At 71.7% G+C, this 57,671-nt stretch carries 19 protein-coding genes (1 of these 19 running past the window's edge); 3 read left to right on the forward strand and 16 right to left on the reverse strand.

Annotated elements, in window-relative coordinates:
* Nucleotides 1-358: 358 nt before the first annotated feature.
* Nucleotides 359-508, reverse strand: a complete 150-nt coding sequence (locus ABZ490_RS43650) for a hypothetical protein (RefSeq protein ID WP_359003504.1) — start codon at nt 506-508, stop codon at nt 359-361.
* Nucleotides 509-1,194: 686 nt separating this feature from the next.
* On the opposite strand from ABZ490_RS43650, the gene ABZ490_RS43655 reads away from it, so the two are divergent.
* Nucleotides 1,195-4,758, forward strand: a complete 3,564-nt coding sequence (locus tag ABZ490_RS43655; protein WP_359003507.1) for a BTAD domain-containing putative transcriptional regulator — start codon at nt 1,195-1,197, stop codon at nt 4,756-4,758.
* Nucleotides 4,759-4,981: 223 nt separating this feature from the next.
* On the opposite strand, the gene ABZ490_RS43660 is transcribed toward ABZ490_RS43655, so the two are convergent.
* The 10 genes from ABZ490_RS43660 to eccD all read right to left on the reverse strand — a co-directional run bounded on the left by ABZ490_RS43660 (nt 4,982) and on the right by eccD (nt 39,431).
* Complete coding sequence (locus ABZ490_RS43660) at nt 4,982-6,118, reverse strand: type VII secretion system-associated protein (RefSeq protein WP_359003510.1); 1,137 nt, start codon at nt 6,116-6,118, stop codon at nt 4,982-4,984.
* Between the two features lie 12 nt (nt 6,119-6,130).
* On the reverse strand, nt 6,131-31,393 hold the full coding sequence (locus ABZ490_RS43665) for a hypothetical protein (RefSeq protein ID WP_359003513.1): 25,263 nt from the start codon (nt 31,391-31,393) through the stop codon (nt 6,131-6,133).
* A gap of 2 nt (nt 31,394-31,395) precedes the next feature.
* On the reverse strand, nt 31,396-31,737 hold the full coding sequence (locus ABZ490_RS43670; RefSeq protein ID WP_359003516.1) for a hypothetical protein: 342 nt from the start codon (nt 31,735-31,737) through the stop codon (nt 31,396-31,398).
* 85 nt (nt 31,738-31,822) lie between these two features.
* Nucleotides 31,823-32,269: a YbaB/EbfC family nucleoid-associated protein gene (locus tag ABZ490_RS43675; protein ID WP_359003519.1), complete on the reverse strand. Its 447-nt coding sequence runs from the start codon at nt 32,267-32,269 to the stop codon at nt 31,823-31,825.
* 50 nt (nt 32,270-32,319) lie between these two features.
* Nucleotides 32,320-35,004: an AAWKG family protein gene (locus ABZ490_RS43680; protein ID WP_359003522.1), complete on the reverse strand. Its 2,685-nt coding sequence runs from the start codon at nt 35,002-35,004 to the stop codon at nt 32,320-32,322.
* Between the two features lie 30 nt (nt 35,005-35,034).
* On the reverse strand, nt 35,035-35,463 hold the full coding sequence (locus tag ABZ490_RS43685; RefSeq protein ID WP_359003525.1) for a type VII secretion system-associated protein: 429 nt from the start codon (nt 35,461-35,463) through the stop codon (nt 35,035-35,037).
* Between the two features lie 139 nt (nt 35,464-35,602).
* Nucleotides 35,603-35,914, reverse strand: a complete 312-nt coding sequence (locus ABZ490_RS43690; protein ID WP_359003528.1) for a WXG100 family type VII secretion target — start codon at nt 35,912-35,914, stop codon at nt 35,603-35,605.
* A 67-nt stretch (nt 35,915-35,981) separates the two neighbouring features.
* Entirely contained in the window at nt 35,982-36,323 is a 342-nt protein-coding gene (locus tag ABZ490_RS43695) for a hypothetical protein (RefSeq protein ID WP_359003531.1), read from the reverse strand.
* A gap of 84 nt (nt 36,324-36,407) precedes the next feature.
* Complete coding sequence (eccB, locus tag ABZ490_RS43700) at nt 36,408-37,937, reverse strand: type VII secretion protein EccB (RefSeq protein ID WP_359003535.1); 1,530 nt, start codon at nt 37,935-37,937, stop codon at nt 36,408-36,410.
* Between the two features lie 93 nt (nt 37,938-38,030).
* A complete protein-coding gene (gene eccD / locus ABZ490_RS43705) occupies nt 38,031-39,431 on the reverse strand; it encodes a type VII secretion integral membrane protein EccD (RefSeq protein ID WP_359003538.1) in 1,401 nt (466 codons plus the stop codon).
* A 653-nt stretch (nt 39,432-40,084) separates the two neighbouring features.
* Here eccD and eccCa point away from each other — a divergent pair.
* Nucleotides 40,085-44,077 carry a type VII secretion protein EccCa gene (gene eccCa, locus ABZ490_RS43710; protein ID WP_359003542.1) on the forward strand — a complete coding sequence of 1,331 codons (3,993 nt, stop codon included), beginning with the start codon at nt 40,085-40,087 and terminating at the stop codon, nt 44,075-44,077.
* Nucleotides 44,078-44,308: 231 nt separating this feature from the next.
* Here the strand turns inward: eccCa and ABZ490_RS43715 are convergent, their stop codons facing one another.
* The 5 genes from ABZ490_RS43715 to ABZ490_RS43735 form a co-directional block, all read right to left on the reverse strand.
* On the reverse strand, nt 44,309-45,583 hold the full coding sequence (locus tag ABZ490_RS43715) for a S8 family serine peptidase (protein ID WP_359003545.1): 1,275 nt from the start codon (nt 45,581-45,583) through the stop codon (nt 44,309-44,311).
* A gap of 67 nt (nt 45,584-45,650) precedes the next feature.
* Nucleotides 45,651-48,587, reverse strand: a complete 2,937-nt coding sequence (locus ABZ490_RS43720; protein ID WP_359003548.1) for a BTAD domain-containing putative transcriptional regulator — start codon at nt 48,585-48,587, stop codon at nt 45,651-45,653.
* Between the two features lie 42 nt (nt 48,588-48,629).
* Entirely contained in the window at nt 48,630-49,934 is a 1,305-nt protein-coding gene (locus tag ABZ490_RS43725; RefSeq protein ID WP_359003551.1) for a ricin-type beta-trefoil lectin domain protein, read from the reverse strand.
* A 243-nt stretch (nt 49,935-50,177) separates the two neighbouring features.
* Nucleotides 50,178-51,038, reverse strand: a complete 861-nt coding sequence (locus ABZ490_RS43730) for an alpha/beta hydrolase (RefSeq protein WP_359003554.1) — start codon at nt 51,036-51,038, stop codon at nt 50,178-50,180.
* Nucleotides 51,035-54,004, reverse strand: coding sequence for a BTAD domain-containing putative transcriptional regulator (locus ABZ490_RS43735; RefSeq protein WP_359003557.1), 2,970 nt, complete (start codon nt 54,002-54,004; stop codon nt 51,035-51,037). Before ABZ490_RS43735 ends, ABZ490_RS43730 begins: the two co-directional genes overlap by 4 nt.
* A 359-nt stretch (nt 54,005-54,363) precedes the next feature.
* On the opposite strand from ABZ490_RS43735, the gene ABZ490_RS43740 reads away from it, so the two are divergent.
* A protein-coding gene (locus tag ABZ490_RS43740; protein WP_359003560.1) for a right-handed parallel beta-helix repeat-containing protein crosses the window boundary here: on the forward strand, nt 54,364-57,671 show its 5' portion. 25 nt of this gene lie beyond the right edge of the window; only the first 3,308 of its 3,333 coding nucleotides appear in the window; the start codon lies at nt 54,364-54,366; the stop codon falls past the right edge of the window.

Below are 57,671 nucleotides of genomic sequence, written 5' to 3' on the forward strand. Positions count from 1 at the left end.
CGCACCAAGCAAAAACGACGTCCTCCGGACGGGCACCCCGCCCCATTTTCCCGGCCCCGGGGTGAGGCCGAAAGGCCTCGGGATGACTGGCTACTGGTGTGAGCCCGTGATGCTGTCCTCGTGCCGGCAGGCGAAGTGATCGCCGTCGGGTGATCGTCTGTCACCACTGGCCTTCGCACCTCGCCAAAACGAGCAGGGCCCGCAGCAGAGTGGTGGTGTGATGGACGTTCATGCGGCCCTTGGCCGGCAGGCGCCCGCTCTTCAGGTTCACGAAGCCGTGCTCGACGGCGGCGCGTTCGCGGCTGACCAGCCGGTTCGCCTCCTTCTCGGTGTCGGTGAGACGCTGGGAGCAGAGCGCCTACCGGCCGGTGATGATGACCGGAGCATCGTGGGTGTCGTCGTCGAGGCCGCCGAAGCCGAGGTCGGTCAGGGGCGCCGAGGCCGGCCTCGCGTAGATGCCCGGTGATGTGGTCGTGGCGGGCGGCGGTGGTCTCGCTTGCCCGGCCACACGGTGCGCCCTGCGGCCGTGCGCCTGAGCACGGTGCGCCGGCGGCGCCGCTGCTCCCGCGTCTGTCGGCACACCTCGCACTCCTGGCCGCTCGTGATGACGCGCAGTTCGCCCGAGCCGCACACCGGACACGGAAGCCGAAAGGCGACGACCTGGCTCATGACACCGTTGCGGTGCTCCGGAGCGATCCGTCCGCCGATCTGCCGTACCGCACCCACCTTGCGCCGCCGCCCGGCCGCCATGAACCTCTCCCCCAGCCGTTCTGCCCTCACGCGTCATGCCCGATCTGTCCTTACGCCCTGCGTGGAGTGCCAACTACTTTCGATTTTGCGGCACCTCGAACGGCATCGGTTCGGGCGCCCGCGCGGGCACCCCCCGAGCAGTTGCCGAGCCGGCTCTGGGACAGGCCGACGGCGGATTGGTCCTCGTCAGCCCGAACGCGGTCCACCGCGCGCTCCCAGGCTGGTGTCCGCTACACGCGGCGGGGAGAAGCGCCGACTCGCGGCGGAGGACGCTGTGGACCACGACCATCTCGGGGGTCTTGGGCCGCTCAGTCGGGGAAAGTACGTCCGTCGTGCTGTTGGGGGCATGCCCGGAAGTTCTGAGTACCGGATACCGGCAACAGGTTCCCAGGGGCGTCCCCTTGGGATCTGCTGTGAACCGCCATTCGGGTAGATTCCCACGGCATGCTGCGTATTCGAGTCCTGGGTCCGCTGGGCGCCGAGGTCGGGGGCGAACCGGTTGATCTGGGCGCGCCCCGGCAGCGAGCCGTGCTGGCCCTCCTCACGGCGGCCCGTGGCAGTGTCGTGCCGGTGGACCAGATGGCCGACGCGCTGTGGCGCGGAGACCCGCCCGCCAAGGCCATGGTGTCCCTGCACAGCTACATCTCCAACCTGCGCCGCTTGCTCGAGCCCGGGCGGCCGCCCCGCACCCCGGCGACCATCCTGGTCACCGCGCCGCCCGGCTACGTCCTGCGGCTGCCGCAGGACGCCGTGGACGCCTGGCGGTTCGAGACGTGGGTGAGCCGGGCCCGCCGGGCGCCCGCCGAGGAAGCCCGCGCGCTGCTCACCGAGGCTCTCGGGTGGTGGCAGGGGCCCGCCTTCGCGGAACACGCGGACGAGACCTGGGCCGCCTCGGAAGTGGCCTGCCTGACCGAACGGCGTATCGAGGCCGAAGAACTCGCCGTGGCAGCCGAACTGCGCACCGGCCGCGCGACTGCGGCCGTCCCCGCAGCCGAAGCCCTGGTCAGGCAGAACCCGTTGCGGGAGGAGGGCTGGCGGCTGCTCACCCTCGCACACTCGGCCCTCGGCCGCCAGGCCGACGCCCTCGCCACCCTGCGCCGCGCAGCACGGACGCTCCGCGAGGAACTGGGCTGCGACCCGGGCCCCGCGCTGGCGCAACTGGAACAGGCGGTGCTCACCCAGCGCCTGGAGGCATTCCACACGACCGCCCCGTTGTATCCCGCGTCGGCCGTGCCTGCCCTCGCGTCACCTGTCCCGACCCCGGCGTCGGATGCCGTGTCCGTGCCGGCCGTACCCTCTCCGGCCACCGCCATGCTCACCCCCGCCGCGCATGTCCCCGCTCGGGCGACGGGGGCCGGGCCGAGCTCGCCCGTGCCCACCCCGCCGTCGGCCATGGGCGCTTCGCCGTCGGCTGCGCCCGTGCCCGCCCCGGTATCGGGCGCACCCGCTCCGGACCTCACGCGCGGCGCGGCCCGTAGCGCGAGCACCCTCTTCGTCGGCCGTACCGCTGAACTTCGCGCCCTGGAGGCCGCGGCGCGGGAGAGCCGGTACGGGGGAGGGGTGGTGCTGGTGAGCGGGGAGGCCGGGGCCGGGAAGTCGGCGTTGCTGGAGCGGTTTGTGCGCGGGCTGCGGGGCGACGGGTGGGCGGTGGTCGTCGGGCGGTGCCCCGAGTACGAGGGCGCGCCGCCCGCCTGGGCCTGGGTCGAGGCGCTGGGCGCGCTGGCCCGGGACCTGCCCCCGGCCCGGCCCGCCGAGCTCGACGTGCTGCTGCACGAGCCGGCCCGCACGGCCGCCGCGACCCGCGACGAGGCGACCGCCGGACGCTTCCGTATGCACCGCGCGTTCGCCGCCTGGCTGCGGTCCGCCGCCGGTGCCGCCCCGCTCGCCGTCGTCCTGGAGGACCTGCACCGCGCCGACGGCGAGACCCTCGCCCTGCTCGAGGCCGCGGCCGCCGTCACCGGCGTCCCCCTGCTCACCGTCGCCAGCTACCGCCCCGCCGAGGAGAGCGACCACCTGGTCAAGACCCTCGCCCAGCTAGCCCCAGGTGCCCCGCACCGGATCGCGCTGCGCGGGCTGCCCCCGGCCGACGTCGCCACCGTGGTCCACGCCGTCTGCGGCCAACCCATCGACGCGACAACGGTGGCGGCCCTCGCCGAGCGCACCGGCGGCAACCCCTTCTACGTCCTGGAGAGCGCCCGCCTGCTCGCCGGCGAGGGCGCCCTGGTCGCCGTGTCGGAGGTGCCGCAGGGCGTCCGGGACGTGCTGCGCCGACGGCTGGCCCTGCTGCCCGAGAGCGCCCGCGCCGCCGTACGGCTCACCGCGGCCGTGGGCCTGGAGGCCGAGGTGGCGCTGCTGCTCGACGCGGCCGACGCCGACGAGGACGCGGTGCTGGAAGGCCTCGACGCCGCCCTCGCCGCCGACCTGCTCACCGAGCCGGGACCCGGCCGGGTGCGGTTCGTGCACGCCCTGGTCCGCGACACCGTCTACACCGACCTGTCCGGGGTCCGGCGCGCCCGGCTGCACGGCCGTATCGCCCGCGTCCTGCGCCGCCACCGCCCCGACGACCTCGCCGCCCTCGCCCACCACTTCGCCCGCTCCGCCAGCCCCGCCGACGCGCCCCTCGCCGTCGACTACGCCCTGCGCGCCGCCGAGGTCGCCGAGCGCCGCTACGCCCACGACATCGCCGTCGACCTGCTCCAGCAGGCCATCGACGTGCACACCACCGCTGTACACGACCCGCACGGGCGGCTCGAACGCACCGTGGGACTGCTCGTGCGGCTGCTCGGCGCGCAGATCCGGGCCGGCTCCACCGACGCGGCCCGGCGCACCCGGCAGCGCGCCGTCGAACTGGCCGAGCAGGCCCGCCGGAGCGACCTGGTGGCGACGGTCTACGGCGCCTGGACCGAGCCCTCGCCCTGGCGGAGCCGACTGGAGGGCCTCTACGACCGTGCCGCGCTGAGCCGGTTGGAGGAGCTGGCGGCCGACCCAGGCCTGGACGACCCCACCCGCGCCCGGGTGCTCCAGGTCCTCGTCGACGCGGTGGCCGCCGAGGACGCGCCCCACGCCCTGGACGCGGCCCACACCCAGCTGACCCTCGCCCGCGCGGGCGGAGAACCGCGCCTGCTGGCCGCCGCGCTGATGACCTCCGCCAGACTCCTGCCGCATGAGGGGCACGGCACCACCCGCCCTCCGCTGGTCGCCGAACTGCGCAAGCTGGCCCGCGCCCACGACCTGCCCGCCTACCGCTGGATCTGCGAGCACCTCGACGGCATGACCGCCGCCACCCTCAACGACCCCGACACGGTCCGCCGGCACACCGCCGACGGACTGGCCCTCGCCCGCCGCTACCGGATGCTCTGGGCGCAGAGTCTGGGCGCCGCGACCTCGGCCATGCTGGCGAACGTCGCCGGGCGCTTCGACGCCGCCGAGGCCGGCTACGCCGAGGCCGACGGCCTGCTCCACCGGGTCGGGGCACACCACGCCACGGCGCTGGGCACCCTCGGGCTGATCACCGTACGGCTCGCCCAGGGACGCATCGCCGAGGTCGAACGGATCATTCGCCCGGTGTACGACTCCACGGGACCGTCCGTGGGCGTCATGCTCGCGCTCGCCCTGGCCGGCCTCGGCAGATTCGACGAGGCGCGCGCGGTCGACTTCCCACCGGAACCGGTGACCGACCACCTCTACGGCCTCGAACTCGACGTCCGCTCCCGAATCGCCGTCCTGCAAGGCGACCACGTCACCGCGGCCGCGCTGGTCGGGCAGCTGCTGCCGTTCCGGGAGCAGCTCGCGGGCGCCGCCGGGATGGCCTACGCGACCCGTCCGCTCGCCCACGCCCTCGGCGACCTGTACCGGTTCCTGGGCGAGGACCGGTCCGCCGCCGAGTACTACGCCCTGGCCGCCCGCACCGCGCAGGCGTGGGGTTCGCCCCACCTCACCGCCGACGCCCACCGGGCCGCCGCCGAACTGTCGGCGGCCAGGGCACGGCGACGCACCGTCGTGACCTGACGTGGCGCAGGGCTCCTGGAGGGCGCACGCCTTGCCGGGGGACGGCGCCCGGCGCACGCCGGTCCGGTGCCGGGCGCCGGGCAGAAGCACCGACGGTCCCAAGAACCTGCTGGTGTCGTACTCGCCGCCGACAGGGCTGTCGTCCTCGACCGGCGCGTCATCACACGTGAGGAGCTCGATTCCTCCGCCGCCCCCGCTGCGGGCTCGACGAAACCGGATGCCGTCAGCGGTCGGACATGCCCATCAACGCTGCCGCGGCCCCTTCCGCGAGGTTGGCTGCCGGGGAGCCGGCGTGATCGGCCGCCTGCGACACCGCGGCAGGCGTCGGCGAATCGCCACCGACTCCCTCGGCCGCTGCCCGCCGCTCAGTACCGAATGCGTCATTGATGTCCGGCGCGCCTGGCGCAGTCTGCGCACTTCCGTCGGAGTCGAACGCGGCCCGTTGCAGAACGACGGGCGCGGGAGCCGAACCACTGGTTTCGATGCGGGTCGCGCCGGCGACCGGCTCGTCGTCCCGCCGGTCGGCTTCTTCTGCGAATGGGCCGGCGTCACGGTCAGCCGCGTCCGCCGGAGTGTCCTGCGCTCCGGCGGCCTCGTCCTCTGCGGCGATCTCGTCCCTCACCACGGCGAGGGCCTGCTCAAGCGCTTCGGGGTCCAACCTCATGGACACCTCGGCTGCCGGGTTGAGGTACAGCGCGTGCTCCGTCGGTACCCATTCCATCAGCTCCAGCACCGGGTGAACCTCGTAGGCAAGACGTCCCGCCCTGTTCACCTGGAACTGCGAGGTGAGAACCGGCACCACGGCACTGCCGTCCGGCGCCACCGCGGTCACCAACTCCCCGTCCGGCCGGACGTAGACGGCCACCTCCGCCCGGGCGACCAGGACCGGCACCTCGTTCTCCTCACCGTAGCCAGACGCGGCCCGCTGCACAGCCGCGTCGATCGGGTCGGTGGGCCGTGCCCAGCCGCGCGCGGAAGGAGACGGGATGTACTCCGGGTTGCTCTGCCACTCCACGAGCCGGCCTGCGGCATCGGAGCGCCACTGGCCCACCACTGCCCACATCGGCGGCGGCCAGGTACCGCGCCACGCCGCGTCGACGAGGCCGAACCAGTGGTCGGGAGCGAGCAGGGCGGCATCAACGATGTGGTCCGGTGCCGACGGCATGGCACCCGGTTCGGGAGCACTGTCGGGCGTGGGCTCCGCGGACTCGACCGGCCAGCTGAGGGCCTGCGGCAACCCTTCCCCGTCCGCCTCAGGAGCCGACGGGGATTCCGGATCGCCTAGCGAACGCGCCAACGTGTCCGCTGACGCGGCCGAGGCGTCTCCCGCCAGGTTCTCCGGGGGCGTGAAATCGCTCATGGTGGTGCGTCCTCATATCTGGGTCGATGATTGATCAGTGGCCGTGATCGCCCCGTGGTGGGGAACGGCGAGCCTGAATCGGCCGCCGTCCAGGACGATCAGGCCTTGGGCCGGGCCCTTCCGGATGTGCAGCTCGGTGCCCGCGTCCAGATCGACCAAGGTGAGGTCGAGGCCGAGCATGCGTGCCAGTCCGGCGGCGGCGATCCGGTTGATCACCGGATTCCATGTCTCGGGGCGGACCAGGAGCAGCCGGGTCAGTTGCACTGGTGCCAATTCCCCCGGCGCAATGTCCAGGACACCGTCGCTCGCCACCGCACGCGCCAGGTGCTCCTCGGTCAGCGGGACTCCGGCGGCCCGCAGTTCTTCGACCGTGACGGGCAGCAGGTCCAGCGAAAACGAGGGGAACGGATCCGGAAGATCGTCCTCGGTCAACTCGGCGGCCAGTGCGGCGCGGTGGAGTTCGGCGATCGTCTGGTCCGGCGTGCCGTCGGGCAGATACCAGTCTCCGTCCTGATGCACGACATCCTTGACGATTTCCATGGCCACTTCGGTGAGGCCGTTACCGGGACCGGAGGCAGGGCGCAGTGCGAATACCGCTCCGTTCGGGCCGTGAAGCGTGTCCGCCCTGTGGTCCGGGGCCGCCGAGTCCTCTGGCACGGCCTCGGAGCCTGGGGCGTACGAAGCTTCGGCCTCCGCTCGTTCTCCACGCTCGGGGCCCTCTCGAAGAGACCCGGATTGTTCCGTCGTCGGATCCGGGACGGCCGGCGCCGTAGGCAAGGCATCGCGGTCCTCGGCATCCCACACCGAGACGGACACCAACGGGACAAGTCCTTCCGTGAGTTCCTCGGTCTCCGGACCGGGCTCGACGGGCAAGGGCGGCAACGCCTTCTCCTCGGGCTCCGTCCGCGACTCCGGACCGAGCCCGAGCACCGACCCGGCACGCGTCTCCTCCTCCACCTCCCGACCAGGGGCTTCCCATGCGGACCCTTCGGTGGGCCAGTCGAGGGTGATGGTGGCGGTGCGGTGGGTCAGTGGATCCTGGTAGAACTCCTTGGGCGCGTTGTCGAACTCGGACACGATCGGGAAATCGTCCAGGGTGAGCGGTTCTTCGACACCTGTCTGAAGCTCCGCCAGCTTCCTTGCCAGGAACCTGTTGAGCTCCGCGTGGGCACTGGCGGCGCGGTCCATCCCGTTCGCCTGCGCTCGACGTCCGTTCCCGCGTCCCGTGATCCGGATGGCGGGCGGTCGCAGACCCGGACGCCGGTTTCGCAGCGCCCTCACCGCGATCCGTTCGGCGAGGTCTTCGATCTGCCTGCTGTCGTTTTCCGACACTGCCTTGTCCCCCCTTCCGAAGGTCACGGTCAGCGGTGTCTCGGCGAGTTCGTGACGGTCTCGGCTGTTCGACTCACGCAGCCGCGTCCACGTCACCCCCTCCGGCGAGGAGTCCTCCCCGACCGAAACGATCGCCGTACGGCGATTGGCCGGATCCATTCGCAGCTGGCCTGAGGTGTCCTCGTAGCCGTACTGGATGTCCAGATCACGGACGGTCACAGGGTCAGGAACCAGCGCCTGAAGCGCCCTTAGTTCCACCGCCAGGAACCTCTCCAGTGCGCGCGCGGTGTACCTGGCCCGGAGTCTGCCCGTGAACGCCGCGTGCCCCGAGCTGTTACCTCGCCCCCTGATCCGAACTTCCGGCTGGGCACGGCCCAGTTCACGGTTGCGCACCGCCTGCTCTGCGAGTCGTCGAGCCAGGCGGCGCAACTCGCGCTGCTGGGCGCCGTCCACGCTCCGCGACGCCTTCGCGAAGCGCACCGTCATGGGCTCGACGCCCTCGAAGTCTCCGGCGTCGGCGAGGGACTGGACCTCGGCCGCTGTCTCCCCTGCCGACACCACCACATCCGTGAAGGCCCGCTCCGAGACCGCGAACGTCTCTTCATCCCCGCGCGTTTCCGCTCCATCGGGCTCGCGGGCCGCGCCCGGCCGACTTGTGAACACCATCCCCCCGGACACCTGGGAGGGAACCACCGGTCCTCGTTCACCGGTGAACGAGGACCGCTCAGACCCGTAGCCGGCACCGGAGCCCGCGGCGGACGGCCGACCCTCGGTGCGGGGGCGGCGACCCGCCCCGATTCCGGAGAAGCGCAGGTCGCCGTTGCGGAGGTAGTCGGCGAGTTCGGCGGCGAGGTACCGGCGGTCGTAGCCCAGCTGCTGAAGATCCGCTTCTGCGGTTTCGACGTCCCACTCGGCCCTGGACACCGCCCGGTTGGCGGCATCGAGGACGGAGGTGGGCCGACCGGCGGCGGCCGGTTCCTGCGTCCTGAGCGCGATCAGCGCCCGGTTCAGGGCCGCCCGCGCCTGCTGCCAGCGGACCCAGGCGTCCACGGCCGCCTCGGCGTCGGCGCGCAGGGTGCCGGGTTCCGGCTCGTCCTCGGCGTCGGAGTCGAGCCCGGCGATGCTCCGCAGCCGCGCGCGCAGGGCGTCGCCCGTCGACATGCGCGCCGAGGCACGGCTGAGGGGATGCGTCGCCGGTGGGGCGGCCTCCTCGGCGGCTTCTTCCTGGGCGACTGCCTTCTCGGCGGCTGCCGTCCGGGGGGCCGCCGGGACTACCGTCTCGGCGGCGGTCCCGGAGGGCTCCTGGCCGCGCGGGGCGATCTCCGGTTCGAGGTCGTCGGGATCGGTGCCCAGGGAGCGGAGTTCCGCCGCCGCGGCCTCGACGGTGTCCAGGGCATCGGACCAGATCTGCGCCGCCGTAGCCCACCCCTGCCGTTCCTCGGTGCCCGCGGGAGCGTCGGCCAGCGCGTCCATCACCACGCGGGCCGACGCCAGGTCTGCCTGGGCGTCCTGCCAGCGCCGCACGGCGGCGTCCGTGGCCTGCTCGATCCGCCGCGCCTCGCGGACGGCGGCCTCGAACACCGAGCGGTCCGCCAGCGGACCGGACGGGCGCCACGCGGCGGCATCGTGCCGGGCCGAGGACCGGACGAGGTCGTCGCGCTCCTCGGCGAGCCGGTCGGGGTCGAACCCCAGGATCCGCAGGTCGCGTTCGGCCCGGTCGACCCGGCCGGTGGCCTGTCCGAGCGCCGCCGCGGCCCGCGACCAGTCCGGCGGGAGCGGGCCGGCCGACCCGGACGACGTGCGGTTGAAGGCGTCCAGGGCCGACCGGGCCTTCGCGCGTGACTGCTGAGCCGTTTCCCACTCCTCCCAGGCGGCCCAGAGCCGGCGCAGGCCGTCGGCATCGCCGGGGTCCACGTGGCCGGTCAGCGCCGCGCGCCAGGCGTCGGCGGTGTCCAACTGGGCGGTGAAGTCCCGCAGATGCTCGTACTGGAGCTCGACGGTGTTCACCGGGTTGGCGGCGAACTCGTGGCCGCCGTGGTGGCCGGGGCCGAAGAGACTGGTCAGCAGGTCCACGAGGCGGGGGAACCGCTCCGCGACCCACCGGTTGCCGTTGTTCATGGGCAGGCCGGTGAGCGAGTCCGCGCCGACGTTCGTGCCCATCCAGGCGCTGACGAGGTGGGCGAAGAACTCGAACTCGTCTGTGGCGGAGTAGTTGTGGCTGGTGACCGTCCGGTCGGCGCCGGTGACGGCGAAGCGCGGACCGTTGGGCCACTGCGACGGCAGCTGGTACGGACGCACCAGCGGGTTCATCCGGCGCCGGTCCGCCTTCATGGCCGAGTTGAACGCGGCTGTGATCAGAGCCTGCTGGTCGGGCGCGAGCACGTAGTGGACCATGTGCGCCATCTCGTGCACGGCGATCGAGTTGCCGTCGGTGTACGGCACGTTGCCGTTCCGGTCCCGGCCGCCGACGACGTTTTCCTCGTCGATCATCATCACCGGGGGGTGGGAGCGGTCCGCGAAGGACCGTACCGGCATGTTCAAGGCCCACCGGGCCGGGGCGTGGTCGCGCGCGATGCGGGTGTGGACCCGCGGGATCACCACCAGGCGCGCGCCGCGCCGCAACAGCTCCGCCGCGACAGACTTGTCGTACAGCATCCGGGCGGCGCTCTGCTCCAGCTCGTAGCGCGCCGCAAGCGGTCCCTCGGTGCCGACCGGTACGTCCACCATCAGAGCCGCGGCGACCGCCGCGAACTCGCCCGCGGACAGCGCCGCCTGAAGCGCCTCGACGGTCGTCGAGTCGGCGGCGACCCAGCGTCGCTGCTCCGGGGCCAGCCCCGCGAGGTAGCCGGGCCGGTCGGCCTGCGTGAGGTCGAGCAGCCGCTGCCGCACCGCGGCCGGGTCGTCCGGCATCCGCACGGGATAGGTGGTCCGGCGTGCCTCCATGCCCTGTGGGTCGGCCAGCGCGGCCTGCACGGCCCGGGACTCGTCGAGGCGCACCACGGCGGCACCGGCGCGGGAGGCAGCGCCGCGCGCCCGGGGGCCTCGGACGCCCGCCCGGGGCGGGATCTGCACCCGGATCTCCACCGGCAAAGGCCTGGCCATTATCTTCTGGAGGTTGGCGCCGACGGTCCGGGCCAGGTACTGCTCGACGGTCCGCCCGCGCTCCGCGGCCAGCGCCGTGTCACCGGTGATCTCCACTTCCACGACGGGCAGCACGTCGGCGCCCTGGGCACGCCAGTTGGCCAGTGCGTACGCCAACGACCACGCGGTGTCGTGCAGGGCATCCTGGGCGTCCTCGTCAAGCCCGGTCCCGGCGTCGTGGAACGTGAAGCCGACGGGGGCGGCTCCCGCCCGGTAGGTGCCCGGCAGCCTCGGCGCACCAGCCGCGGAGGTGCCCGCGGCGGACGTCTGCTGCCGCCGCGCCGGGTCCGGCAGGGGGCGCGTACCGGCCCTGATACCGCTGGAGTGCGGTGCCAGGTTCCGGGTGATCCGGGCCAGTTCGGCGGCGAGGTGGCGGGGGTCGTAGCCGCGTGCCGCGAGGTCGGCGGCGGCCCTGTCCCGGGCGTCCTCCGCGACCATGACGGCGCGCTGGGCGGCGTGCTGGGCGGCCTGGCGGGCGGCGTGCTGGGCGGCCTCGGCCGCGGCACCGGCCGCCTCGGGGGCCGCCGCCTCGGGGGCCGCCGCCTCGGGGGCCGCCGCCTCGGCGTCCTCCAGGGCCCTGAGCGCTTCCAGCGCCTCGCTCAGGTCCCCGGTGGCGTTCTGCCACCGCTCCCACTCGGCCGCCTCGGCCTCCGCCATGGCCCGGTCCGCCGCGGGAACGCCCTCGGCCGCGCCGTCCAGGAGCCGCCACACCGGGGACCGGCCGCCGACGGCGGGCGGGGGGACGTAGGCGCGTTCCGCGTGGTGCAACCGCTCGGCGGTCGTCGCCCCGCCCTCCGGCAGGATCCGCCGCCCGGCGTCGTCGGCACCGGCGTCAGAGACCGTGTCGGTAGCAGCGTCGGAGCCAGGAGCCGGCGACTCCGTCAGCGGCACCGGAGACTGGGAACCCTCCCGGCCGGCCGGCGCCACCGCATCGGCGGAAGGCGTCGCGCCGGAGCCCGCGGCCTTCCAATTGTCGACGACGGCGTCGAGGAAGGCGAACCGCAGCGGGGCTTTCTCGCGCAGCTTGTCCGGGTCGAGGAAGTACATCATCGCCGTCTGCGACAGATCATCGCTCGGACTGGTCGCGCCGTACTTCGTGATCGGCCGCTCACCCGCGAATTTCTGGAAGCCGTCGGCATCCCAGCTGCCGGACGCCACACCGAACTCGCGCAGCGCCTTCTCCTTCAGAGCCCGCGCGATGCGGTTCGCCCTGGCCTGGGCCAGCTCGTTTCCCCGTCTCGCGAAGACGCCCCGATACGCCTCCGCAAGCTTCCTGACGGCAGCGGCGTGCCTGGGGGCGCCCGACGCGAACTCCTCGCTGCCCCGCAGATGCGACTTGACGGACGCGACGAAGTCGTCCTCCGGGGTCTTGGCGCTCTGCCAGGGCGCCTCGGCGCCCTCTGCCAGGACAGGCTCGCCGTCCGCGTCCCACGTTCCGAACGCCTCGGTGAACGACGGCAGCGTGTAGGCCAGCAGGCCGTGCGCCAGTTCGTGGGTGACGGTGGCCTCGATGTCGCGGGAGCCGCCATCGAAGGACGTCTGCACCACCGCCATCGTGTAGAGGTTGACCGCCCTGTGCTCAGCGATATGCTCCGCCACCGCTTCGAGATTGACCTGCTCGCCCGCGATGGCGAAGTTCACCGAACCGACGGAGGTGACCTCCTGCTCATGCGCGGAACGGGACGAGCCGGAACGCCTGCGGCCCATGATCGGCGCGTAGTGCCCGAGAGCGGCGCTCACCCCTTCCAGCTCCCGCAGGTCCCAAGGCCGGGTCTTGATCTTGTTCAGGGTCTCCTGGTCCGCCCCCGGATTCGAGTCCTTCACCGCCGTGACGCCGGCCCGGGAGTCGGTGGTCACCCCGTACTCGTCGTGGACCTTCGCCATCAGCTCCACGGCCCGCTGCCGCACCTCAGCCGGATCGGTCCCTTGCGGTACCGTCACCTCCTCCTCCGCGAACACCCCAGGCTCGGTCTCCGGCGCATCCGACACCGGCACCGACGACACACCCGCCTGCGACGGCCACGCCACCGGCGATCCCGACCCCGACGCCCGCCCGCCCGGGGCACCATCCTGCGACCCGACCAACAGCCTCTGCTGGTGGTCCAGCCGCTTCGCGATCACCCGGCCCAGCTCCTGCAACGGTCTGCCCACCACCTCGGCCCGCCGCAACGACGCGAACTCCCTCTCCACCGCCGCACGGTTGGCAGGACGGCTGCCCAACAACTTCAGCTCTTCATTGGCCCACCGCCACACCCCCTCCAGGTCCGGCAGACCACCATTCCCCCCATCCGAACCCGTCGCGGAAACCGGCGCCGACGACGGCGTCCACACCATCGGGGACTGCGAACCCTCCCCCACGCCACCGGCTGCGAAGAACACCGACCGCGCCGACCCGGCACTGGCGCCGAACGTCCCCGACCACGGCGTCGGCCACGGCGCCACCGCAGTCGAGACCCGCTCACCGGCCTTCACCGACACACCCGACTCACGCAGGTACAGGTCCATCGCGGTCAGCTGCGTCGCAATCGCGTTGACATTCCCCTGATAGGGCCCCCAGTCCTTGCGCGTCGGATGCGGAAGCGCGTCGAACTCCGTCTGAGTACGGACCACGGTCTCGCCCGTCTTGGTCAATTCACGCCCGTCCTCATCGGACTCGTAGATATTGACCTGCAGCCCGTCAACCCGACCCGACTCGATCAGCTTCAGCAGACGCGGCCACTCGATCACCGTCAGCACACTCGTCGGATGAACACCATCAAGAACATCCGCCTGCACCATGCCCTCAAGACCCGACACATACGTCGCCGACAGCGTCTCCCACAACCACGTCATCGCAAACGAACTACCCCACGAATGACCGAACCACAGGCCATTGAAAAGGAACCCCGCGACCGACGACTCCAGGAACACACCCTCCTCCCGCCGCGAAGCCTTCATCGACGTCCGGACATTCAGCTTCGACCACAACCGGCCATGCTTCACTGCGTGATCCGCCTGCTCAGCCAGCAACACCTCGAAATCCTGCTCGCCCTGATGCGCCATCACCCACTCGAACGGCACCTCGAAGCCGCGCACCGCCTGAAGACCGGTTACCAGCCCGGCAACAGCCTCCTTCACACCCTTTTCACCGGCAGTGTCCCCGTTGTCCCGCCGCTGACCATCCCGCCACAAATGATCGAAGAACCGATCAAGATTCTCCCGGAACTCCTTCGAACCATCCAGCCCCGCGATCTTCTTCAAACGCTCCTCAAACGCCAGAGAATCTTCCCGGAACTTGTCCTTGTCGAAGTCCGGCACCACCCGCACCGGCGACGGCGACGGCGCACCCGCCGACGCATCCGCCTGCGACGGCCCCGCCGCCGGCGAAGACGCCCCAGAACCCGCCTGCGCCGACCTGCCCTTCGGCGACGGGGCCGGGGCAGGGGCGCCGTGCAAGGTGTCGACCACCGCGTCGTCCACCGCGTCGTCCGGCGCGTCGTCCGGCGTGGCCGCGCCGCCGGTGCTCTGGCCCCCCGTTCCGGTGCCCTCGACGAGCGCCGTGAAATCGGTGAGGTGGACGAGCGCCAGTTCGCTGTTGACGGGGTTGGCGGTGAAGGCGTGTCTGCCGTAGTGGCCGCTGCCGAAGTACGTGGTCAGCAGGGTCTCCAGCGACCGGGCATGTTGCTCCACCCACCACCTGCCGTTGTTCAGCTCCAGCCTGGTCCGGAAGTCGTTGCCGAGGTTCGTGCCCATCCAGGCACTCACCAGGTGGGCGAAGAACTCGAACTCGTTCTTCGCCGAGTAGTTCGCCTCGCTGACCCCGCCCTTCGCCGCGTCGCGGACCGCGAACAGCGGGCCGTTCGGCCAGCGCGACGTGAGCTGGACAGCAGCCCCGCCCGCGTCGCGGACCTCGTCGCGGTCCTCCTTGCGGAGGGCCTCATAGGTGTTGGTGATCAGCTGCTGCTCGGCGGGCGAGAGCATGAAGTGCACGAGATGGGCGAGTTCGTGCACGGCGGTCGACGAACCGTCGGGGAACACGACCTGGCCTTTTCGGCTGAGGACGCCGGTGATGTTCTCCTCGTTGATCATCGCCACTGGCGGGTGAGCGGCGTCCGCGAAGTCCCGCGGATACTTCTTCATCCCCGCCCACCGCTGTGCGGAGAAGCCGAGTTGGTCCGAGCTGCCGAACCTCGGGATCACCACGAGGCGGGTGCCGCGCAGCAGCAGCTCGACGGCGATCCCGGGGTGGCCGAGCATCCGCCCGGCGATCTGCTCCAGCTCGTAGCGGGCGGCCAGCGGCGACTCTGTGCCCGCGGGCACGTCCACCATGAGCTTGGCCGCCACCGCTGCGAAGTCCTCCGGGGTCAGCAGCCTGCCGAGCGCCAGGACCGTCGCGTGGTCGGTTGCCAGCCAGCGCCGCTGATCCGGAGGCAGTTCACCGAGGCGGACCAGGCGGTCCCCCTGTCTGGCGTTCACCAGCGCGTCGCGCAGCGCGGGTCCGTCGGGAGGCATCCGCATGGGGTATGTGCGCCGCTTGGCTTCCATGGCGACCGGGTCGCCGTGGGCCAGCGCGAAAGTCTCGTCGAGGCCCACCGTCACCTGTCCCTCGCCCTCCACGTCAGCACCGCGCCGCCCGAACAAGAGCGAGACGGAGGGGACCACGTCCGGGGCGTTGATCCGCCGTAGCCGGCGGGTGAGGGCGAGCGTCAGGTGCTGCTGGACGGCGGTGGCGCGCTTCTTGGCGAGGGCACGGTCGCCGAGGGCCGTCACATTGACCGGGGGCAGCACGCTCGCGCCCTGGCCCCGCCAGTTCGCCAGCGCGTAGGCGAGCGTCCGGGCGGTCTCATCGAGGGCCGCCCTGGCCTGGTCGTCGAGGTCCGTCTCGCCGGGCGCGAAGTCGACGCGCGCGGGGGACAGCGCGGACCGGTACCCGCCCGGGAGCGGCGGGGCGGGCGGCAGAGCAGGCGCGGCGTTCGGCACCGTCCCGTTGCCGATCGGCGGCTGGTACATGCCGTGCAGCTCCAGGTCCGGCCGCGTCTCGTCCTGCGCCACACCTCCCTGCCCGGCCCCGGCGTTCTCCTGCGCCGCGTTCTCCCGCGCTGCGTGGTGTGGCCCGGCCTCGCCGTGCGCGAGGGCGGTGTCGTGGCCCGGGGAGGTCTGACGGGCTCCGGCGAGAGCGACGGGCAGCCCCCATGCCTGCATCTCGCGTTCAGCCTGCATGAGGGCGAGGTTGGCCTCGTACGCGTCCCGGAGCGCGCTCACCGAGCCGTCGAGGGTGACGTCCTCGGCTGCCTGGAGCCTGGCCGCCTCCAGGGCGCGCTGGCGGTCGTCGGCGGCGGCATAGGTCAGGCGGGCCTCCTGCCAGCGGTCGCGGGCGGCGGCGGCGCTGGCCTCGGTGGCTCCGTGCCGGTGTGCCTCGGCCCAGGAGCGCGCCCCCTTCACGGCGGTACCGGTGCTCGGCGACGGCTGCTGCCCGGCGTTGCGCGGCGGAGCGGGCGGCGGCTCGGCAGGGGTCGCGAAGGGGCGTTCGGCCGGAAGCTCGGCGGGCGGCGCCGAGGCGGCTGCGGCTGCGGCCTGCTGCTGCCGCCAGGTCCGCTCGAAGGCGTCGCGCCGCTGATACTGCCGGGGCCCCGGGGCCATTCCCCAGGCCACCATCTCGCGCGTCGCCCGGTCGAGGGCCGCCCCGACGCCCGTGGTCCGGCCGCTCGCCTCGACGTCGCCGGCGGCGGACTCCCATCGCTCCCAGGCCTCCAGAGCGCTGCTCGTCGTCGCACCCCGTGTCGCGGCTTCTGCCGCCGGAAGGCTGCGACCGGCCAGGTCAGCACCCCACGCCTCCCGCAGCGCGGCCCTCTCCTGCCCGGCCGGGTCGGCCACGGGTGCGCCGGGCCGTTCCGGGGACTCCCCGGGGCTGCTCCCACCACCGGGCGGCGGGTTGCCGCCGGGCGGGGTGTCACCGCCGGCCAGGCTGTCACCCGGGGGCGCCGTGAGGGCCGGCGCGGGCGGCTGCGTACCGCCGGACGTCAGGTCCGTCAGGCGGCGGGCCAGGTCCTCGTCGCTGCGGTGGGGGATCGAGGCGAGCACACCGCCCTTCACCTCGACATGCAGGGCGCGGCGGGGGTTGTGCACGGGCTCCATCCGGAGCACGGCGTCGAAAAGGTAGGGGGCATAGGGGACCTTGCTCACCAGCCGGTTGGACTCGTCGGTGTCGCCGATCTCGTAGGCGTTCTTGAACTCCTCGGACAGCTCACGCTTGGCCAGCAGATTGACGATCTCGTGCCGACCGTGCCGGGGCACACGGACGACGTCGGGTCCCGCGGCGACCGCCCAAGAGAAACTCCGGGCGTTCTCGTTCTCGGACGCCGTCGTGGTCGGGTTGTACGTGCGGACCTTGCCGTCGTCGGCCGGCGGCTTGTACGTCTGGTACCGGGTCAGCTCCAGCCGGACCCGGACCGGGACGCCGCCGACGTCGACGGTGTAGGTACCGCGCAGCAGTTCCTTGAGGCGTGGCCGCATGGAGTTGTAGCTGACGGCATGGTCGTACACCCTGCTCTCGGGGGAGCCGGGCTCGAGGCGGCTGGCGCGCAGCAGGTTCTCGATGTCGTCCTCGGTCTCGAGCGGCGGCGCGACGGCCGAGTGGAGGGCCGCTGCCTTCGCCCAGGTCTGCACCGCGTACAGCACCGGGCCGCCCCAGGAGCGCACGTCCTCGGTGGCGTCCTCGACGGCGGCGGGCGGCAGCGCCGCCATGGGCGGGGCCCAGCTGAGGTCGGACGGATCCTGGAGGGCGCGCACCCAGTTCGGCATCGCGGTGTCGGAATCCAGCTCGGTGGTGAAGGACTCCGGGACGAGAACCTGCACGAGCTGCTGTGGAACGGGGAATCGGGCGCTGGACAGGGCGCCGCCCGGGGTGTAGCGGGCCCACAGCGACGTCATGGTTTCCAGGGGCGTCCAGGGGTCGGTGTACCGGCGGACCGTCCGGACCGCGATCCGGAGGACGTTGTCGTCCGGCAGCCACGACACTGCACGGTCCCAGATCGCCGTGACCGCGTCGCGCGGCGCCTGGAGGAAGGCGGGCAGCGTCGCGTACGCGTCGATCCGGATGTCGAAGTCGATGGGGTGGACGAACTCCTGGATGGCGCCAGTGAGATCGACGCGGGAGATGTGGATGTCCTTGATCACCTCACCGCGGGAGGTCTTCGCCTCGCGGACCAGGGACCCGTCGACGCCGAGGCCGCCGTGGATGCCGCTCGTGCCGCCGTTGGCCTTGCCGCTGAGCGACATGTCCAGGCGCAGCGCCTGGACCACGGCGTCCTTCCCCTGCCAGGCCGACTCGGTGCGGTACATCAGCTTCACCTCGGGCCGCGGCCGGTTCCACAGCGCGTTGCCGAGCCGCGAAGCCGACACGCCTATCCGCAGATGCCGGGCGCCGAGGCTGCCACCGCCGCGTGGCAGGGTGTACCAGCCGGTGACGCCGGTGCCTATGGCGGCGTGGAACTGGTCGCGCAGCGCCCCGCTGGCGAAAGTCGAGCGCACCGAGCGGTAGAGGGCGTCGGGGATGACGGTGCCCTCCCGGTCCCGCTGGAGGTGGCCCGCCCCCACCAGGTGGGCGACGATCGCCTCGAAGACGTCGCCCGCACTGAGGTATTCGGCGTGCATGGCGGTCGTGGGGACGATGGTGTGGTAGGCGCGATCCAGCTGGGCCTTGTCGGAGCGGACACGGGGGATCACCAGGGCCCGCTCCGGGAAATCGGCTGACCTGCCCGGCAGTCGAGCGGCCTGGTCGATGGCTTCCACGGTCGCGTTCCGGAGCGTGCCGGCCGTGTCGCGCATCCGGCCCAGGGCGGTGGCGAGCGCCTGCCCGGCGCGGCGGAGGGCAGCGGCCCGCCGGGTGTCGTCCTGACCGGGGTCGGGGACTTCGTCCCGTGGGCTGTCCTCGGTGACGTCCACCTCGCTGATCGTCGCGCGGGGCGTGGCGCCGTCCGCGAGCAGTTCGGCCACCTCGGCGGCGCGGACCTGCACGAGCCGGGCGGCGTCCGGCAGCCGACTCGCCGCGGTGGACAGCCTCGCCGCGGTGGCCGAGAAGCTCTCGGCGCGGGCCACGGCGTCGGCCATGTCGGTGTGCAGATCCAGGGCGGTGGGCTCCGGGTGCCGGACGCGCAGGCCCGGCAGGAGGCGCAGGACCTCCGCGGCGGTCCGCCCGGACTCGGCGAGTTCGGCGGCCCGCCGGGAGAACTCGGCGTGATCGGCGTCGATCGCCCCGGCGTCACGCACCGCATCGTCGGCGAACTTGGCGAACGCCTCGCTCAGTTGCCGCAACGGCCCGAGCTCGTCGGCCGTCGGCTGCCGGGTGCCGCCCAGTCGCTGGAGCAGGTCGAGCAGCGGGCCGTCCGCGGCCACCCGGGGCACGGCCGTATCGTGGAACGACCGGGCCGAGATGGCGAGGTGACCTGCGGTGACCGCCAGCCGGTCCGCCTGCTCGGCGAAGCGGGTGCGGTCCAGCACCTCGGCGGCGAGTTGCTGTGCCAGATCGTCGTCCATCCGCTCGCGGATGCGATCGGGCACCAGGAGCGTGCCGGCTTCCCGGTACGTGGCGGACAGGCCGCGGCTCTCGACGGTGTCGTTGCGGTCCGAGGCGCCCGGCAGCAGTCCGGACAGACCGCTGTCGTCCCGCCACCGATTGAGGGTGACCGTGATCTGGACGTCGCCGGACATCATGGTGGGGAAGACGTCGACTTCGTCCCTGTTCTCGTCCTTGACCGAGTCGGTGAAGGTGACACGGGTGATGTGGATGTCGCCGACGGCGTCGACGTTCTTGGTGCCCCGGCTCGCGGTGGCGCCGCCGCCGACCGTGCCGCCGGCCCGGAACACCTCGTTCTCGCGGGTGGACGCGTGCTCCTCCTGGGCGCCCGGGTTGACGACGCTGGGTCCGCGTCGGGCGAGCGTGGGGATGCTCGGGGCCGGATCGGCCGGGTAGGCCCCCGGGACGCGGAAGTCGTCGTCCGACAGCTCGTCCGACAGCTCGTGCGCCGCGTCGTTCGTCCGCCGGTGGTCGGAGTGGCCCTCGCCGGTCGCGGTGGGGGGCGCGCTGTCGGTCTCGGTCTCCGCGCCGGTTTCCGCGCCGGTTTCCGCCGCGCCGCCGGTCGCGGAGACCGTGGCGGTGCCGTGGGACGCGGTGTCGCCGCTCTCGCCGAACTCACGCCGGTACTGACCCGCGAGGCTGGCCACGGCGGACACCTTGCCGCCCTCGGTGACGGTCCGGGTGTGGGTCGACCGGCTCGACTGGTACTGCTCGAACTCGGTGGGATCGGCCGCGAGCCTGCGATCGGCGACGCGTTCGAGGAAGTCGAGCCTGATGTACATCGCCTGGTTCCACTCGCCGCGCCGGGGCAGACCCACGACCCGCGCGTGGGTGGACCCCGCCTCCTGGAGGTGCGCGGCGAAGGCCCGCGGGGACAGCTCCCGGATGAGCGCCTCGGGCAGTTCAGCGGGCGGCATGTCCCCCGGAGCCACGCCGTGCAGCCGCGCGTACAGGTCGGAGACCGCCTGGGTGAGCTGCGGGAACTGGGTGAACTGGGCGTACATACCGCTGGCCCCGCCGGACTCCAGCCGCAGCCGGCGGACGAGGCCCCGCTCACGGGCGCTCCGGACGACCGCCGACTCGTCCTGCCGGGGCTCCTGTGTCGCGGGCCCGTCGATGACCTGGACGCTCATGTCCCGCCCGGACAGCCACACTTCCTCCGGTCGGCCCTCGGCGCCGAGTTCGTCCACCGACAGGTGCCAGGCCGCGGCGAACGCCCCTTCCCTCACGGTCCTGGTGACTTCGGACCGGCGGTAGGAGGCGGCCGCCGTCTGGAACGCGTCGCCGGTGCCCCGGGCGCGCCCGTACTCAGGGCCCACCGCGAAGGTGATCCGACCGCCGTTGCCGTTGAACTCCGAGTGTCCCTGGGTGGTGTTGATGTCGACGCGGACACCGCCGCCGAAGCCCACGTCGAAGCCGTTGGAGCCCGCCACGGCGCCGGACGACTCCGTCATCGTCATCTGCCTCTGGTTCACCGTCGACTCGTACTCGACCGCGTCGAACGGGGTGTCCCGGGCGTGCAGCGTCGCCGTCAGGCGGAACGCGCGGTCGGCGAGGCGGATCGTGTGGACGATGCCGTGCCGGGCCTCGGCGACGTCGGCCTCCAGGGCGTGCCGGCCGAAGAACGACGCCAGTTCGTTCTCCACGGAGGTCCGGTTCAGCGGGATTCGGAACTTGTCGGTGAACGTGAGGTCGGGGATCCTCCGCTCCAGGATCTCGCGGAAGGTCTGGAGCACGAGGTGCGAGCCCGGCATCGACGTGGCGACGGTGAAGCGGGTGTCGGCCCCCGCGTCCCCGGACCACTCCATGTCGAAGTCGCCGGACGGCCGGAACACGGGCGGCTGGGTGGTGGTGATCCACTGGGGCGAGTGGGCCGCCTTGCGCAGCCGGGGCGGGACGGCCCACTCCCGCTGGAGGAACCGCGCGCCCCGCCCGCTCCGGTGCGGGGCGCTGACCTCGGCCTTCAGGACGGTACTGACCCGATCCACCCGGGGGCCCGAGTCGGAGACGACGTCGATGTCCAGCCGCATCCGGACGGTGGCCCGCACCTGGTCGTCGGACGCGTTCAGGACGGTGTGGTTCATCGTCTGCGCGCCCAGCCCCGACGATCCGCCGCGCTTCGCCTCGGCGCCGCCCGACAGCATCGGCAGCATCCCCGTCACGATGTTCACCGGCCCCGCCGGGGCGGTCCCGCTCTCCTGGTGGGCCGGCGCGCCGGCCCGTAGGCCGCTCGCGTTGTACGAGAGGGAGACCGCCGCCGTCGACTCGAACTTCTTCTGGTGGGTCAGCGTCAGGCCGGAGCCGATGTCGGTGCGCGTGGACATGCCCGGCGCGACGCCCTCGACGGTGACGGTGCCGGGCACCGGGACCGCCTGGAAGCGCAGGTGGCCGCTGAACGTCTCCGTGCTGGTCGTCCCGTCCCGCACCACGATCGGACCGGACACGTCGCCGCCGCCGAGCATGAGCCGGCTGCGGTTGCGCAGGCCGCGTTCGGTGATCTGGTCCTTGATCTCCTTCAGCATGTCCACGGCGGTCTCGGCGTCGATCCCGGCGCGGCGCAGGGCGCCGTGCAGGTCCGCGACGGCGTCGGTGACGTTGACGGCGTTCAGCAACACCGGGATGCGGCTGCGCCGCGGGGTCCGGCCGGCGCCACCCGCGCCCGCATCCGCGCCGCCGTCCGATCCGCCGTCCGATCCGACGTCCGATCCGACGTCCGATCCGGCGTCCGCCGGGTCGAGCGACTGGAGCGCGTCGTCTCCCAGGAACTGCCGGGGGTACTCGACGGTGAGGCGGCGCGGCACCACGGTGCCCGGCTGGTCGGCCCCCTCCATGCCGTCCAACTCCGGCCGGGTCAGCGGCGGCGGAACCGTCGAACGCACCCGCGGCGCCCGCGAGACGCGATCCGCCAGGTAGTCCGCCTCCTGGCCGTCCACGAAGATCCGGAACGCGAGGTCGGCACGCCGGGCCCCGCGCTCCCGCACGAAGGGCTTGCTGCCCGCGATGTTCAGTTTCGTCCAGCTGTCCTCGGTCGCGGTCTCGCCCGTCACACTGACCAACGGGGCGGCGATCACGCTCGCCGCCATACGGCTCAGCTGCTGGCTGATGACGTTGATGATCTGCGCGGCACCCTCCCACTTGCGCCCCGACGTGGCCGACCCCTTCCCGGTGGTCGAGCCGAACGCCACGCGGTACCCCTCGGCCCCGGCGTTCTCGTCCTCCGCCGCCTCGTCGTCGACGACGCTGTGCCGGTCGCCGCCGCCCTCCGAGAGCTGCCGCACGTCCCGCAGCACCGGCAGCAGCCACACCAGCCGTCCCTGCGAGACGAAGGCACGACCGGACTGCAACTTCTCCTCCCAGCCGAGGAGTTCCTCGTCGCGCCGCCGCTTCAGCTCCTCCCGGGCGGTGTCGGTCGTGGCCTCCTCACGGGCCGGCGAGGCCAGGAGGCCGACGAGGTGCCGCCGGACGTCCTCGCGTATCGCCTGCTCGGCCGCCTCGTCCAGGCCCCCGGGCACGGTGTCCACCGGCAGCCGGGTGGTCTGCATGACGCGGTGCGCCCACGCCTCCGCGCCCTCCGCGGAGAACTTCGGCGCGACGGTGACCACGAGGTCGCCCAGCGCCTCCGGCACCAGGAACGGCGAGTTGTTCGCTTCAGGGCCGCTGCGGACCCGGTCCATCTCGATCACCGTGTGCGCGGTGGCCCCGGCATGCTCACCGGCGGCCCGGGACGCGCCCCGCGTGAACCGGGATCCTCTCTCGCTGTCGTCGGCCGTGGCGGCCTCGCGGTGACTGTGGGCGTCGTCCGACTCCGGCTGCGGCGATGCCTCGTTCTCGCTCCCGTCGGCTTCGGAGTCGCCGCCCCGTTCGGGCTCGTCGACGGGCGCGCGCTCCGCGAGCGTGGCCCGCTTCGGGGCCTTCGGGAGGGGCGCCGGGGACGTCGAGGCGCCCGGGGTGTCGACCGTCTCCTCCGTCCGGGCGACCGCGGGGCGTTCGGCGCCCACGGTCCCGGCCGTGGCCGTGGCCGTGGCCGTGGCCGAGGACGGCGGCGGTGGCGGTGCGAAGGCCGGCGCGAACCCTCCCGGGTCCGCCGTCCTGCGGCCGTTCCCGGACCCGCCTCCCTGCCTGCCCCGGTCCCGTCCACCGCCGCGCGGCTTGGGTGTACGGGGCGTCTTCGGTGTACGGGGTGTACGGGGCGTCTTCGCCGTCCGAGGAGTCGCCGCGGCCGACCGGTCCACCTGGTTCTCGCTTTCCGGCGTGAGCCAGCCCAGCTTGGCCCAGCGCCCGAGTTCCAGCGGGTCCATCGCGGCACCCGTCTCCGACTCCATGACCTGGCCGAGCCCGTAGGAGGCGACGTGGGAGGCCGCCACGTTCATATAGAGCAGCGGCCCGGTCAGGAAAGCGCCGGTGGCAGCCAGTTCATCGGGATCCCATGTCAGGGTGTCGTCACTGATCGCGTCGACAAGGCCTTCGAAGAATCCCATCCCCGGAACGGCCGTCATGAACGCGTTTCCGAACATGCCCTGCCTCATGGCATAGCGAGCCACATCTTCCATCTCCACCTCTTCGGCCGGCACACGCACCCGTTCGGCGAAGTCGGCGCGCTGCCTCTCATAGGCCTCCCTGTCACGGAACATGGGCCCGATCAGCGGAACGTCCGTGGTGCCCATTCTTCTGAGCGGCGTGAAGAGTTCGACCGTCCCCGGCTCCATGTCCACGTCGAAGTAGGTCCCGCCCTGTTCCAGCATGATGCCGATGCGCACGACGTCCGAGGCGATCGGATAGGCCTTGGGACGCTGCCGGGCGGTGTTGTACAGCGTCCGCAGTTTCCTCATGCGGGGGTCGTTCAGGGTGAAGCCTTCGTCGTATCCACGTCGGGTCCAGCGTGCCGGGCGGTCCGGGGGCAGCAGATCGCGCACCCGCCGGAAGCGCACACCGGCGCGCACCATGTCATCGTGAGCCGAACGGTCCCAGGTACTCAGCATCGGCTTCGGGTCCGCCGCCGAAACCGGTTCGGTGTCCGTCCACATCTGGACGGTCCAGCCGTGCTCCTTGGCGAGTTCCGCCCACTGCAGGACGTTCGCCACGGCGGCCGGGGTCATCTCCCGCCCGATCCAGAAGAAGTTGATGAACTTCGGTGGACTCTCCAGCTTGGGGCCGTGAGTCGCCGTCCGGTCCAGCTGACGCCTCATCGCGTGTTCGAGATTCATGGCGGCGGAGCCGTAGCGTGTCGCCTTCTCCTGCAACAGAGCCGTGCGCTCGACCAACCGGTTCACCAGGATCCGCGCGGCGCTCAGACGGCCCTCGTCCAGCAGTTCTCGCACCTTCTGCCGCACCGCGCCGTCCTGGTCCTGCGTAAGAGGCCCGGGCCACTTCGCCAAGTCGGCTACCGGCGTCCCCGCCGGCGGGAACAGGTGCGTCAACGTCGGCGCGGGCGGAGGACCGAACACGGTCCGGGACTCGGTCGAGTCGTCACCGACGCGGTAATCCCGCGTGGCAACCCCGGCCGCACGCCGCGGATCCCGTTCGGTGGCCGGTTCTTGCGCGAACAGCGCGGCCATGCCCGCCAGTGCCTCGTCCTCGTCCTGCACCGCCCGCACCGGGTTCAGCGGTCCGAGTTCACCCCGCTGCGGAGCCGGGCCGTAGAGGCGCTCCAGCAGAGGCAGCAGCTCCGGCTCGTGCCGCGCGACCCAGGCGGCGCCGTTCATGCGTTCCCGTCCCGTGAAGGGATCGCGTCCCGCGTTGCCTCCGAGGTAGGCGGTGCTCAGCTGGGCGAAGAACTCCTCCTTCTTCCGCGAGGAGTAGTTGTCCATGGGCTCGCCCGACAGACTGAGCGCCGGCCCGTCGGGCCAGGAGACGTCTCGCCCGGCCGCCTTCCGATTTTCTTCGAAGCGCCGCGCGATCAGGGCGTTGTCGGCGTCCCCGAGACCCGTCAGGTGAACGGCGTGGGCCACCTCGTGGATCGTGGTCGAGTAGCCGTCCTCGTACTCACCCCCGGGCGTGGAGGAGCTCTCTCCCAGCAGGTTCTCCTCGGTGATCGCGGTGTCGTGACCACCGCTTCCGCGCACGTCGTCCCAGAATCGGCCCCCGTCCAACTCCTCGCCCCGCAGATGCCGGAAGGGCCGCAACCTCGTCATCGGCGTGTCCTTGGGCACCACCACGATGCGGCTGCCCCGGGTGAGCAGCCGCTCCGCGACCTCGGGGTCACGCATCATCCGAGCCACCAGCCGGTGCGCCGCCATGCGCGCGGACACCGGACGCCCGACCTCTCGCGGCACGTCCACCAGCAGCCAGGCCGCCACCTCGGCGAACTCCTCGGCCGGCATGGACTCCCGCAGCGCCTTGACCGCCGCGGCATCCACCGCCAGCCGTGCACGCTCCTCATCGTCCAGTCCGGCCAGCACCCGTACGCGCGCCGGGGCATCCGCACCCCTCAGCGCGCGCAGGGCCTCCTCGACCGCCGGGGACACGCCCTGCGGCCGCTGAACCGTGTCCACGTCCTCCCCGACGATCGGCGTCGCCGGCGTCACGGCTTCGGCGCGCGCTGCCCCGGACTTGACCGAGGGCGGCGGCCCGAAGGAGGGTCCGGGCTGTCCGGCGTCCCGTGCCTTGCGCCGGCTCCTGGGCCCGCGTGCCGAGCGGCTCTCGTGGTCGGGGTCACCGCTGCGCGGCGTCCCGGACGTCCGAGGTGTCACCGGGTCGGTCTCGGCCACACCCCATCCGGGTGACCAGCCGGGGCCCCAGCCCCCTTGACCCGCGAACGGTGCGTCCTGCCCCCATGCCGCCGAGACCGGCGAGTCCACAGCGCCCGCCGCCATATGCGGCCCGGGCATCCAGCTGCCGCCGGCAGGCCCCAGCTGCCCCGAGAAGAAGGTGGTCCTCAGGTCAGGGAGGGGCCGGTATTCGTCCGGGGACGTCGGATCACCGGTTGCCAGCAGGTTCTGATACGCCGCCCCCGTGGGCACCACCCCACCGGGCTGCCCGTACGACACCGCCGGCCAAGGGGCCGACGGGCCGGCCACCGAGGTCTCCGCCACGCCGGACTCGTACTCCGCGGCGTCCGGCACCTGCCTCCGCACGTCCTTCTTCTTCGGACGGCTTTTGCGCGAGAAGGGCAGCATGCCTCCCCGAGCCCGTGGAGGATCCACTCCGGCCCACGACGCCACATCCACCGCGATCTGAAAAGCCGCCTGCCGTGTCGTCATCTTCGGGAATTGCATTCCATGCCGCACCAGGCGCTCATGCGACTCCACGATCTCAGCCCGATCCGCCGTTACGCCCATCTTGCGCAGTTCGGAATTCACTTGGAGATACAGATCCTCGACCCCGCCCAACCCTCGCGAGGCCGAAACATCCAAGATCCCGGCGGTACCGCTCGCCGTCTCGCCGGTGGAGCCGTAGGCCAGTTGAGGCGCCAGCAGCATCCGGTCTCGCGACGGCAGATCCAGGGACGGCACGGCACTCGTGAACACCATCCCCCCGGACACCTGGGAAGTAACCAGCAGCTCACTTCCGCCGGTGAACGAGTACCGCTCAGACCCGGCGTCCGAGGTCGCCATGGGTGCCAATTCCAGCTCCGGAGGCACTACCGAGAAGTCATCGTCTTCCGGAGGCGGCACCACCGAGAAATCATCGTCCGTCGGCTCACTGGCCACCGGGCCGCTGGGTGCGGCAGCCTCGTTCTCGGCGAAGAGAGCGCGAACGCCCTCGAATGCGGCCTCCCGTTTTCGAGGGTTGACGCCCCCCGGGATCCGGGCGCGCTTACCGTAGAGCCGCTCCACCAGAGGCAGCATCCCGGGCTCGTTGTTGACGACCCAGCGACCGGAGTTCTCATGCTCCCGCTCTGTTGCGGGGTCTTTCCCGGCATTCGCCTTAAAAAAGTCGGTGCTCAACTGGGCCCAGAATTCCTCCACGTCACTCGAAGAATAGTTGTCCTGTATTTTGCCTTTCATGTCGCGCCGAATACCGTCTGGCCACGGAGCGTCCGGCCCCATGTTGCGCCGGCTCATGTAGACATCGCGAATCAGCGTCACGTCATCGTGTGTGAGCCCATGTTCCATGATGGCGTGCGCGAATTCATGGACCGCAACTGAATATCCGTCAGGAAAGGGTTTGGCATGACGCAGCCCCGGTCGATCTCCATACAGATTCTCTGCGCCTACGACCACCCTTTTACGGAATGTGACACCTCTGAGATCCTCGTACCAGAGACTGCTGTATCTCTTGCCACGGTAGTCCTGGAAATCCGGAAGATCCGTCAAAGGCGCGTTCTCGGGCAGCACGATCACTCGGACATCGGCTATGAGGAGCCGCTCGGTCACATCGGGGTCACGCAGCATCAGCTCGATCACGGTCTGCATCTCCTGCCGGGCGGTGACCGGCAGCTGCACGTCGGCAGGTATGTCCACCATCAGTTGTGCGGCGAGCCGCCCGAACTCAGCCGGGGTCAGCAGCACCTTGAGGTCCCCTACCAGCTGGCTGTTCGCTGCCAGTTTCCGCCTGTCATCAGTGCTCAGCCGGAACAGCGTGCCCTCAGCCGCAAGAATACGGATGTCCAGGGCAGACCGGATTTCGGCTCTGCGCGTCAAGTCCCCCAAGATCCCGGCGGTACCGCTCGCCGACGCCGCGGTCACGATCGGGGGCTGCGTTACGGACGCCGAGGCGGCCGGTGCGGTGTGGACCGACCCCCCGGACACCGTCTCGCCGGGCGATCCGTCGGCCAGTTGAGGCGCCAGCAGCATCCGGTCTCGCGACGGCAGGTCCAGGGACGGCACGGCACTCGTGACGGGGGACGTCTGCTGCTCCGCAGAGTCTTCCGCGTCATCCGACACCCCGACACGCACCAACGGGTCAGACTCTTCGCCCTCTCCCCCAGGCGCCTCACCCGGCTCGGCGGGCAGAGGCGGCAGAGCCTTCTCCTCCAACCCCGGCTCCCGACCCGGGACTTCCTGCCCGGACGGCTCGGTGGGCCAGTCAAGAGTGATGGTGGCAATACGGTGGGTCAGTGGATCCTGATAGATCTCCTTCGGCGCATCGTCGTACTCGGTCACGATGCCGAAATCGGCCACGGCGAGCGATCCCTCGCCAGCCCCCTGACGCTCCAACAGCTTCCTCTGCAGGACCTCCTGCAGCACATCACGGGTGTTGCCGGCACGCTCCAGCCCGTTCGCCCGCGCCCGACGCCCGTTCCCACGCCCCGCGACACGGATCACCGGCAGCCCCAGACCCAGAGCCCGGTTTCCCAGCGCCCTCACCACGATCTGGTCCGCCAGATCCTCGATCTGACGACGCTCCTCCTGCGAAACCCCCTTCTCACCCCGGCCGAACACCACCGTCAACGGCCTCTGCGCAAGTTCCGGACCCCGCGGGCCGTCCGGCTCACGCAACGGCGCCCACGACACCCCCGCCGGCACGGGATCCTCACCGACCGAAACGATCACTTTACGGCGATTCTCCACAGCCAAATGGCGCTGCCCGGCGGGGTCCTCATGGCCGTACCGGATGCGCAGATCACCAACGACCACAGGGTCGGAAACCCCCCGCTGAAGCGCACTCAGCTCCAACGCCACAAGCCGCTCCAGCACACGCGCGGTGTTCCTGGCCCGGCTCCTCCCCGTCAACGCCGCATGCTCCGAGCTGTTACCCCGCCCCCTGACCCAGACGGGCTTCTGCTGACGCCCCAGTCGCCGATTCTCCACCGCCTGCTCGGCCAACTCCCGAGCCAGAACCCGCAGCTCGTCCACCTGCGCCGCACCCACCGTCCGCGACGCCTCGGCAAAACTCACCTCCACAGGCCCGACATCCCGCGGCACCTCCCCACCACCGGCAAGGGACCGCACCTCGGAGCCCGGATCCACCACCGACGCCGCATCCGCGAACGCCTCTTCAGCACCGCGCTTTCCAGCCCCACCGGACGACGTGGACATCTCGCCAGGCCGCGTGGCGGGGTCCGCGGAATCGGTGGCGAGACGTGAGACGCTCGCCGTCCCCGGCCCAGTGCTCGTACCGGCCACCTGAGGGTCCCCCGGCTGCTCCCCAGCCGTTCGGACCACGCCGCCACCGGCCAAGTAGCCCCGCTCGGGCCTGGGACGCCCCTGTGCCAGCCGACGCGACAGCTCCACGGCCGACCTCTTGTCGCCGCCATCTGCGTGCAGTTCCATCGCGACCGCGTAGACGGCCAGGTGGCCCGCGTCCAGCACATCGAACGACGGCTCGGCCTCGGGCTCGAAACCGTCCAGTCTCTGATGCGTCCGTACGATGTTGAAGGCGACGGCGACATCATCCTGACCAGGCCGGTTCTGCCCCCAACCTGCCGCGAGTTCAAGCCGGAGGCCGTCGACCTCGGCCGTCGTGAGTTCCGCCGCCGGCCCACGGTCCGCCTCGGACGGGGACGTGCCCTCCTCCCGATGGGTCGCCGCGGTCGTGGTCGCGACCCGGGTCGCCTGCGATGACGGCGAGGCGGTGGTGCCGCGGCCGGCTTCCGACGTGGTGGAGGTAGACGGCCGGGAACCCTCCGCCGGGATCTTCGCTGCCGCGGACCCCTCAGTCGCGTCGGCGACGGGACGGTTCACGCCCGCACCCGTCGCGGTCGTGCCCCTGCTCTCGGCCTGCCCCGCGCTGCTGGTCGCCGGGCGGCCGCCCTCCACGTGCTCGGTCCCGGTCGTGCGCGCCGGTTCGGAGGACGCTGACGTCGCTGGCCGACCCGCCTCATGGGAACCACCGCCCGCAGGCCGCTGTGCGTCCGGGGCGGAAGCCGCCGAAGCCGCAGCCGGGGTCGCCGCCGGGGTCGCGATGGTGCTGGTCGGCGTCATCGCCACCGCCGGGGTCTCTTCGGCGGTCCCGGTGTCGCTGCCGGCGGGTGTGCCGACCTCGTGGACACCCTCCTCGCTCTGCTGCCGGGTACCGGTGTGACCGCCGGACGCCGTGGAGACGTGGGCCGCCTCCGCCCGTCCCGGGCTACCGGACCTGCTGCCGGTCGTGGTGCCTTCGGCCGTGTCCTGCCCGGCGTTCCCCGTGCTCCCCGTGCTCACCGTGGACAGCGACGGACGCTGCACGCCCGGCGCCGTGACACCGGTCAGACCACCCAGCGCCGCCGGCGCGTTGACACCACCGGAACCCTTCGCCAGCCCACCCGAGGTCTGCGATCCCTTCGACCCGTAGCCCGGATTCACGGCAGCCTTCTGCTCCAGGGCCGACGACTCGCCCCGCTTGCCCTCCGTCTCCTCGCCCCGCGTCGCCTCGCGCAGATCCGAGACCGCTCCCTCGACCCCGCTGTGCAGCAACCCCTCGCTCAGCTCGCTGACACCCGCGGTCCAGAAACTCGTCGCGAACGAACTCCACGAGAACGGCACTCCGTAGAACGCCATCGCCAGCAGCGTCTCCGGCAACGCCTCCGTCAGACCGTCCGCGACGAACTCCGACACCTTCCCCGGCGCGCGCAGCATCCGGTCCAGTACCGACGACTCGTTCACCGAAGGCGGCAGATCCCGCCCGACCTTGGACGTCACATCGTCCGACAGGTTCTTCGCCAGATCGCGGCTCATCTCCTTGCCGAACAGTCCGTTGAACCAGTTCGCGGTCCCCCGCAACGGCCCGGACAGCCAACCCGCCAGACCACCGATCGCGGCGTTCTGGCCGATCGCCCGCCAGTCGATACCCGAGGGCTTCATGTCCGGAGCGTTGAACGCCATCAGCCCGAGCCGCACCACCAGCGCCTGGAAGGCCTCCTCCAACGCCTCACTCAGGCTCGGCATCAGGTTCGTCCGCCGGAGGAAGAGGTCCAACGTCGTCAGGAAGGCCGCCGTGCTCCGCGCCTTCGCCTCGGCCGCCTCACCCGCGGCGGCGGGATTGATCCACGCGGTCGCCGCCAGGATCGTCAGCTCGATCACCAGACGGATCAACTCCGCGATGATCTGCCATTTGCTTTCCTGGATGTTCAGCGACTGATCGCGGTGCCCCGCCGCGATGTCCCGCAGACTCTTCTGGTACTCCTTCAGGTAGTCCGTGCCCCCGTGCGCGCCCGTCAGGACCGACATCGCCCGCTCGTAGGAGTGACCCGCGTCCCCCGGCATCGAGTCGCCGATGTGCTTCACCGAGTAGTCGATGTCGTCCCGAAGCGCCCCCATCTGATGCCCGAACTGGAGCAGTTTCCGGCTGCTCAGCAGCGCCCCCGTCTCACTCGCCTGGGGCAGACCGGAACCGATCAGCACGATCAGAAACGCGTTCAGTTCGTCCGAGACACGAAGATCACCCATGGTCAGTGCCTGCCGCCGTACTCCGCCGCCTCGGCCGCGATGCCCTCGTAGGCCTCGTCGCGGGCCTTCTCCACGTGCGCGGCCGACCCGGCGGTGTTGTCCACCACGGAGAGGATGGCGCCGGTGACCTGCTTCCCGGAGGTGGAGATCTGCCGGTAGGTCTTCGCCAGCTGCGGTCGCACCTGCTGGGCGTAGTCGTCGTCGCGACCGCCCCAGATGGTGAGCATTTCATGATGCCTGATGAGGTCGTTGACCAGGGTGTGCGCCTGGTCCGCGATCTCCTGCATGACCCGCGCGCCCCTGCGTGTGACGTGCGGGTTCGCTTCGAACGAGTTGCCGGCCATGATGAACCTCCGGGGCAGGGTGGATAGGTCGCCCCTCGCGTGCCCGCGACGGGACTGGATCTGCTGGTGGCCGCCGTCGGACGGCTCAGTCGTTGTCCTGGTCCTCGACGATCTCGTCGCGCAGCCGTCGGCCCGATGCCTTGCCGGACCCGGACTCGCCCTCGGCGACCATCGAGCCGTAGAGCCCGTCCCAGTCGATCTCCACTCCGGGCACGCCGGTGAGCTGCGGGACGCTCTCGGAGATCGGCCGGTAGGTGTCCAGCACCTGCCGGGCCATCCGGGAACGGGCTTCCCCCAGCGTCTGCAGGATGACGGCGGACAACTGGGCGGGGGCCATCGCGCGGTACTTGCCGTCACTGAACTTCAGGGCCGTCACCTCGCCCTGCGGGCCGACGGTGACCTCCACCGACCGGTCCTTGGAGAGGACGGTGACGGACGCGGCGCGCAGCCTCTCGTCCGCGGCGGCGACCGCCGCCCTGGTGGATTCCAGCGCTTCCATCGCCTGGGCGAGTCGTTCCTCGACAGGTTCCATCCGAATCTCTCCTCCTTGCTGTTCCGGGGTGGGGTGCGAATCGTGGTTCGTCAGTCGTCACGGCCGAGCACGGCAGGTACTCCGCCCTCGTCGGTGCCCCAGACCTCCTCGTCCTCGGACAGCCAGGTGCTGCGGGTGCGGTCCTCGCTCTGCGTGGGCTGGCCGCCCGATCCCATGCCGGAACCGGGGAAGAACGGGGCTCCCGAACTGCTGGTCGCGGTCCTGGCCGCCGTGGCCTCCTCGGCGGCCATCGCGGCACGCGAGGCGCCGGCGGTCCTGAGAGGCGTGCCGGTGATGGCGCTGTCGGTGTCGGCGTAGCCCGACCGGACGCGCTCCGCCGCCGACAGATCGCCCATGCCGCCCATGCCTCCCATCCTGGAGGCGGCAGCCAGCGCCCCGGGGTTGAGTCCCGTGGCGGCGGACAGGCCCCCGCTCCCCGCGACCCCGCCCAGTGCGCCGGACAAGGTCGAGTCATACGGCACGTCGTCGTAGAGGAAGTCCCCGTCGGTGGCGGAATCGGTGAGGGAACCCGTTGCGGACGACGCGGTGGACGGACTGCCGGAGAAAGATCCGTTGAGGGATCCGTTGACCGAGCCGGAGCCGGAATGGTGGCCGAGACCGGATGTGGTCGTGCCCGAGAGACCGTCGCTGACGCTCGACGTGTCGACGCCGGTGCCGTCAGGCTGGTCCACGGTGAAGCTGCCGTTGGGATTGAGGGTGCTGACGAGGCCGTCCGGGAAGGTGGTCGTGACACTGCCGTCGGCGTTGACCGTGGTCTTGCTGCCGTCCGGGTTGGTGAGGGACTGCCCGGGCTTCAACGCACCGTTCACGACGGAGCCGTTGGCGTCGGTGGTGGTGTACGAACCGTCGGGGTCGAGCGTGGTCTTGGTACCGTCGGGGTACGTGGTGGTGACAGTGCCGTCCGGGTTCTCCACCGACGTGCTGCCGTCGGCGTTGACCAGCGTGGTCAGGCCGTTCGGGTCCGTGGTGGACGTGCTGCCGTCCGGGAACTTGGTGATCTCGGTACCGTCCGGCCTGGTCGTCGTCGAGGAGCCGTCGGGGTTGGTGACGGTGATGCTTCCGTCGTCATTGATCTTCGTCGTGGTGCCGCTCGTCGTACCCAGCCCGTTGAGCGCACCGTTGAGCAACGAGGTGTAGGCGGAGGAGACCCCGGTTCCGGTGTCGGTTGTTCCGTCGAGTCCGGTGTTGCCGTCGCCGGTCGAACCGCCGAGCAGGCTGTCGGTGTCCAGACCTCCGGTGAGGTCGCCGGTGTTGAGGGCGCCGTTGGTGCTGCTGGACCCGCCGGAGAGCAGGTCGTTGAGCGAACTGTCGGTGGAGGCGCCCAGGTCGTTCAATGCCTGGTTCTGGCTGTTCAGCGCGCTGTTCGTGGAGTTGGCGATGTCGTTGAGCGCGTTGTTGACGCTGCCGGACTGCTGGTTGAGAATGTCCGTGATGTCGTCCATGTTCAGGTTCGAGTCGCTGCCACCGTCCGAGAGCGTGGCGGGCGGCGCCTCCTCGAATCCGTAGTCCGGGTCCCAGTCGGTGTTGAGCAGCTTCGACCAGCTCTCCGCCAGGCTGTTCTGGGCCGTCTGGGCGGCCGGATCGAGCGTGGCGGCGACGTTGTTGGTCCATCGGGAGACGGCCTCCGTAGCGATCTTCGCCCAGGTGTTGGGATCGCTGAGCGGTCCGTAGGCCGGTACGTTCTCCCTGAACCCGGCCATCAGGTCGTACCAGTACTCCGTGCCGCCGGAGGTGCTGGACGTGGAGCCGTAGGTGTTCGAGTGCGTGACCACCTTGCCGGCGTTGTTCACGTTGACCCATTGCACGACCTCCTCGAGGACGCCGCGCACCACGTCTTCTGGATTCCAGTGCCCGGTGACGGTGTTCCCGGAACCGTCCGGCCCTGTGCCGGAGACCGTCCCCTTGTCCTCGCGCCAGTCGTCGGCCCCGACCTTGAGGGTGCGCAGGCTCGCGTTCAACCCCATCTCGGCACGGATCAGGGCCGTCGCCTGATAGGTCCTGGGCCGGTAGTGGTCGACCACGCTGGAGACCGGCGAGCTGAAGCCCTCCGGCGCCAACTGCTCCTTGTAGTGCTTGTACTGGGTGTGCAGAGTCCCGATCAGGTTCTCGAAGACTCCGGCCGCGTTGCCCTCCCAGGCCGACTGCTCGCCGCTCATGGCGTCGACCCAGCCTTTCAGGCGCTGCTCGTGCTGGTCGAAGAACGTCATGGCCCGGTCGATCGATCTGGCGCGGTCGGCGAACGTGGCCAGGTCCACGGCGTCCTGGTCGGTGACGGTCAGACCGTCGAAGGAGAAGCCCGTCGTGCGGTACGGGGGGTAGGAGAGCGCGTTGATCGCCGCCACCGCTCCGAGGGAGTACTTGTTGAAGTTGGTGCCCGACACTCCTGTGCCGGTCTGCCACGCGTACCCGATGTGTGCCACGTACAGGTCGAGCTTCTTGGCGTTCTCCATCGGACCGCCGTCACCGGTGCCGGCGTAGAAGAGGATGTGGGGTCCCATATTGGCCATCCGCTGGGCGAGCGTGGTCGCGTCCGTCTTTCCGATCTTGTTGATGACGACGTTGACCCAGGGCGTGTCGACGGCTTGGTCGTCGCCGTCGCCGCTCTTGCGGGACTTGCCCTTCAGGTCGTCGGTGACGGTGCCACGGTCGGGGATCTTGTAACCGGTCATCAGGTAGACGACTGTCTCCCAGTTCCCGGACGTTTCGTCTGCCATCGCCAGGCTCGCCTTCTGGTGGAGAGGAGGTCAGGTGGTGCTGCCGCCGAGGTCCTGGCCGACGTCGGCCATGGCGGAGATGAACTTTTCGCTGTTGATGGAGTCCAGCGAAGCCCCGGAGGTGTTGAGCAGCGTGCGCACCGTGTCCCGGAGGTTGGTGTCCATGTCGCCGAAGAGCTCGCGGTGCTTCACGTAGACCTTGTCGATGGCCGTGGCGAGGGCCACCAGGTTGGTCTTCAGTTCGTCCCCGTGCACCGTTGCCGTCGCTCCCATCGGACCGAGGGTGAGCTGCTTGTTCGGTGCGCTGCTGAGGGTCGAGGAGATGGTGTACAGCGACTGGACCGGAGGGGTGTCGGCGGTGTCCAGCCGGATCTTCTTGAGTTCGTCGATGACGGTCTGCACCTCGTTGTCGGCGAACTGGGTGAGCGACGTCGCGTCCAGGTGGGTCAGGTCTGCCATGGTCCGTCTTTCCTTCGAGCGGATGCCGGTGTGTGACAGCGGGGCGGCCGGAAGAGGGTGCTCCGCGTCGCCCCGCCGACGACCGCCGAGGCGGCCTGCCGACGGGGCAGGCCGGGTCGAGACCCGGCACACCGCGGGGTCAGTCCAGTTCGCTCCACATCTGCGCCAGACTGGCCTCGGTCTGCCGGTAGTTGTCGGAGACGTTGCCGAGCAGCGTGGCGTGGGACATCAGCAGCTGCTCCATCGCGACGACCGCGTTGTTCCAGCCCTCCTGGGCTTTGCCGTAGGCGTTGAAGTCGTCGCCCACCCAGGTGGTCTTGAGCGAGTTGAGCTCGGCCTCCAGGTTGTCCAGGGTGGTCTCAATGGCCCTGGTCTGCTGAATCATGTCCTCCACGCCCTGGTCGACGTGGTTGTACTCGACGTGGATGACGCCGTCGTTCAGGTCGCTCACGGAAACTCCTCCTGCTGCGTGTCGGGGCGGGTCTGTACCGGGGCCCGTGATCGGCGGCCCCGGGGCGTCAGGTCAGCTGGTTGAACGCCGCGTCGGATGTGCTGGCGGAGCTGCGGATCATGTCGGTGACGTTGGTCTGGGTGGTGTTGTGGGTCTGCAGGGTCGTGGTGAGTTTGTTGATCAGGTCCTGCAGCTTCTTGAGGATGATCTCCGCCTGCTCGTCCCACTGCCTGAGCACGTTCTGGAACTCGCGGCCGTCCTGCGAGCTCGCGCTGTAGGCCACCGCGAGGTTGCCCGCCGTGGTGTCGACGTCGCTCTTGCTTCGCTGGATGGCCTGGTGGGCCGTGGTCAGGGCGTTGATGCCCATGGTGGTCGACGCCGTCGACGACTGCTGCATCGGTGTTGCCACTGGGTACCTCGTTCCGGTGGGTGGGTTTCGGTGGGTGGGTTTCGGAGGTGCGGGCCGTCCGAAGGGGGCGGCCCGGCGAAGGAGTCAGCCGGTCGGGGATCCGGAGGCCGCTCCCCCGGGGCGGGTGCCACCGGGCGGCGCGCCTCCACCGTGGCCGGTGTCGGTGCCGCAGCTCCCCGTGGGGGTGGTGCGGACGGCCGAACTGCCGGAGGCCGCGCCGGGGTCGAGATCGGGGCCGGTCGGCAGCATGGCGAGCAGCGGGGACGGCAGCCCGACGGGTTCCGTGCCGCCGTAGCCGAGCGCCGAGACGGCGGCGGCGGTGGTCATGCGGTACTTGACCCCTTCGGGGGTCACGAGGTAGGTCGTGTCACCCAGCGTTCCGCCGTCCGCGCTGAGCACGTGGACCACCGCCCCGGCACCGGGACGGGTCGCGACGGCGTCCACCGGGGAGCAGGCCGGGCGGGCTTCCTCCGGCGCCACGGCGGGTGCGGCGCTGAGTGTGGAGACGACGGAGACGCTGGTCACCGGCCCGCTCGAGGTCGGCTGGATGCTCGCACAGGTGTCGTCCCGCGCGGCCGGGTCGACCAGCTGCGGCGGGCTGGCCGGCCACGCGGGTGCGGCGGCCTTGACGCCGGCCGCCAGATGGGCGTCGGCGGTGTCGGTCGCCAGTGGCGCCGCCGCCGGCTTGTGCCCTTCATAGCCGTATGTGCGTGTGCGGGGATCACCGAGGGAGAGCGCCGCCTGGGTGGCACTGACCGCTACCAGTCCCTGCCGGGACAGGAGGTAGTACTGCACCACGGCGTCGGGCACCTGCACGGTGAACAGCTGGCCCACCCGGGTGGCGTGGCCGTCCAGCGCCGGACCCGGCTCGCCCTGTCCGGGTACGTCCATCGGTGCCAGGTCGGTCCCGGCGGGCAGGGTGTTGAGGAACTCCGCCGAGACCGCGCGCACCTGGGCGCTGCCGTATCCGAGCGCCCGGTCCGCGCCGTGCTCGGTGTCCAGCTTCAGACGCCGTCCACGCCAGATCAGGTAGCGGGTGCCGTCGGGGGCGGCGACGAGCAGCGCCTGCCGGGCGGTCAGTCCGTCTCCGGCCGGTGGCTGCGAGCCGATGACCAGCGTGGTGGTGGTCGGCTTGCTGTCGGCTGCGCCGAGCAGCCCGGAACAGACCAGCCACGGACGCGCGTTGACGTCTCCCGCGGCGGGCAGCGAGTCCGGCGCGCCGGCGATGCCGACGGCGGCGCCGCGCGGGGTGCCCCGCAGGGAGGCGCCGGAGACCAGGACGGTGGGCAGGTCGGAGCCGCCGATCAGGCGAGCCGAGGCGTAGTTGCGGACCGGGCGCAGGACACCGTCCTGGTACAGGTACCGGGCGCCCGTGTCCTTCGCCACGATCAGGCCGTCGGCGCTCTTCCAGGAGTTGTCGCCACCCGGCGAGAGCAGCCCGAACAGGACGCAGCCCGCCGCGGCCAGCGCCCCGGCCAGGAGGCCCCACACGGCACCGCGGCTGGTACGGCCCATGGGGCTTTCCGGGGCGTCCGGGTCGGCGAGGAGCATGCCCGAGGACAGGCGGCCCATCATGAAGACATGGGCCTCGACCTGGTCCCGTTTGGACTGCATCGCTTCTCTTCCTTCCTCGACTCGTGTGTCTCGAAGACGCTGGTGTCTCTGAGACGCTTGTGTCTCGAACCCCTGCCAGGTTCGGCCGGCCCGTCAGCCGAAGATGCCGCGCATCCGTCCGAAGACGCCCAGGGTCCACAGGACCAGCGGTAGCAAGGCGACGGCGGCGGTGGTGTGGAGCAGTTCCGCGGCTCGGCCCCAGTGCGGTACGAGGCGGCGGCCGGGCAGCGTCCAGGTCAGCACGGTCAGCAGGCCTGCCAGCCCGACCAGGGCCGCGACCAGCAGCAGCCGATCCTGCGTGCCGGATCCGATCCCGAGCGACGCGGTCAGGGCGGCCGCGCCCCACACTCCGGGGAACAGGATGGCGGCACGCTGCCAGGCGTTGCCGATGCCCCGGCTCTGCAGCGTGAGCAGCAGCGCCAGCACGCCGGCGGTGGCCCGGGCAGGCGTGCCGGAATCGGAGGCCAGGGCGGTCAGGGCGCCGGTGCCGATCACGCCGACCGCGCCGTACAGGGTGGTCATCCACGCCTCGGCCCGGATGGTACGGGTGGCCAGCTGTTCACCGGGTTCCGGGTCGATGCCCTGCTGAAGTTCCTCGGAATTGGTGGGCAGCGGCGGCATGCGAAGACCCGCCAGCCAGAACGAGCAGGCCGGCACCGAGGCACCGAGCAGAACGGCGATCACCGCGACGACCGCCGCCGCGTGGGCCGCCGGCACGTCGAGGACCATCATGAGGAGCCCGCCGAGCCACGACGACACCGCTACCACGGCGACGGCCAGGTAGAACCGGGCGGGACCGGAGATGGCGATGAGCGCGAGTGCGGCGCCGGCCGCGGCCGCGCCGGAGGCGGACAGCAGCCGGACAGCCGTCGTACCCGGCCCGGAGCCGCTGTCGGAGCTGAGCGCGGGCAGCAGCCAGCCGGCCAGCGCCAGGCAGGGAGCGGCCATCAGCGCGACCGCGGTGGCTGTGGCGTCGTCACCCATGGAACGGCTCGCGGTCGCCGCACCGGCTATCAGCAGCAGTCCGATGCCGATCGAGGCACCGGCCCGGACGGCCACCGGTCCGTTGGGCAGGGCGAGCACGAGCAGGGCGACTGCCAGAGCGCCGGCCAGCAGAGCGCGCAGCAGCCACCGGGTCATCCGCTCGGTCCAGCGGTGGGGGCGGTCACGCAGCGTGCCGGCGAGGCCGTCGACCAGGTCGTCGAAGTGTGCTTCGGGCAGTGCCTCGACGCGCGGGCGGAGATGGAGGACATCACCGTCGCGCAGGCCGAGCGACTGGGGTGTGGCCTCCAGGTCCAGGGGCGCGCCGCCCAGCCGCTGTATCACCCAGCCGCCGTGCTCCAGACCGGACTCCTCCAGTTCCTCGCCTGCGTAGCCGATCACGACGGGCAGCAGGTCGGCGACGGGGATGTCCAAGGGCACGGCGAGGTCGACGGACCTCTGCGATGTCTGCACCGTCACGCGGCACAGACCGGCCACCGTACTGTCGCTCACGGCTTGCTCAGCCTCTCTCTCGTGTGTGTGTTCACGCGGGAACTCCCGGTCGGTCCCGGGACGGCGGGCGGCCCAGGAGCCGCGCCGTCCGCTCCGGGTCCCGCCCTCGCCGACGCCGGTCGCGCCGGACAGCTGCGTCGGTGTCCCGCGGGTGGGGCCGGTCCGGCGGCCGTCGCGTTGGCGGCGGGCGCACCGCGCGACAGGCCCGACGGGGCATTCCCGGTTTGCGTGGTGATCGTAGGGGGCTGTGTGTGAGCGAAAACTGACCGAGCGTCGGAGGCGCTCGGCCCGCAGGTGCCGTGGACCTTCGGCAGCGGCGCGACGGCCCGCCTCGTCAAGCGTCCCGTGGCGACGGCGCACGTGGCGCGCGAAGGCACATTTTGCGCACTGCCGCCTGCCTACGATCCGAGCGACAGGTTCCCCGCGGCGTTCTGCACCCGCGCGATCAGGCAACGGAACGACGGTCCGGCGGCGTGGCCGCCCACACCGGCATCCGTGCCCGCCGCGGGGGACCGGGTCGCCCGGCCGGGCGACCGGCGAAACCGAAACCAGGCCGCCCGCCGCCGGGCCGGGTGCGGTGCACCGCCGCCGTGCGCGTGCGGTTCGCGCCGGTCCGGCGACGACGTGGCGCCGCCCGAAGGAGCCCCGTTCCCTTGTCCGTGGAACTCTTCCGCAGACCAGCCCGCCGCCGCGGCCCCGACATGCCTCAGGGAGAGCTGGCCCTCCAGGAGCCTCCGACCCTGCCCGAGGCGCAGGCCGACAGCTCGGCCGTGTGGACCTTCCTGCCGATGGGCATGATGTCCGCCTCGATGATGGTGATGTTCCTTAGGCCGGGCGAGAACACCGTCCTGAGCTATATCGCCATGGGCATGATGGTGCTGTCGTCGGCGGCGATGCTCGTCGGTCAGTTGATGCGGAGCCGGACGGAGCGCAAGCGCAAGACCAAGGGCGAGCGCCGCGACTACCTGCGCTACCTGGGCCAGGTACGCCGCAAGATCCGTAAGGCGGTCGCCGAGCAGCGTCAGGCACTGATCTGGCGTCACCCCGACCCGTCGGTGCTGTGGTCGATGGTGCGCACCACCCGGCTGTGGGAACGCCGCCCCAGCGACGACGACTTCGCCGAAGTCCGCATAGCCGTCGGTGACCAGCGGCTCGGTGTCCGGCTCAGTCCGATGTCCACCAAGCCCGTCGAGGACCTCGAGCCACTGAGCGCGCACGCCCTGCGCCGGTTCATCCGCGCCTATTCCACGGTCCCCGACCAGCCGGTCGGCGTCTATCTGCGGGCCTGGGCGAAGGTGCTGATCCGCGGAGACGAGGAACCGATCCGGCAGGCCTCCCGAGCCGTGCTCGGCCAGCTCGCGCTCTTTCACGCCCCGGACGACCTGTGGGTCGCGCTGTGCGTGTCCGACGAACGCCAGGGCGAGTGGGAGTGGCTGAAGTGGCTGCCGCACGCCCACCACCGCCACGATCGGGACGGCGCGGGTCCCGCCCGGCTGATCGCGTCGTCGATGAACGAGCTGGAGAACCTGCTGGGAGCCGAGTTCCAGGAACGCCCGCCGTTCGACCCCGAGTCGGTCCCCGGGCGCGAGGAGCCGTTCACCGTGATCGTGGTGGACGGCGGCCGGATCCCCGCGGGGCACCGCCTCGACGGGCAGGGTTTCCGCAACTGCGTCGTGCTGGACCTGTCGGGCTCGCTGACCTGGCGTCCGGGCCGCACCACGCTCCGGCTGGACTTCGCCGACGGCGAACTGCGGCTCGTGCGGACCGACCGCAGCCGCCAGGAGCAGACCACCGTCCTCGGCCGGCCCGACCGGATGGGTCCGGCCGCCGCCCGCTCGCTGGCCGCGTTGCTCGCCCCATACCGGCTGAGCCTGGCCGTCGACACCACGGAGCCGCTCTCCTCCGACATTCAGCTGACCGCGCTCCTCGGCATACCCGACCTGTATCGCCACGATCCCGTCGAGTACTGGAAGGGCCGCACGGCCGCCGCCGACCGGCTGCGGGTGCCGATCGCCGTGGGCGCCGACGCGGCCCCCGTCGAACTCGACATCAAGGAGTCCGCACAGGGCGGCATGGGCCCGCACGGCATGCTGATCGGAGCGACAGGCTCCGGCAAGAGCGAGTTGCTGCGCACACTGGTCCTGGGTCTGGCGCTGACCCACTCCTCCGAGACGCTGAACTTCGTCCTCGTCGACTTCAAGGGCGGCGCGACGTTCCTGGGCCTGGAGGAGCTGCCGCACACCTCGGCGGTGATCACGAATCTGGCCGACGAGGTCGCCCTGGTCTCTCGTATGCAGGACGCCCTGCACGGTGAACTGATCCGCCGTCAGGAGCTGCTGCGGGCCGCCGGCAACTACACCTCCGCCCTGGAGTACGAGAAGGCCCGCGCCGCCGGAGCCGCGCTGGACCCCTTGCCCAGCTTGTTCATCGTGGTGGACGAGTTCAGCGAACTGCTGGCCGCACACGGTGAGTTCATGGAGCTGTTCGTGATGATCGGCCGACTGGGCCGGTCCCTCGGCGTACATCTGCTGCTGGCGTCCCAGCGCCTCGACGAGGGCCGCATGCACCAGTTGGAGAGCCATCTGTCCTACCGCATCGGGCTGCGTACCTTCTCCGCGATGGAGAGCCGTGGCGTCCTCGGCGTCCCCGACGCGTACCAGTTGCCCTCCCAGCCCGGCGCCGGCTATCTGAAGACCGGCGTGGAGGCGCTGACCCGGTTCCGCGCCGCCTATGTCTCGGGGCCGTACCGGCAGCGGCGCGGCGCGCTGGCCCGGGCCGCCGTAGCCGGTCAGGTCGTGCCGTGGAGCGTCGGGTGGGTGGCGCCCCGCCACCTGCCGGACACTGCCGCGCAGGCCGAGGAGGAGAAGGCGGAGGAGGCCGCCGCCCCGGCGTTGCTGGCCACGGCCGTGGACCGGCTGCGTGGTTCCGGGCCCGCAGCCCGCCAGGTGTGGCTGCCGCCGCTGGACCTGTCGCCCACCCTGGATCAGCTCCTGCCCCCGCTCTCGGCGGACGCCGAGTTCGGTTTCACCGTCGCGCCGGCCCTGGACCCAGCCGCTCCGGCAAGTGCCCAGAGCGTTGCCCGCGGCACGCTGCGGGTACCTCTGGGCATCGTGGACCGGCCGTTCGACCAGCGGCGCGACCCGCTCGTCGTCGACCTGTCCGGTGCGGGCGGGCACGTGGCCATCGCCGGCGGCCCGCAGAGCGGCAAGTCGACACTGCTGCGCGCCCTCATCACCGCTCTGGCTCTCACCCACACCCCTCGTGAGGTGCAGTTCTACTGCATCGACTTCGGCGGCGGCAGCCTGACCGGGCTGGCCGGGCTGCCCCACGTCGGTGGTGTCGCGGCGCATGTGGACGGCGAGCGCATCGGCCGGACCGTCGCGGCGGTGGCCTCGATTCTGGCCGACCGCGAGCGGATGTTCCTGGAGCACGGCATCGATTCCATGGCGACGTACCGCAAGAGGAGGGCGGCCGGCGAGTTTCCCGACGAGCCCTACGGCGATGTCTTCCTGGTGGTCGACGGGTGGGGCACACTGCGCCAGGACTTCCTCGACCATGTGGCCACCCTGTCCCAGTTCGCCCTGCGCGGCCTGAACTACGGTGTGCACCTGATCCTGACCACCGCCCGGTGGGTGGAGCTCGCGGCGCAGGTGCGCGACCAGACGGGAACGCGCCTGGAGCTGAAGATGGGCGACCCGATGGAATCGGTCATCGACATCCGCAAGGCTCGCACGGTGCCGCGAGTCCCCGGCCGCGGTCTGACGGCCGAGACCAAGATGCACTTCCTGAGCGCCCTGCCCCGCATCGACGGGACGCCGGACCCGGAGGACCTGGCCGACGGCATCGCGGGGACCGTGCGGGCGGTCGCCGACAACTGGCACCGTCAGTCCGCCCCGCCGGTCCGGATGCTGCCGGCCGTCCTGCCCGCCGCGGAGCTCCCGGCCGCCGAGGGAGACCTCCGGATCGCGCTGGGTGTGGAGGAGGAGAAGCTCGGCCCGGCCTGGCACGACTTCTCCCAGAACCCGCACCTGGTCGTGGTCGGCGATTCCGAGACCGGCAAGACCAATCTGCTGCGTCTGGTGGCCAAGGGCATCACCGAGCGGTACAGCCCCGCCGAGGCCCGGGTCCTCGTGGTCGACTACCGACGCGATCTCGTCGAGGCGGTTCCGGAGGAATACCGGCTGGGCCACGCCGTCTCGGTGGACCAGCTGCGGGAACTCGCGGACGGAGCGGCCCGCGCCCTGCGCACCCGGATGCCGGGCCAGGACATCGCACCGTCCCGGATGCGGCTGCGGGACTGGTGGACGGGGCCCACGCTGTTCGTCCTGGTCGACGACTACGACCTGGTCGGCGGCGCACTGGGCCGCAGCCCCTTCGAACCGCTGCTCGACTTCCTCGCTCTCGGTTACGAGATCGGCTTCCACATGGTGGTCACCCGGTCCGCCGCGGGTGCCGGACGAGGACTCGGCGACATGGTGCTGCGCCGCATGCTGGAGGTCAACACGCCGGGTCTGCTACTGTCGTGCCCGCCCTCGGAGGGCTACCTGTTCGGAAGCGTCAAGCCCCGGGTCCTGCTGCCCGGCCGGGCACTGCGCATCACCCGCCGCAAGACGGTCCAGGTCCAGACGGCGCTGCTCGACACGTGACGGGGCGGATCGGCCGAGGGCCCGGCGGACCGACGGCGCTGTGGGTCGATTCGGGCCTCGCGTGACGTCGGCCTTCAAGACCTGGTTACGGTCTTGAAGGCCGACGTTGTCGTACGGGGAGGGTGTCGAGGCCGTTGCGGCCGCGGATGCCGGGCTGCACAGCACTTCGCCCCGCCGACCAGCCGATCGACGGGGCGAAGTGACAGGAGCCCGAATGGGCCGACAGCCCCGTCAGTCCGCCGGGGCCTCGGGCGTCGAGCGACGACGACGGCCACGCACCGCGCCCCGGGTGGCCGCCGCGGCCACCACCGACAGCACACCGGCGATCGCGACCAGCCCCGCGATCCGGCGGGCTCCCCGGCCGTTGTCCACCGGCAGGACCACGGGTGGTGGCGCCGCCGCCAGCGGGCCGCCACCACCGCCGTGCGGTACGGAGGTCAGGGCCGCGTACACGTCCAGGCGCGGCACATCCGCCGGGTACGCTGTCGAGATCAGGCGCCGTTTGGTCTGCTCAGCGCTCAGCCCGGGTTCGCGGGACCGAACGAGCGCGGCGGCTCCGGCGACGTAGGCCGTGGCGAACGACGCCCCACTCCCGGTGAAGTGACCGGAGCCGCGCGGCCCGGTGCCGACCACCTTGTCCCCCGGGGCGGCCAGATCCGCCCGCTCCGGTTCCGGGGCGCCGTCGGGACGGGAGCCGTCCGGACCGAAGTCCGAGACGGCCAGCACGTCCGTGTCCGCCGCGGGCCAGTACGTGCGCGGCCGGGCGGCGGCCGCGGAGGCCGAAGCGGTGACGCCGCCCGGCGCGGCAACGGTGTCGGGAACGGCTGCGGCCACCACCAGGCATCCGTGGGCGTTCGCGTACCGGACCGCGGAGGTCAGCTCGGCGCTGCCGGAAGGCAGCGCGAGCGGCACGGCGATCACCTGTGCCCGGGCGTCGGCTGCCGCGCGGATCGCCGCCACGGTCAGCGCGGCGCTCGGCCGGCCGGATCGATCGGTGCCGCGCAGGGCGAGGACGCGCGCCTGTGGGGCAACTCCCCCGAAGTCGGCCCCGGTGCCCGTTCCCGAGGCGCCCGCGATCAGGCCGGCGACGAAACTGCCGTGTCCCACGCAGTCGTCCGCGGCGGTGCCGTCCGCGGTGACCCGGCCGCTCAGAGAACGCGTGCCGGGCGCCACGCCGGTGTCGACGACGGCCACGGTGACGCCGTCACCCCGGGAGAACGTCCACGCGCCCGACAGGTCCAGCACGTCGTGCGTCCATGGAGTGACGTTCATGGTGGTGGGCGATGTCCTGGTGCACGGTGCCCCGGGCTCCAGCGAGCCCGGGATGACGGGAAGCCGCACGCTGCCGCCGGCCGAGGCGGACGCCGCCGGTGTCGCGTCCGACAGCGGGGCGCCCGGGGCTGGGGTCGGACACAGGGCCAGAGCCAGAGCCAGTGCGCAGACGGCGGGCTGCAGGGCGAGGACCCGTCGGCCGACGCGCGGCGGACGGGGCGGGCGGGAAGCCATCTGCGGTGCGGTCCTTCGCTGATCGTCGAGGTGTCGAAACCGGTGCCGGTACGTCGGCCGGAGCCGGTCAGAGCACGGACATCCGTGCGCGGTCGTGCACTGGCCGGGTGGTCCGGGGCGGCCGGGTGGCCCGTCCGGGGCTTGGATCGCTGCCGTTCGGCGGGTCGCCGGGGCCCGGGGTGCGCTCCAGCCCGCGGAGCTTCCCGGTGACCGCTTCGGCGTCGGCGGGATGGTGCCCGGTCAGGAGCGAGACGGCGTGCTCGTAACAGTCCGCCGCCTGTGCGGGGAAACCGAGATGGCGCTGCGCGTCGCCCGCGCCGCTCCACGCCGTCGCCTCGCCGTGGGGGTCGCCCAGCCCGCCGTGGAGAACGGCGGACCGGTGGAACAGTCTCAGCGCCTCCGCGAAGTCTCCGAGGCCGTCGCAGGCACGGCCGGCGGCGCTCAGCGCGGCCGCCTCTCCGGAGGCATCGCCCGCGGCCCGGTACAGTCCCAGCGCCGACCGGGCGTGCGATGCCGATCGGCCGTACTGTCCCTGCCGCTCGTGGAGCGACGCGATGTCGAGGTGAGTCCGAGCCTGCGCCGGGCCGCCGGCCCTGGCGAACAGGCCGAGCGCCTCCGCCAGACCGGCCGAGGCTTCTTCGTAGCGGCGAAGCCGAGTACAGGCCCGCCCGAGGGCCCGGTGAGTGCGTGCCAGGCCCGGCAGGTCGCAGGAGTCCGGTGTCTCCGCCAGAACAGTGCGGAGCGCCAGGACCCACTCATGGTCATGCGGATACCGTTCGAACAAAGGTTCCAGGGCGGCCGTCAGCTGCCAGGCGGTCACTGTCGTGTCGGACGCCTCGGCCGACTTCGCGGCCAGACGTACCGCCTCGAGCAGTGTCGGCAGTTCGGCCGTGAACCAGGCGGTCGCCGCCGCAGCGTCGGGGAATCCCGCCGTACCGGCTTCGTACGGCCCTCCCCGCGGACCCGCGGAAGCGGCTTCGACGAGAGCTGCCGCCTCGTGCGCCGTACGGAGGACATGCGTGAGCAGTCGGTGTACGGCGGCGCGGCGTGCCTCGGCGTCGTCGAGGCTGTTCACCAGGTGGGTCGCGTATGCGTGTTCCGGGGCGGCCGGCGCGAAGCGGCCGGCGGCCGCCTCGGTGACAAGGTTCAGTTCGGTCAGCTCGGCCAGCAGGACGCGGCCGTGGCGCTGTTCGAGCCCTGCCAGGGCGGAGACCGAGGCCAGGTCGGCGTCCGGCCCGGGGTGCAGCGCCAGCAGCCGGAACAGCCGCGCTGTCTCCGCGGCGAGCTTCTCGTAGGACGCGCGCAGTGCCCCGCATGCGACGGAGACAGGGTCGGCGCCCGCGAAGACGTCGGAGGCGGTCGGGTCGGTGTGCGCGGCTGCGGCGTCGGCCGCCGCGGCGAGGGCGAGCGGCAGCCCGGCGCAGTCGGCCAGGGTACGTTCGGCTGCCTCCTTATGAGCGTCGAGCCGGGTGGAGCCGACCCTCGATGCCAGCAGTTCGTACGCGTGGCCGGGGCCCAGCGGGCCCAGAATGATCCGGTGGGCCCCCTGACTCGCGACCAGGCCGGAGAGCCGGCTGCGGCTGGTCACGAGAACCAGGCAGCCGGGACCACCGGGCAGCAGCGGCCGTACGTGCTCGGCGTCGAGGGCGTCGTCGAGCAGCACCAGAACCCGGCGTCCGGCCAGCAGACTGCGATAGAGAGCGGTTCGAGCGTCCAGGTCCTCCGGGATCTCCCGCGCGGGAACGCCCAGCGACTCGAGAAGCCGGCCCAGCGCCTCGGCCGGGGAGCAGGGCGCCGACGACGGGTCGAAGCCCCGCAGTTCCAGATGGAGCTGCCCGTCGGGAAAGTTCGAGGCGAGCCGATGGGCGAGGGAGACCGCCAGCGCCGACTTGCCGACCCCTGCCGGCCCGCACACGACGCCGAGGACCATGGCGTCCGCTTCGGGCCCCGCCTCCTCGACCAGCGCCAGCAGTCGGTCGGTCTCCGTCTGACGGCCCACCAGGACGGCCGGCGGAGCGGGAAGCTGCCGGGGCGGGGCGGTCGGCGCCCCGTTCGGTCCCCGAGTGGTGAGGCCGCGCGGAAACGCCGTGTGAGCCGACTGTGCCCACTCCGACTCCGGCTCCAGCTCCGGATGGGCGGTCGACGCACGGGTGCCACCCGGCTCCGGCGACTCGGCACAGGCCGACAGGTGTTCGTCAGCCGTGTGCGCTGTGACGGGCCAGCTGGTGCGGTCGCCCTCCAGTATGCGCTGGTGGGCGGCGCGCAGTTCAGGGCCGGAGGAGATGCCCAGTTCCTCAGCGAGCCGGACGCGGGTGAGCCGGCAGATCTCCAGTGCTTCCGCCTGATGGCCGGTGGCTGCCAGGGCCAGCGCCAGAAGGGCCTGAATCTGCTGGTCGAGCGGATGGCGCGCGGCGCATCGCTCCAGGGAGCCAAGGATCCTGTCGGCGACACCGTGTCGCAGCGCCAGGCCGGCCGCGTCCCGTGCCGCGGCCAGATACTCGCGTTCCAGGGCGGTGAAGATCCGGTGCCCGCGCACCGTCGCGGGGATCCCCGCGGCCACCGGTCCCTGCCACAGGGCGAGGGCTTCGTCCAGCTGCTCGACCGCCTGTACGGGCGTGCCGTCCGGGTCGGCCTCGCGGGTCAGGTCGCGCAGTCGGCGGAAGCGCAGCAGGTCGACGTCCTCCGTGGCCACCCTCAGCCGGTACCCGCCCCCGACTCTCACCAGCCATTGTCCCTCGGCCCGGTTGGGCAGGCCCGGTTCCAGCAGGCGGCGCAGCATGCCGATGTGCCGGTGGACCACGTTGGCCGCGCTGACCGGAGGCTCCAGACCCCACAGCACCTGGGTGATCTCGGAGAGCCCGACCGGTCTCCTGGCGCACACGAGCAGCACGGCCAGGGTGGCGCGCTGCTGGGGCGGTCCGAGATCCAGCTCTCTTCCCGCCCGCCAGGCCCGCACCGGACCCAGCACGGAGAAGCGCACCGCGTTCAGAGCCGCGTCACTCATCCGTGAACCTCCCACTCGTGCGTTCCCGGTGTCCGAACCATGTCAGCCCCGGTACCACTTCTGGTTCGAGGTGCCCGAGCACGTCCACAGCTGAAGCCGGGTGCCGTTCGCCGTCTGCTGGTCCCGCACATCGACACATTTGTCGGTCTTCGGGTTGACGAGGTCATGGGCGGCGTTGAGGCGGAACTGCTGGGCCGAGCCTCCGTTGCACTTGGCCAGCTGGATCGTCGTGCCGTTGTCGCTGGACCCCGAGGCCACGTCCATGCACAGTCCGAGGGAACGCACCGTGCCGTCGGAGCGGAAACTCCACTGCTGCCATTTCGCGTTCGTGCAGTCCCAGATCTGCAGCGGTGTCCCGTCCTTCGCCTGGCCGCCGGTGATGTCGATACAGCGGCCGGACGCGTAGCTGACCAGGCTGGTCACTGTTGCCGAGGCGGTCGTGCCTCCCGAGTTGGAGCCCGAGGAGCCGGAGGAGTCGGAGGAGTCGGAGGAGTCGGAAGACGAGGTCGTGGTGTGAGCGGAGGTGCCGGCGGCGGCCGCGCCGCCGGACGAGGACTTTGACACCGATCCCTTGCCGCTTTTCGCCGGGGTGGGCTCACCGGCGGTGCCGGAGCTGTGGCTGGGGTGGCCGGAGGGCTTGCCTCCGTGCGTGGCTTCGGCAGTGTCCCCGGGCTGCTTGCCGGTCGTGGGCGAGGCCGTGGAGAAGGGCGCCGCGCCGGGAATGCCGCCCGCGCCGCCGGTCTCGCTGGAGAACTTGCCCTGCGCCCCGTTCTCCGCTTGCGCGACGGAGCCCGCACGGCCTCCGAGGAGCAGGAAGGAGGTGCCTGTGACGAGCAGGGCCAGCAGGGACACTCCGATTACGGTCTGTTTGGAGATCTTGAGGGCGCCTCCCTCGTCACCGTCGTCCTCCCCCTCGTCCACAGAGCCCGCTGCCGTAGCCGAAGCCGCTTCCCCTGTACCGGGGCCACCGTCGGGATCCGTGGCTCCGACACCGTCCGGTCCTGCGCCTGCCTCAGCGGTCTCGGCATCGGGGCCGGGGGCGGGGTCGACGTCGAGGTCGGCATCGGGATCGGGGTCGACGTCGAGGTCGGGGGTGACATCGGGATCGACGTCGGGATCGGGGGTGACATCGGGGTCAAAGTCGTCGTCTGTGCCCTGCCCCCCTGCCGATTCCGCCTGGCGCGGTTCCTCCGCCCCGGCCGACACCACGGACGGCACGGACGCCACGGGCGGCGCGGACGGCGCGCCTTGGGTGAAGCCGGTCTCCGATTCCGCTGACGCGGCACCGCCGGACGGCGTCTGAAGGCCGGTCGTGGCCGGGGTTGCGACCTCCTCGGCCTGTGCCACTGCAGCGGACTCCGCCGAACCGCCGGTCCGCGAACGCTGAATCGACCAGCCTGTCATGGTGCACTCTCCTGGATCCCACGTTGTCTGACCGCGCTTCGCGTACCCGTCCCGATGGCATGTCCACGGGAATGTCCGCCGGCGCGCCGAAAGGCCTCGCCCGTTCAGGTCCGGGGTGGCGGTCAGAGCACACCGACGGGCGCGGCGGGCAGCTCGGCCCTGCCTGCCGGGCGAGCCTAGGTTCCGCTAGTGACTGGAAACTGACCTGTCCTCGGCCGTCCCTGCCGAGGCGTTCGGCAGTCGGGCAGTCCAGTCCAGCACCAGGGCGTTGAACTCGTCCGGTCGCTCCTGGTGGAGCCAGTGGCCCACGTCGTCCCAGACCACGGACGTGCTGTACGGATGAGCGCTGACGGACCGGTCCCAGTCGGCTTCGATGTGCCACGCCTCGAGCGAGGCCCGGGAGCGGATCGTCAGTACGGGGCAGGTCCGGCGGCGCAGGTACGCTTCGGCGGCCGGACGCACGGTGGGCTCCGGCCGCTCCTCGCACAGACCGACGATCATCCGGGCGACGGTGTCACCTGCGGAGCCGAGCGCGCGGCGCCGGTGCCATGCGCGCAGCCAGCCGCCGCCGGGGCCACTCGGTGTTCCCTCTTCGTCCGCCAGCAGCCGTGCCATGGCCTGGGGCGGGTCCGGGACCCGTACCGAGGCCGCCATCGCGGCGGCCCGGTCGGCCTGCATGCCGTAGCGGGGGTTGACCGCCACGACCCCCTCGACGAGGTCCGGCCGCTCGACCGCCAGTACGGAGGCGATCACAGCGCCGGCCGAGTGGCCCACGGCGACCACGGGCCCGGTCCCGGTGGTGGAGAGCAGTCCGGCCACGTCGTGGGCGAAGTCGAACGGGGTGTGTCCGTGCCGGGCCGAGGTGGAGCGGCCGTGGCCGGGAAGATCGGGGGCGATCAGCCGGTGCCGGGTGGCGAATGGCTCGATCTGGGGGGACCAGTCGTCCGAGTCGCACGCTTCGCCGTGGATAAGCAGCAGCGTGCGCGGTCCCGAGCCCTCCACGGTGTGGAAGAGCCGGGCCGCGACGGTGGTGTCCCGACAGCTCACGCGGATCCTCCCGGCACGGCCCGCAGCGCAGGTCGGCCCTTCGGCGGGCGGCCCATGGGACCGCGGGAGCCCGCAGCGGCGACACGGAGTCCGGCGCGAAGGGCGTCCGAGGACGGTTGCTCGCTCAGCGGCGGAAAGCGGGCGCATTCTCTGATGGCCAGGGCCTGACGCCAGGCTGTCCGCGCCGTGGACGCCTCGCCGGCCGCATGATGGGCGTCCCCCAGCCGGACCAGGGACCGATACTCGTTGTGACGGTCGCCGACAGCGCGGTACAGCCCCAGCGCGCGCCGGTACGTGACGACGGCGCGGCGTCGGCTGCCGCACCGCAGGTGGCAGTCGCCGAGTTGTTGCCAGGCCGCGGCCTCCGCGTGCGGTTCGTTCAGGCCGCGCAGGGATTCCAGGGCCTGGCGTGTGCGTACGAGCGCCTTTCGGTGCTGCCCCGCCAGGCCGTGCGTCCCGCCCAGCGCGTGGAGAGCCGTGGAGTACCCCAACGCATCGCCGATGGAACGGTACTTCGTCACCGCCTGCTCCCAGTGGTGCACGGCCTGGCCGTAGTGTCCCTGACGTACGTACAGGTGGCCGAACTCAAGGTGGCCGGCGGCCTCCTCCCCCGCCTCGCCGACTTCGGCGGACAGTCTGAGCGCGCTGATCAGATGCGCGTGGGCGTCGTCGTAACGGCCCTGCCGTGCCGCGGCTCGGCCGACGGCGCGGTGCATGCGGGCCACGGCCGTCGGGTCGTCCAGGCGCCGGGCCGCCTCGAGGGCGGACCGGCGGATTGCGTCGTCGTCGTGATGCAGCCCTTGCCGGTCCAGGAGAACCTCCAAGGCCCAGACCACTTCCCAGACATACCGATGCAGCCCGTCGCGAGCAGCGTGCCGCGCCAGCTCCAGCAACACCGGCAGTTCGGCACCGAACCATGCCAGCGCCTGATCCCGGGCCAGGTGCTCCGGCGGACTCGTGCCCGGCTCGGCCGCCGTGCAGTCCGTCGGCAGGGCTGTGGGCGCGCTGTTGGGGGACAGCTCCCGGGTCGCGCCACGGAGCGTGCGCAGACCGTGGTCGAGGATCCGGTGCCGTGCGGCACGCCGTGTCGGCCCGTCGTCGTGTGCGAGCGCGAGTTCGGTGGAGTGCGCTCTCAGCAGGGGATGCCAGGCGTACCGATGGTCCGCGACCACGGTCGTCAGGCCGACGCGGACGAACTCGGCCAGCATGTCCCGGGCCCGCTGCACAGGGACACCGGCCGCCGCGGCGGCAGCAAACGCGCTGAAGGTCCGGCCCGGGTAGCCGGCCAGTGACCGGTACAGGCCGGCCGCTGCGGGCGAGAGCACCGTGTACGACGCGTCGAGAGCCGCCCTCAGATCGGCTGCCGTGTCCGGGCCCACCCGGCTCTCACGCAGCTCGGCCGCCGTCACGGCGAGCGGAATCACTCCGCGTGCGGCGGCCCGCGCGGCGACGACGGCCAGGGCCAGCGGCTGACCTGCGGTCAGGTCGATGATCTCGGCAACAGCGTCCTCCTCGGCGGCCACCCGTTCGCCACCGAGACGGGCCGTCAGACAGTCCCGGGCGTCATCGGCGTCGAACGGTTCCAGCGTCAGGACCCGCGCTCCGCCGAGTTCTGAATCCTTCTCACCCAGATCCCTCTCACCCAGATCCCTCTCGTCCAGGACGCCGCGGCTGGTGACGACGGCCAGGCAGCCGGGCGCACCGGGCAGCAGCGGCTGTATGTGCTCCGCGTCCCTCACGTCGTCGAGGACTACCAGGACCCTGCGACCGAACAGCGTCTTGCGGTAGAGACGGGCGCGGCCCTGCGCGTCGGCCGGTACATCCTCCGGAGGCACGCCGAGTGCCTGGAGGAAGCTCCCCAGCACCACCGCGGGATTCGCCCGCGGCTCCCCCGGCCGGAAGCCGCGAAGGTTCGCGTAGAGCTGTCCGTCGGGGAAATCGGCCGCGGCCCTGTGGGCCCAGTGAAGCGCGAGCGATGTCTTCCCCACACCGGGGGTCCCGGAGACGCCGACCACGGCTACCCGGTCCACGGCCGGCAGGGGCATGCGCGCGAGCTCGCGTCTACGACCGACGAACACCGGCAGATCGGGGGGCAGCTGAGCTGGGACCGGGTGGGTGTCCCAAGCCCTGGACCGCGCAGGAGCGGCCGGCGGGGGCCCACCCTCACCGGCTGGTTCCACGGGATCGATCCTGCCGCTGAGCGCCAGTCGCGCGGCGGCCCGCAGCTCGGGTCCGGGGCCGATGCCCAGCTCCTCCTCGAGCCGGGCACGTACCGCCTGATAGGTGCGCGCCGCCTCCTGGCTGCGGCCGGTCGCCGCCAGGGCATGCAGCAGCCGGGCGTGCAGAGGTTCGTCCATCGGCCGCTCCGTGGCGCAGCGGCGCAGCGCCCCGAGCAACTCGCCCGCCGCACCGCAGCGCAGGGCCACGTCGGCAGCCTCCTTGACCAGGGTGTGCCGTTCCCGGTCCAGAGCGGTGAACACCGGGTGGGCCCGTACGACGGACGGGATCCCGTCCGCGGTGGGCCCCTGCCACAGGGCCAGCGCCTCGACGTACAGCGGCACGCCCAGGTGCGCCGCACCGCTGTCCCTGGCCGCGCGGGCATCCCGCGCCAGCCGGCGGAAACGCAGCAGGTCCAGCGATTCGGGGTCCATCTCCATGCGGTAGCCGCCGGCACCTCGCAACAACCAATGTCCGGACGCCCGGGTCGGAAGGTCCGGCTCCAGCAGGCGGCGCAGCAACCCGATGTAGCGGTAGACGACGGTGAGTGCGCTCACCGGAGGCTCGTCGCCCCACAGCATGTCGACGATCTGCTCAACCTCTATCGGCTGCCTGGGACGGGCCAGCAAGAGCGCCAGCAGGGCACGTTGCTGCGGTGGCCCGAGTTCGACTTCTCGTCCGTCCCGCCACGCACGCACGGGACCCAGCACGGAGAAACGCAGCCGTCCCCGCTCTGCCTCTGCCGGCATCTGCCGTCCTCTCCTCAGGTCTCGGCCGGTACATGACTGACGGCGCACCAAGATCGCCCAGCCTGGTTCCGCACCCTAGGACGCAGCCTTGGTTTCGGCTTGGAACTGACTTGCCGACCCCGGGCGCCGGCCCGCTCGTCGTCGACGGGCTCAGGCACAGGGAACTCACCCGGCTCCTCGGGCTCGCTCGCCCTGTCCGCAGGAGTGACCGGGAAGGCAGCCTGCCACGGTCAGTTCTTACACACACGCGGCTGCCTAAGATTCCGAAACCTATGGTCGGAAGCGTCCGCCTGGGTCCGCGGCCCGGGCCATCGCCGCCCGTCGCCGCCCCGCGTGCACCTGGCTCAGGAGGTTGGTAAGTGTCACGGCAGGTGCTCACCGTCGGCAGGGACAACTCGGCCGCCCACCGCACGATCGGCGAGGCGCTGGCGCAGGCGCGCAGCGGAGCCGTGATCAGTGTGGGCCCGGGCCGCTATCCGGAGAACCTCACCATTCGCACCAGGGTGACCATCGTCGCCGAGGACGGCCGGGACAGCGCCGAGATCTGTCCCCGCTACGGGAGTGCGCTGGTACTCATGGCCGAGGAGGTCATGCTGACCGACCTGCTGCTGCGCGGCAGTGAGGACGACGCGCCGGTGATCGACGCGCCGCGTGGCCAGGTGGCCATGGAACGGTGCACGGTCATCGGTTCCGGCTGGACGGCCGTACTGGCCCGTCTGTCCGGCTCCCTCGCCATGCGGGGCTGCCGGGTCAGCAATCCGGGCGGCGCCGGCATCGTCGACGTGTCCCCCCACGGCAGTGTGGTGGAGGACTGCCTGGTGGAGCATCTCGGCTCCTCGGCGGTCGTGATCGGCGAGCGCGGCCGCACGACCGTACGCAGCTGCCGCATGCGCAACGCTCGCGGTAACGGTGTGCTGGCCAACGGCGAGGCCCGCGGTTCGATCGAGGACTGCGAGATCTCCGCCACCGACAAGCCAGCCATCGCCCTGGAGGGCCTCAGCTCGACAACCGTACGGCGGACCGCGATCCGTGACGTGTCCACCGGTGTGTACCTCACCACCGGTGGGCGTCCCGTGCTGGAGGAGGTCTCCGTCACCGGCTCGTCGGCAGGCGGAATCGTGGTGGCCGCCGGCAGCGACCCGACCCTGCGGGGGTGCCGCACCACTGACACGAAGGAGTCCGCGCTGGTCGTCACGGAGCGGTCGCGGGGCACCTTCGAGGAGTGCGAGTTCCTCTCCTCCGCCGCGACCGCACTGCAAGTCCTCGGTGGCGCAACCCCGGTGTTCAGCCGTACGGCGATCCGCGACTGCGCCGACCCGAAGGCGGCCGTCGTGCTCGCCGAGGACTCCGCGGCCGAGTTCGACCGCCTGGAGGTCGATCACCCGGCCGGTGCCGGGGTCTCCGTGCGCTCAGGTGCCAACCCGCTGCTACGCAGGGCTGTGATCACTTCTCCCGGCTCCGACGGCGTGGAGGTCTGCGACGGCGGACGCGGTCGGCTGGAGGGCTGCGTCGTCGAAGGCGCCGGTGGTGCCGCCGTCCGGGTCGCCGACGGGGGCAACACCTATCTGGGCGACGCCGTGCTGCGCTCGGCGGCCGACGCGGGTGTATCCGTCTGCGCAGGAGGGCGGGCGACAGTGCGTGACAGTGAGATCTCTGCCAGCGGCGGCTGCGGCGTCCTGGCCGAAGAGGGATCCGACCTCACGGTGACCCGCACCCGTATCACCGGATCCGCCGCGCACGGCATCCGGGTGGGCGAGGGCGGGCGAGCTTCCATCGGTGACTGTGAGATCACCGGCAGCCTCGGCGACGGCGTCCGGGTCGACAGCGCCGAACCGGTGTCGGTGTCCGGCTGCTCCCTCCGCGACAACAGGGGCTCCGGCCTGCGGCAGACCCGCGACAGTGAACGGCTCGCCGTGGACGACCTGTCCAGCACGGGCAATGCCACCGTCGACTCCTGGGGTGCCGACCGTACGGCCGGGACTCCGCCGCACGCTGCCGTCCCGGCGGACGGCGGCCTCTCCCCGGTGCCCGTGCTTTCCCTGGCTCCGGCGCCGTCCGGACCGATGGCCGAACTCGAGGCGCTGGTGGGTCTGGAGGGTGTCAAGCGCCAGGTCGCCACGCTGGTCAATCTGAACCAACTGGCGCAGCGGCGGGCCAAGCTGGGCATGCCGGTCCCGCCGATGAGCCGGCATCTGGTGTTCGCGGGCTCGCCCGGTACCGGCAAGACCACGGTGGCCCGGCTCTACGGCGGCATCCTCGCCACCCTCGGGGTACTGCGTTCCGGGCACCTGGTGGAGGTCTCGCGCGCCGACCTGGTCGCCCAGGTCATCGGCGGCACCGCCATCAAGACCACCGAGGCCTTCAAGGAGGCCCTCGGCGGTGTGCTCTTCATCGACGAGGCCTACACCCTGCTGTCCGACAGCAAGGGGTCCGGAGCCGACTTCGGCCGGGAAGCCATCGACACCCTGGTCAAGCTCATGGAGGACCACCGCGACGATGTGGTGGTCGTGGCCGCCGGCTACACACAAGACATGGAGTCGTTCCTGGGGGCGAACGCCGGCCTTGCTTCCCGTTTCACCCGCAGCATCGAGTTTTCGGACTACTCGAACTCCGAGATGGTGACCATCACCGAGAACATGTGCGCGGCTCACCGCTACGACCTGCATCCCAGCACCCGTAGCGCACTGACCGAGCTCTACGAGCGCATGCCGCGCGACGCGACCTTCGGCAACGGCCGTGCCGCGCGCCGGGTCTTCGAGGAGATGATCGACCGGCAGGCCGCCCGTCTGGCCCTGATGGCCGAACCGGCCGAGAGCGACCTGGCCCTGTTGTTGCCCGCCGATGTGAGCGGGGACGCTTCGGAATCCAGCCAGCGGGAGGTCGGTGACCCGCAGACACGGTTGGCGGAGTTGGAGGCGATGGTGGGCCTGCATGCCGTCAAACAAGAGGTCAGGGACGTGGTGAGCGTTCTCGCCGCCGCGAAGCGCCGAGAAGCCGTCGGTCTTCCCAGCCCGCGGATGAGCCATCACCTGATCTTCGCCGGGCCTCCGGGAACCGGCAAAACCACTGTGGCCCGGCTCTATGCCGACCTGCTGCACGCTCTCGGTGTACTGCCGCGCGGCCAGTTGATCGAGGTCGCCCGCGCCGATCTCGTCGGCCGTTACGTCGGCCACACCGCCCAGCTCACACGCGAGGTGTTCGAACGGGCCCTGGGCGGCGTTCTCTTCATCGACGAGGCCTATACCCTCACGCCCGAGAACACGCCCTCCGACTTCGGCCGTGAGGCGGTCGACACCCTGCTGAAGCTGATGGAGGACCATCGTGACGACATCGTCGTCATCGCCGCCGGCTACACCGAGGAGATGGGGCGCTTCCTCGCCTCGAATCCCGGTCTGGCCTCCAGGTTCTCCCGCCACGTGCGATTCGAGGACTACAGCACGCAGGAACTGGTCACCATCGTGTGCGGGCAGGCGGTCGAGTCCGGCTACGAATGCGTGCCGGAGACGGTCGACGCACTGCACCGCTTCATCGAGGCTCTGCCGCGTGACCGCTCGTTCGGCAACGCCCGGACGGCGCGGCAGCTGCTGCAGGAGATGACGACGAGCCAGGCCCGGCGGCTCGGGAGTCTTGCCGCCCCTGGTGTGGAGGACCTGCAGCGACTGCTGCC

The sequence above is a fragment of the Streptomyces sp. NPDC005811 genome (assembly GCF_040630405.1).
In the GTDB taxonomy this organism is placed as follows: domain Bacteria; phylum Actinomycetota; class Actinomycetes; order Streptomycetales; family Streptomycetaceae; genus Streptomyces.

What these genes read in the sequence shown, in the direction of transcription:
- ABZ490_RS43660 (WP_359003510.1), bottom strand. Translation starts at nt 6,118, where the DNA reads ATGAGCGATTTCACGCCCCCGGAGAACCTGGCGGGAGACGCCTCGGCC.
- ABZ490_RS43665 (WP_359003513.1), bottom strand. Translation starts at nt 31,393, where the DNA reads ATGGGTGATCTTCGTGTCTCGGACGAACTGAACGCGTTTCTGATCGTG.
- ABZ490_RS43680 (WP_359003522.1), bottom strand. Translation starts at nt 35,004, where the DNA reads ATGGCAGACGAAACGTCCGGGAACTGGGAGACAGTCGTCTACCTGATG.
- ABZ490_RS43720 (WP_359003548.1), bottom strand. Translation starts at nt 48,587, where the DNA reads ATGAGTGACGCGGCTCTGAACGCGGTGCGCTTCTCCGTGCTGGGTCCG.
- ABZ490_RS43655 (WP_359003507.1), top strand. Translation starts at nt 1,195, where the DNA reads ATGCTGCGTATTCGAGTCCTGGGTCCGCTGGGCGCCGAGGTCGGGGGC.
- ABZ490_RS43685 (WP_359003525.1), bottom strand. Translation starts at nt 35,463, where the DNA reads ATGGCAGACCTGACCCACCTGGACGCGACGTCGCTCACCCAGTTCGCC.
- eccB (WP_359003535.1), bottom strand. Translation starts at nt 37,937, where the DNA reads ATGCAGTCCAAACGGGACCAGGTCGAGGCCCATGTCTTCATGATGGGC.
- ABZ490_RS43715 (WP_359003545.1), bottom strand. Translation starts at nt 45,583, where the DNA reads ATGGCTTCCCGCCCGCCCCGTCCGCCGCGCGTCGGCCGACGGGTCCTC.
- ABZ490_RS43670 (WP_359003516.1), bottom strand. Translation starts at nt 31,737, where the DNA reads ATGGCCGGCAACTCGTTCGAAGCGAACCCGCACGTCACACGCAGGGGC.
- ABZ490_RS43735 (WP_359003557.1), bottom strand. Translation starts at nt 54,004, where the DNA reads ATGCCGGCAGAGGCAGAGCGGGGACGGCTGCGTTTCTCCGTGCTGGGT.
- ABZ490_RS43675 (WP_359003519.1), bottom strand. Translation starts at nt 32,269, where the DNA reads ATGGAACCTGTCGAGGAACGACTCGCCCAGGCGATGGAAGCGCTGGAA.